The organism is Cysteiniphilum sp. JM-1, from assembly GCF_008711525.1.
GTDB lineage: Bacteria > Pseudomonadota > Gammaproteobacteria > Francisellales > Francisellaceae > Caedibacter.
The window spans coordinates 1-57,671 of sequence record NZ_VXKS01000012.1 but is presented as its reverse complement, the minus strand read 5'-3'; the positions used below and the strand labels follow the sequence as shown (position 1 = coordinate 57,671).

Sequence of the window (57,671 nt, the reverse complement as noted above, 5' to 3'; positions counted from 1 at the left end):
GGCTGCGGCATCCGATTTACCACCAGGTTTTGAGGATTTTATTGAAGATGATGAGACAAGTCTTGTAACCATAGTGTTTGGTAAGGAAAAATTAGTAGAAACAACCGCTACGTTTAATGATGATGAAATCACCTTTAATGAACCTGATCTTATTTTACAAAAACTTAAACCCTATATTGCAAAAACTGCCCAGCATTTGTTATTAGAAGAACTAGCAGCACCACAAAAAACCAATGCCGAACGTAATTGCAGCAATGGTGCTAATTGTGGCTTTATTCGCCCACAAACATTGGGTGTTATTTTTGATCGCAATAATTATCGCGCGCAACTTTTTATTAATCCCAAGTACCTTCTAGCACAAGACGCTGTTCCTGCCAAATTTCTACAAGACTCAACGGCAAGACTGGGTACACTTAATTTATTTCAACTTGGGCTATCAGGCAATAATGATCAAAACCACTCGATGGCTTTAAACCATAATGGCTACTTAAGTTATGGCAATTGGCATTTGGACTATAAGGATAATTTCACCTATTCCGTCACGCCAGGACAGCCACCTATTAAGCAGTTTCAGTTTCGTGATTTTGATCTAAATTGGCGCCATAAACAATATCATCTATCACTAGGCTTGCAAGATACCGTCGGCACGATGATCATTCCAAGCTTACAAATTGTCGGCGCTAGCGTGCAAACCAATCTTGAGCTTTTGACTAACTTAAATGAGCAAATTGCCACACCGGTTGAAGTTAATATCATTGTGCCTAGCTATGTCGATGTTTACCGTGGTAATACCTTAATTGATACCCAATACTTTCCACCAGGGAATCATTTTCTTGATACACGCAGCTTTCCATCAGGCGCTTATATGCTGCGCCTTGAGACACGTACATTGACCAATCAAACCTCTAATAAACAAGTTTATTTTATTAAAACAAATGCCCTGCCTCTTTTGACTTTACCTAATTACTATATTAGCTATGGACGTTTGGCTGAGCTTGTTTCTGGGACTATTTTTCCTACATTAACCGACCTTAATGTCCTAACTTTTGAAGCCAAACAGCGCTTAAGCAAGTCTTTTGGTATTGGTGAGCACGTAACAGTATTTAACCAACAAGAAGCCATTGGCGAATTTATGCTAATGATGGAGTTATCACATTTAAGCTTTTATAACTCATTTGCTGTGAGTAATTTTGGTGATTTAGGTCTTGCTTTCTCTGTTGCGGGTAATCTATCAGGCGTGACATTGAATACTTTCTTTCGACAAATCTGGGCCAAAGAAAATAGTAGTAGCTATATCAACCAGTATTTTGAAGACACTCAAACCAGTAACACGAACATCGGCACATCATTGTCCTTTAATTGGCATGATATTAACTTCACAACTTCATTAAGCTATGCCTATGTCGATAATAACTTCCAACATGATATTGGTTTTAGCATTGCTAAAACGTTGAGCTTTGGTGATAACAATAACTTAACACTTTCGTTATCTTTAGATCACTCAGCAAGCAACAAAAGCGCCTTCTTACAACTGACATGGAGCTTTGGTGCGCAAAATGGCTGGTATATGACAGCAGGTCTTGAAGGTCAAATAAGTCAACAAAGTGAAAAAGAAGTACAAAGAGAGGAAAACATTAAACTCAATATCGGTAAAGAGTTTACAGGTAGTGACTATCAAAATGATGTAGGGGTAAGTACTGAAGTCAATCACAACACGCAATACTACTCACAATATGCAAGTACTAGCAATCGTTATTTCAATTCATTACAACAGCTTAATTTGGCACAATCAAAACATGATAAATCTATCATTAGCTACAACATCCAGACATCAAGTTCACTTGCCTACACGCCAATGACCAACTGGGGAATCAGTGGTTCAGACAATCGCAGTGGCGCACTTATTTATGTTAACGCCGATATTCCTAGCAAATACACCATCTATGTTGATGGCAAAGAAAATGCCGTAATCGATAATAATGAAAGCTACTTTGTGCCAATGTCGGTATATAAAGAACATAACGTACAAGTTCAAGCACATGAAGTCACCTTAAGCGTTCCTCATAATGATCGTGATGTGATACTTTATCCAGGTAACGTTGAGACCATTGCACTTAACGCCAAACCTGCTGTTTTGATTATGGGCAACTTTGTTAATACACAAGGAGAAATACTGAGTTTTGCTAAAATAACGGGCGGATTAGAGCCCAGTGAAACCGATGGCGATGGCTTTGCCCAAATCGATGTTATACTCGGCAAGAAACTTATCCTTGAGACCAAAGAGGGACAAACCTGTACAGTCAATTCTAATGATTTAGAGGCAGAGGATGGCATAGCCTTCCAAGATGAAATTATCTGTGAGTAATCAACTATTTCTTATGCTTAAGCGCATCTCTTAATTGATCAAAGCTAATCATCGACTCATGATCAGTTTCTTTTCTAGCAATCAGCTCATTACCCTTATAGCCATAACCATAAAAGACTTCATAACTTACTGATAACCCAAGTTTTTCCAGTCGCTCACAAAAACTTTGCCAACGCGCTTTACCTGTCAAGGTTTTACGCATTTTAGTATCAGCTAAAGGCTCGTTCAGTGCGCGAATATCGGTGAGTAAAGTTTCGATTGTTTCATATTGAAGCTTTAACGTTTCGGCATCCATTACCACACTTTGATATTGTTCCTTTTTTAACACATCACCAATATCATGCATATCTAACATCTGATTGATATGCACCATCCCATCAATAAGCTGCCAAGCTTTTTTAATCTCTTGTAAACTGCTACTGCCAAAGCTTGTGAAAACTAAAACGCCTTGTGGTTTTAGCTGTTTATACCAATGCCGTAATTGAGTGTTGATATTTGCTACCTGCTGAATTTTACACTGTGAAATAATCACATCATAAGTTATCTCAGGATTAAGCGTGCGATGTATTGTTGCATTTGGGTATATTCTTTTAATCTCCGCTAAATGTGAATCCAGTCCTTCGACATAGACATATTGAGGGTTTAATTTAATAAAGCTTAATTTATCTAATAACCGCTCAGCAATTTCATTTTTTATGAAGCTATCATAAACAAAACGCTGCTCATACTGCTGATGTTTGTTTTGGAATAATGATTGATCAAACATATTTATTAAAACCTATAATAGTTACGTTTATTTTTCTAACTTACTGGAATTACTCACTTTTTCTATAATGCGTAACTCTGATAACTTAGGCTCTGCTGCGATTACGAAGCAGACATAGTAGTAGTCTTCAAAAAAATCGCAAAGTATATAACTTCAGTTAATCTATTTCTGCTCACGCAGCTTATCTAAATAGCGCAACGACAACACATGATAAATTGGCTCTTTACAGATCACACGTGAAGAAGCCGTACCTAACAATGCCGCTAGCATAATCGGCAACAACATCCCACTTGAGACATTTTGCGTCATCTCCGACACGATGATAAAACAAGTAATCGGGCTTTGTACCACACCTGAAAAGTAAGCCACTGTACCGATTAAGACAATTGCACTTGCATATTTTGGATCAAAAAAACCACTCATCATATGCCCAAAGCCTGCTCCTGCCGATAAGGATGGCGCGAAAATCCCCCCTGGAATACCACTAACAAATGACAGTAACGTTGCGATCATTTTCCACAAACCAAAGAAAATAGATACATGGACATCATGCCCATTTAACAAAGCAACTGCAGTCTCTTTACCACTGCCATAAATAATGCCACTCGTGCACACACCAATCACGGCAATCACAAAACCAATGCTTCCTGCAAATAATACAGGGTGCTTGCGAGCAATACCTACAACAGCTGCGGATACAAATAATAGCATCCGACTAAATAATCCACCTAAGAAACCACAAACAACAGCAACAATAATAAGCACGACCCAACCGCCACCTAAAATATCAAGCGTCGCTGAGCTCGCACCAAAGTAGGCGTAATTGCCCATGATCTCTAAGGATACAAAACCACACAATACCACGGTGGTAATCATCGTACCGGTAATACCTTTATCAAACGAGCCTGATAATTCTTCAATCGCAAAGACAACCCCTGCCAAAGGTGCATTAAATGCCGCAGCGATCCCAGCAGCTCCTCCTGCTAATAACAAACCTTTTTCCGTGTCTTCACGGTTAAATTTCTCTAATCGTCCTAAAAAGTGCATAACGGATGCACTTAATTGAATCGTCGGTCCCTCGCGACCAATCGATGCCCCACTTAAAAAACCTAATGCTGTTAATAAAAACTTACCCAGCGCAATACGCATTGATACTAATTTACTGCGTCGCTGCATATTCTTAACTTTGAGTGCTGTCATCACTTGAGGGATACCACTACCTTCAGCGCCATCAAAATAGGTTTTAAGTAAATAAATAATCACCATAAAGCCAATCGGCATGATAAACAAAGGCCAATAAGGATGATCCTGACTGAGTTCATTGAAGCTATCATTGAGATTGTCACAAAGATAAGCAAACAAAACGCAAATAAGCCCAACAAGAATCGCTCCACCCCAGAAGATCAAACGCCTTCGCCAAAGTGATAGAGACATAAGTTTGCGTGATTCAGTGAAAATCTTATCTTTTTTTAACGCTTTTAAATCAAAATACTTCATGAAAACTGTCTTTACCACTATAAGCAAAATTGCTGGTGCTATTTTACGCTTTAGTTTCTTGAAAAAAAAGTACAAACAGCTTAATAACTATGACAAAATTAACCACACTTCATGTTAACTCAAGTGAAATCAATGAAACAAACGCATATTATTACCATCACCTATACCGCATCTACTGATATGATTGATCAAGTTCGCCCAAGACATCGCTCATTTCTAGATCGTGGTTATGAACAAGGATTATTTATTGCCTCAGGACCTAATAGTTCACGCAACGGCGGTGTTATATTAGCCTCAGGCGACTTAGATGAAATCAAAGCGTTATTACAAGAAGATCCCTTTATCACCGAAAAAGTAGCAAGTTATAGTTACCATAGCTTTGATCCTGTTAAACATGCCGAAGCCTTTAAGGCGTTTATTTAAACTAAATGCTTGATATGCCCCTCAAGGCTATCAAGATAACTCTCAATCGTTGATTCATCACGATCAAGTAAAGTAATGAGCTCCTTGACAAAGCCTTCAATAAGCAAACTCGTTGCTTGATCTTTGTTAATCCCACGTGATTGCAGATAAAATAGCGCCTGTTGATCAAGCTGACCAATCGTTGCTCCATGACTACAAACGACATCATCAGAATAAATCTCAAGTTCAGGTTTGGTGTTGATCTCCGCAGTATTCGTTAGCTGAATATTGCGATTGTTTTGTAGCGCTTTGATGCTATTTAAGCCTTTAGCAACGTATGCTTTTGCATTAAAGGTTGCCGATGCCTTGCCACCAACGACACCACGAAACGCGACATCACTTTGCGTATTGGATGCATTGTGTTTGACATTAACGTGATAATCGACTTTTGCATTATGCGTCAAAGCGTAAATACCCTTTGCATTAAAAATAGCACCTTCAGTTTGCAAATCCACATCAAACTCAATGCGCTTGAGTGCTGCATAAGCCGCCATTTGAAATGTTTCATAATAGGCATTTTTGGCTATTGAGAGTTTTAGTTTATGCGTCACTAATAACTGCTCTAGACTTTTGTTTGCCAAAGCGTCATAGCGGCACTTGGCACCCTCTTTAACATCGACATTGCTGCAGATATTGGCGGCTGAATAAGTGTCGCCTAATGCAATAAAATTCTCACAAATCATACACTCCGCATATTCATCAATCACTAAGGTATGCTGATAATTAACCAACATTTTCTGGCTATTATCAGTATGCAAATACGTCATGATAATAGGCTTTGTCAAACGCGTATTTTTCTTAACCTGAATCGTCACACCGCCTAAATAAGAGGCAATGTTTAGATTAGACAGTGCATCACTACTCTCGCGCTGAGGTTGTAGCGACAAACTATCATTAATGATTACACCATCAATGTCATCAACATGAGCAAGCTGTCCATCAACAAAAACGATATTATGCATATCCGTATTTAAATTAATCATTGACAATGTTTCGTCAATATTTGTGTTCAACCCAAGCTTAACTTGGGTAATATCGTACTTTCGATACAAAGCAGTTAAATCGGTATAACGCCACTGTTCATTTTTTTTATTTGGAAAGCCTTGATCAACAAATGCTTGCCATGCATTTTCACGTTGTTTAATCGCCTCATCTGTCAGATTAAGCTTAGCAATCGGCTGTTCTAATTGCAGCATAGTGTGCTCCTTAGTCATTAATCCAAGCATAACCTTTATCTTCAAGCTCAAGTGCAAGCTCTCGACCACCTGATTTAACAATCTTGCCATCTGCCAAAACATGGACAAAATCAGGCGCGATATAGTTTAATAAACGCTGATAGTGAGTAATCACAATAAAGCCACGCTCACCATTGCGCATATGGTTCGCGCCCTTTGATACCACTTGCAACGCATCGATATCAAGACCTGAATCTGTCTCATCTAAAATACATACTTTAGGCTCAAGCATCATCATTTGCAGCATTTCATTACGCTTTTTCTCGCCACCAGAGAAGCCCTCATTAACACCGCGTTTCATATACTTTTGATCCATTTCAAGGATATCCATATTCGCACGCAGTTTTTTCATAAAGCTCATTGCATCAAGCTCACTTTGCCCTTTGGCTTTACGTGTACTATTGACGGCCGTTTTTAGAAATTGTGTGTTGCTAACGCCTGGGATCTCAACCGGATATTGAAAACTTAGAAACATCCCCGCATGCGCACGCTCTGAAGCATCCAAATCAAAGATATTCTGACCATTTAATAGCACTTCGCCTTCAGTCACTTCATAACCTGGTTTACCTGAAAGCACATTACCCAACGTACTTTTACCGGCACCATTTGGTCCCATAATCGCATGTACTTCACCAGGTTTAATCTCAAGGTTTATCCCCTTTAATAGTACTTTATCTTCAACCTTGGCATGTAAATTTTTAATCTCTAACAACATATCGTCACTTCGCTTTTTCTTTTTCTTTTTTACATTTACTTTTATCTTTACGCTAGCCTATTGCACCTTCTAAACTGACTTCCATCAATTTTTGTGCTTCAACCGCAAACTCAAGGGGTAGCTTTTTAAAGACATCTTTACAAAAACCATTAACTATCATCGCTACCGCATCTTCTTCTGACATACCTCGTTGGCGGCAATAAAAAAGCTGCTCATCCGAGATCTTTGATGTCGTTGCTTCATGTTCAATTTGTGCTGATTTTGATTTATTCTCAATATACGGATAAGTGTGTGCACCACACTCATGCCCAATAAGCAAAGAATCACATTGCGAGAAATTGCGCGCATTATCCGCCGTTGGCAACATGCGCACCAAGCCCCGATACGCGTTTTGCGCGCGTCCTGCGGAAATTCCTTTTGAAATGATCGTGCTCTTGGTATTTTTGCCCATATGAATCATTTTGGTACCGGTATCTGCTTGTTGCGCATGACGCGTTAATGCCACAGAGTAAAATTCACCCACACTATTATCCCCGCGCAAAATAACCGATGGATATTTCCACGTAATTGAGGAGCCTGTTTCCACTTGTGTCCATGAGATTTTTGCATTAGCGCCCATGCACACACCACGCTTGGTCACAAAGTTATAAATACCCCCTTTACCGTTTTTATCTCCGGGATACCAATTCTGCACAGTTGAGTATTTAATTTCAGCATCTTTTAATGCCACTAACTCAACTACTGCTGCATGCAACTGATTTTCATCACGCATCGGAGCGGTACAGCCCTCTAGATAACTGACATAACTGCCTTCATCAGCAATAATTAAGGTACGTTCAAATTGTCCCGTATTTGAGGCATTAATCCGAAAATAAGTTGATAACTCCATCGGGCAACGTACACCTTTGGGAATATATACAAATGAACCATCACTAAATACAGCAGAGTTTAATGCCGCAAAATAGTTATCCGTTTGTGGCACCACTGAGCCGATATATTTTTCAATAAGCTCAGGATATTTTTGTAATGCCTCTGAAATTGGGCAAAATATCACACCTGCTTCAGCAAGCTTTTCTTTAAAAGTAGTGACCACAGACACTGAGTCAAAAACAGCATCTACTGCAACACCCGCGAGCATTTCTTGCTCATGCAAGGGAATGCCTAGTTTGTTATACGTCTCAATTAACTCCGGATCAACCTCATCTAAGCTTTTTGGCTTATCAGCTGCCGATTTAGGCGCTGCATAGTAACTAATCGCTTGATAATCAATTGGCTCATAATCGACATGCGCCCAAGTTGGCTCTTTCATTTCTAGCCATTTGTGATAAGCCTGCAAGCGCCATTTAAGCATAAACTCAGGCTCATTCTTTCGCTTGGAAATCTGCCGAATAATATCTTCATCCAAGCCATTACGAAAACGCTCTTGTTCGATCTCAGTCACAAAGCCGTGCTTATATTCCTGATCAAGCATTTTATTTATTTTTTCATCCGTCATATCGCATGATCTCTTTACTGTTTTCTTTCTTAGTTTGATTCATATTACTTACTTAATTTATTTTACTTATTTTATTTGACTCACCTAATTCATCAGATGATGTATTCATTAACTCTAGTAACTTAAAGCCACTTAGTGTTTCGCGGACTTTTCTATTAATCACATGCCAATAGCCACCCATATGACAATCATTGACAGAACATGAGACAAATCCCGCGCTGCAACACTCAGTAAACGCAAGCGGTCCATCAATTGCCTCAACAATATCAAGTACTGAAATTTCACTCATATCACAAGCCAAAGCATAGCCACCTTCAGCACCACGTTTGGCAAGTAATACCCCCTTTAGACTCAAGAGCTTGAGTACTTTACGCACGGTCGGTAAATTAAGCCCCGTAAGACTAATAAGATCAGTGGCACTGTATAATCCTTGCGGATTCTGCGCAAATTTGAGCACGATCATCACCGCATAATCAGCAAGTTTACTGACTTTCAACATCAAAATAGTACTGGCTTGGTATCATATGCGCAAAGGGTAATGGGTTTTAACGTTTGTGTCAACGGATTAAAAGTTGGTTTTCCTTTAATTGCAGCGATAATCATAGATACAAAAAACATTTTGCATTTTGTTTTTTTCAAGGTAGTCTATCTTTCTAGTCAATGATCTTTCGGGCAAGAAAAACTTAAATGCAGCACAATAAATATCTAAACACACAGTTATCTAGCTTAAATGGCTGTGCTGCTATTTCCATGACTATTTGCTGTTGTTGTCGATGTATTAAGCCTAATTAGGATTTGCGGCTCTTCTACTTAATCTCTTGTTAGCCACGTGCCAGCTTATCTTTAATTAGGCATCTTAATCTTTTTAATCTTTGATATTTTAAGCGTATAAACATAAACAATGAACAGGATAACCTTATGTTTAAATCAGTACTTTTATTTATTTTAGCGGCACTGTTTCTCTTTTTTGAAATGGCACTTCAAGTATCACCTGGCATTATGACCGAAAACCTTATGAACAGTCTGCATATCGATATATTCTGGCTTGGCGTGACCTCTGGTGCTTATTTTATTACCTATACTTTAATGCAGATTCCAGCAGGTCTTATTTATGATCGCTTCTCTGCACGCAATGTGATTATGTTACCACTTTTGATTTGTGTCATTGGTGGGTTTCTGTTTGGACTTGCGCCAAACTTTTACCTTGCGGCTTGTGCGCGTATTTTTATGGGCTTTGGCTCCGCTTTCGCCTTTATTGGCGTGCTTGTCGTTGCCAGTCATGTTTTTAGTAAACGCTATTTCACCTTAATCGCAGGCATCACCCAGATGCTTGCAGCATTAGGTGCCATGTGTGGCGCATTACCGCTTATTCCACTCATTGATCACTTTGGCTGGCGTGCAACGATGATGATTATTAGCAGCTTTGGTCTGATTCTCTTGATTATCATGTTTTTCTATCTAAAGCTCCCTAATAAACACCTAACAACGAAACCTGTGACAAGTTCATGGCTTGCTTTTAAGTCTGTTGCTCACCAATCTCAAACGTGGATGATCGCAATCTATGCTTGTTTACTATGGATGCCAATGGCAGTTGTTGCCTCACTTTATGGCATCCCTTTTGTTGAGCAATACTTTAACGTTCCTTTTTCAGTCGCTGCAACCATTGTCACTTTTATGTGGATTGGTATTGCCGTTGGCAGTCCTTTGTTTGGTTTTCTTGCCGATAAAACAGAACATATCAAACGCGTGCTTGTACTTTGTGCAGTAATTGGCACTGTCGCTTTTGGGTTTATTACACTAGCGCCAATTAATAGCGTCACAGTTCTTGTTATATTATTTTTTGCTGCAGGTGCTGCATGTGCGGGACAGGCGTTAAGCTTTTCTTTGGTTTCACGCAATAATAAGTTAGAGCATCGCGCCACTGCCATTGGCTTTAATAATATGGCGGTTGTTATTTCAGGTTTTATTTTCCAGCCATTTGTTGGCTATGTTATCCGAGAAAGTCAGTCACAACCTACAACAAACTACCTATATAATGGATCAAGTTACCATAATGGTATGATTATCGTGTTATTTGGTTATTTGATTGCTAGCATAGCCGTTATTTTCTTGATTAAAGTACCACATAGTAATAGTAGTAATAACGATATAGCTATGCTAAAAGCTTAGAATTTAAAACGCACTTTGATGTGCTTCTTTATGGAAGAAATCAATATCTGATGTTGCTGAGCGCTCAAACTTGGTACGTTTACGCCATTTATAACCAAGATATAAAATAACAAACAAAATCACGCCACTATACGTTGCGAAGAAAGCTCCCCATGTTGCGGTACCTGATAGCATTTGTTCTACTTGCGCACCAAACATCATCACAATTAAAGCGATAATCGAAATAATGGGTCCATATGGATAGAATTTTGATTTATAAACCAAATCATCAAGCGATCTGCCTTGTTTGATATATGCTCGACGAAAACGCAAATGGCTAATCGAAATACTCAACCAACCGATATATCCAGACAAGCTGATTAAATTCACTAACCAGTTGAAAATTGCGCCATTACCGATAAAAGAGGCTAAGAAAAATGTCGCGCCCAAGATCGATGTCACTAATACACCAATCACGGGCACGCCACGACGATTCGTTTTAGATAAGACTTTAGGCGCTTGTTTTGATTTAGATAAATACCATAATGTACGTGATGAGGTATAAATACATGAGTTTGCCGCCGATAATACTGCGGTAACTAATACGATATTAACGAGCGTTGCGGCATAGGTGAATCCTGTACTTTGAAACACCATGGTAAAAGGACTCATGGCAACATTAGATTCAGGGTTTGCTAACCAAGTTGCCGTATATGGCACCAAAAAGCCAATAACGCCTAATGCACAAACATAGAACAAGGTTAAACGCCAAAATGTACTACGAATGGCTTTAGGTATCGCCTTTCTTGGGTCTTTTGCCTCGCCTGCAGCAACACCGACAATTTCTGTCCCTTGGAATGAATAACCAGCAATTAAAAACACACCCAGTATCGTAAATATTCCACCATTAAATGGTGCATTTGCAATATGCCAGTTACTAAAGCCAACGGCATGACCATTCTCACTAATGCCAAAAATAGCCAACACACCAACCAAAATAAAAATGATAACAAATGATACCTTTATAAAGGATAGCCAATATTCTGACTCACCGTACATCGATACTGAGAACAAATTTATAGCAAGGATAATGACAAAGAAAATCGCACTCCACATCACCACAGGGGTATCCGGAAACCAAAATTGCATCAACAGTCCAGCACCCAGCAAATCCGCAGAGATTGTCATCGCCCAGTTAAACCAATAATTCCACCCCATGGCAAAACCAAGTGCTGGATCCACAAACTTCTCTGAATATTTGTTAAAAGAACCTGTACATGGCGCGTATGTTGACATCTCACCTAGGCTAGTCATTAGCATATAAACCACGATTGCAACGAGTGCATAACCAATCAATGCGCCAGCCGGACCTGCCTGTGAAATGGCTGAACCACTGGCAAGAAACAATCCCGTGCCGATAGTACCACCTAACGCAATCATCGTTAAATGACGTGTTTTTAAATCACGTTTTAATTTAGTTGATTTCATACCTTCCCCTTTTTAATGTAACACACTCAAATTTAAGTGTACTTGATAACATTCGTTAAAATCCTATTAATCAATCCTCACAGTAATTTACCGAAAAAAATGAGCATGTGCGACAAAAATTTCTGACAAATGTTATAAAAGTTATATAAAAATGATAAATCATCTAAACAGAAGGAAATAAACCAACAACAGCCAAAATGGCACAAATTTCATCATTTAATCAGATTGCTAGCACCCAAACATGTTATCAAGTTACACATTAAATTGGATGTCAGTTATTTTTGGCGAGTCCAACATCGCTTCCAATGTCAGAATATTTTCTTGCAAAACAGGCATATCAGGATTAATGCAATTAGCAATCCAACCGATACAGGGTATTTGTTGCTGTTTAAGATAGTGTTCAGTTAACAAAGCATGATTAATACAACCAAGCTTCATGCCGACAACCAAAAGCACTGGAATATCTAAAGCCTTTAAATAGTCCGCCCATGTTTCATTGAAATTTAATGGCGTTAATAAGCCGCCTGCGCCTTCAATAAAAGTGATATCACTGTTAATTTGCGTCAAAGAATGCTTGGTTTGCGCAACAAGTTTTTCAACAGTTAATGATTTATTTGCCTGTTCTGCGGCAATATGCGGGGCAATGGCAGGTTCATAAATGTTAGGGTTTATTACTTCATAGGAAAGTGGTGCAGAAGATGCCTCTTGTAAAGCCAATGCATCCTCATTAACTAAGTGAGCATCTTTGATAAAGGCGCCTGATGCCATTGGCTTTAATCCCGCGACTGTTAAGCCCTGCCTTTTTAATTGATTCATTAAATAAACACAGACATAAGTTTTACCGACTTCGGTATCTGTGCCAATAATGGCGACTTTCTTATGTTTTGTTAATTTTGTTAATGAAGATATATTCATTTGTTTTCCTTATTCTTTTCATGAATTACCCCTTTGTAATAACATATAACCCAATCTCATAACTTAACGTTGTCATTTGATCATTATCATCACGCAAATATCGCCAAAGCGATTTCATCTCTGACTTCTCACAGCCTAAATAACTATTTACACCTGTGCTTTTTAAATGCTTAAGCTGAGCAACCCTATTCACAAACTTTAATTGAATGCTTTGCTCATCGATACTTAGACACTGCCAATTAAGCGATTTAAACAACGATTTCATTTGGTGATGTGTTATAAACTTGTTAATACGCACAACTTTCTTGAGTTCATCAAAAGTACCACTCAATGGAATCGAAAAGGCAAATATATCATTTACAGCTAATACTTGATCAATGTATTTGAATAATCTTTGTAAGCAATAAGACCACTGTAGCGCCATATTACTATAGATAACATCATATTTTTTCTGCGGTAATGCTTGCCAGAAAAGTGATTGATTAAAATCACCTTGTATAAAGTTAAAGCTACACCTTGACATGAACGAGCTATCAACTGCCATATCCCTTGCTCTATCAATTAGAGCATCTGCAATATCAACCGCATCATAAGTCAATGGCATAAGTTGTTTTGCGATATCAATACTGGCAACACCATCCCCACAACCTAACTCTAATATATGCTGTATATTTTTATATTGCTCAAGGTGCTTAAACACCATGTTTTTTAAATTTTCATCCACCTTGCGTTGCACTTGATCATGTTGATGATAACTATCTTTAGCGGCACTAAAGCTTATGCGCGGTGATTTTACCATGCGCTCACCTCACTCCTAGCAAGACGCAATAGGCCTAGGTGACTTTGATTCTTTGTGAGCTCGCTATTAAGTAACTTTGCCAAAGATAGACCATCAACAATCGCATCATTTTCTGCCAGAAATATATTAACACCCGTTTTTTCACACAAAGCAATGACATCTATTATTGGCATTATTTCAGTAAAGGCAAACATCCACTTTAAGTAGTTTAATTGACTATGATGCTCTCCAGCATCTGCCAATAAGCAATATGACTCTAGATCTTTAAACTTATCAACCTCTGGAAAAGCAACAAGCTTTAAAAATTTCTGTGACAGTTTATAGGGGTTTAATTCATATTGCCGTATAAAGGCTTGTTTTTTCTCATCACTGGCAAATTGCCATAACAACGGCAAACCATAACAATAAATGCTTTTATTTTTGATATCTAATTTATTTTGTTGAATGAGTTTCAAAACCCATAAGCCACTATGTGACCATGCATGAACAACTTCAGCTTTGGCTAATTTCCTTGATAAATACTGTAATACTTGTTGTTCATTTATGTTTTCAAAAAAAGGCATATCTACGCATTGATGAGCAGATATTTCAGGGTGAAACATTTGCCAAAGACTTGCCTTAAAGCCCCAGCCTGATAAAAACACATAATTTTGAATACTCATAACACACATACCAATTGATCTAATAATGCTGTAATATCTCCTGTATCATGCAAGGCAGTGAGCGATATGCGTAGTCGTGCACTATGCTCAGGCACTGTTGGTGGACGAATACAAGAAACATAAAAGCCTTTATCTTTAAGCATACTTTGTATGTTTTGCGTTTGTTGGTTATCTCCAATGATAATGCTGCGAATTGGCGTTAAATCGTAAGACACAACATGAAGACCCAGCTTCTGTGCATATTGGTTAAAAAAGGCAATATTTTCAAACAACTTGTCACGCAAACAATCCCCCTCCATGACTAGTTTTAAACTCGCATTTAAAGCCGCAACAACCGGAATGGCAAGTGCCGTGCTATAGATATAACTACGCGCTGTTTGTATCAATAGCTCAATAAACTCCTCACTGGCACACACCAATGCACCCATAGCACCCAATGCTTTGCCGCATGGCACGATCATGACAGGCACATCTTCAAAAGTGAAACCCGCATGACTTACCGCACCTCTGCCTGATTGACCTAACACACCAAAGCCATGCGCATCATCAACAATAAGTTTAGCAAGACCCACATTGGCAAGTCTTTCTAAAGGCGAGATATCACCATCCATACTAAAAACACCTTCAGTGATGACATACTTAGCTTCTGGATGTTTTTTCAAAATGGTGCGCAAACTATCAGTATTTTGGTGCGGATAACGCTTAAGCTTGGCACCTGATAAGGCAATACCATCTAATATAGAAGCATGAACTAATTTATCTGCAACCACTGTCTGAACATTTTTCTCTTTTTTTGCCTTTCCTGCCAATAAACTCATTACCGCTAAATTGGCATGGTAACCTGAGTTAAATAGCAACGCGCGAGGATAGCCGACAAATGCTGCTATATCATGTTCTAACGCCTCAATGAGATAATGACTTCCTGAAACAATGGCTGATGATGTGCTACCTACACCATAATGCTCAATGGCTTGCTGCACCTGTTTTTTAACCTCAACATGCTGTGATAATCCTAAATAATCATTACCACTAAAGTTGATCAATGCATGCTCATCAATATGAATAAATTTATTCTGTATTTGGGTAAATACGCGTTGCCGATAACGCCCATTTTGTTTAATTGCCGTTAAATCGTCATCATAGCGCTCATCATTCGCTAACAAGCTCATGATGCTCCTCATTGTTTTTTGTTACTTTAAAGCCAAGTGTATTGAGAAGCTTCAGATCATGATTCTCTGAAGGGTTCGCGGCAGTTAAAAGCTTATCACCATAAAAGATAGAGTTTGCTCCGGCTAAAAAGGCTAAAGCTTGCATTTCATCACTCATTTGTGAGCGACCTGCTGAGAGCCTGATTTTTGAGCTTGGCATTAAGATTCTTGCCACAGCAATCGTGCGCACAAAATCAAAGCTATCAACATCTGCTTTTTTTAGTTTATTGCCAAGTGGTGTACCAAGCACTGGAATCAATTGATTAATTGGCACGCTTGCCGGTGGTGTTTTTAAATTTGCTAATGTTACCAACATCTGTAAACGATCATCAATCGTCTCACCCATCCCAAGAATGCCACCACAACAGACTTTCATACCAGCATTTGATACTTCTTCTAGGGTATCTAAACGCGATTGGTAATCTCTCGTGCTAATAATCTCTTTATAGAACTCCTCTGAGGTGTCCAAATTATGATTGTAATAATCAAGACCTGCATCGGCTAATTCTGTGGCTTGTGCTTTGGATAACATTCCCAAAGTCATACAAGTCTCTAATCCCAGTGACTTAACGGATTGAATGATTTCAAGTAACTGTGGCATCGCTTTCTCTGGAGGGTTGCGCCACGCAGCCCCCATACAAAAGCGCTTAGCGCCAAGATCTTTGGCTCTTTGGGCTTGTGATACAATACTCTTTACATCCATTAACTTTTCTTTTTGAACGCCCGCATTATAATGCCCGCTTTGCGGACAGTATTTACAATCTTCAGGACAACTGCCTGTTTTAATGCTTAGCAGCACACAGAGCTCAATTTCATCAGCAAAATTCTCGCGATGTACCGTTTGTGCTCTAAATAGCAATTCATTAAATGGTTTGTTATATAAGCTTTGTGCATAATTTAAATCAATAATTGGCATTATTTTTATCCTTTATCCTTTTTTTTCACATTGCGATACTTTTACATCGACAACAATCTAGATATACTTGCCGCTTTAGTCAACTTATAATTTTATCAAGGTTTACAAAAAATGTATTCGACCAATCTTTGGCACCCTTGCTCACAAATGAAGGATTATGAAACCTTCTCACCACTTAATATTACCAAGGCCAGCGGCAGCTTTATTTATCATAATGACGAAGCGATTATTGATGCGATCTCAAGCTGGTGGTGTAAGTCTTTAGGGCATAGCCATCCACATTTACAAAAAGCCTTAATACAGCAACTAGGCTCACTTGAGCATACGATTTTAGCAAATACCACCAATACAACCATTGAAGACTTAACACAAAAGCTCTGCCAGCTCACCCACACTGATAAAGCACTTTTTGCCAGTGACGGCTCTTGTGCTGTTGAAATTGCAATTAAAATGAGTGTTCATGCACGTGTTATCAAAGGACAGACAAACAAAACGCATTTTGCCGCACTGCAAAATGGATATCATGGTGAAACCTGTGCCACCTTAAGTGTGAGTGATCTAGGGTTATACAAAGCGGCTTATCAATCCTTATTATTTGATTGTACTTTCTTACAAGAGATTCCTTATGTTACTGGTATTAACGACCCGTTTTGGCATGATGCGCAAAGTGCTTGGCAAAAATCACAGATGCAATTAGAAGCGATTAAAGATAAGCTAAATGCCGTGATTATTGAGCCCTTGATTCAAGGCGCTGGTGGCATGCTGATTTATAGCAAAGACTATCTAGAAAGACTAGCTAAGTGGTGTAAAGAGAATGATGTTTATTTAATTGCCGATGAGATTATGACTGGCATTGGACGCACGGGAAAAATGCTCGCTTGTGAGCATGCTGATATTACACCTGATTTTATTTGTTTATCCAAAGGCATTACTTCAGGCATGCTACCCTTAAGTATCTGCTTAACACATAATAATATTTATGCGCTTTTTTATGATGATTATGCAACACAGAAAGCCTTTATGCACTCGCATACCCATAGTGGTAACACATTGGCCTCTAGAGTTGCTTTAGAAACACTCACTATTTTTGAGCGTGAGCGTATACTTGATTATGTTAATAAAACATTGGCGCCAACGATGCATAATATCATGCTAGAAATCGCTCAAAGCACCCAGAAACTGCATAATGTTCGCAGCCTTGGTGGCGTTGTCGCTGCTGATCTAAAAACCACTGAGCCACGCGCTGGTTACAAACTATATCAACGAGCGATTGAAAAAGGCGCACTAATGCGTCCATTAGGAAATACTATTTATTGGTTGCCACCACTGAATACTGATATAAAAACGATAAATAAGCTAGGGGAAATATTGCTCGAGCTATTATAAAGCATCAATGTATAACAGTTGGCTTAAGCGTCAGTCGAAGCCATTACCCTCTCTTCTTTCCTCCCCTTCGACTTCGCTCAGGGAGCGGCATTCGTTGGCTGAGCGTTAGTCAAAGCCATTTATCAATTACTTCAACACCTTGATAAAGCGGCGTATTTTTTCGGCTGCTATCTTTGTATCATCTAAGTGTTGCTCTATTAATGAGGTAAAGTAACTACCAACAATCGCCGCATTACCACCGGCTTGCCATACTGCGTGAACATGTTCAGGTTTTGAAATACCAAAACCAACTACCATGGGTTGATCAATCAACGCTCTTACATGCTTGATTCGTGCGATGGTTTGAGGAGCAATCTCACTTTTAGCACCGGTTGTACCAAAGCCACTTAACACATAATTAAATGCACTACTATGACTGGCTAATTGCTTGACACGCTCATCGGATGAGTTTGGGGCAACCATTTGTACCGCACCAATATTATATTTCTTAAGTAAGGTCTCATGTTCTTTTGACTCTTCTAACGGTAAATCGGCACAGACCACACCATCGATGCCAACACTTTGCAGCTTTTGATAAGCGCTTTCACCTTGCTTAAATAAAAGGTTATAGTAAATCAGTAAGCCAATTGCGATATCTGGATATTTTTGGCGAATAATACTTAGCATCTCAATACAGCGATCAAACGTCATACCTGATTTTAATGCTCGCTCCATTGATCGCTGATTGGTTGGACCATCGGCAATCGGATCAGAAAAGGGGAAGCCAAGCTCGATCGCTTCAACACCACTATCAATTGCTGCAGATATGATATGTAAGCTTTCATCAAAATTCGGATCACCCAAAGTGAAAAATGGCATAAATACCTTTTTATCGTGATCTTTAAATAATTTGTCAAATCGATTACTCATCGGAAAGTCCTTTATATCTAAAATAACTTTGTAAATCTTTGTCACCCCGCCCAGATAAGTTGACCAAAATGGTTTTACCCTTTAATTGTGACTGCGCCAATTGAAACGCCAATGCTAATGCATGCGCTGATTCAAAAGCTGGAATAATACCTTCTTTTTTTGATAACTCTTCAAATGCCGCAATTGCCTCATCATCAGTGATGGTAAGATAACTCACGCGTTTGCTCTCTTGCAAATAAACATGCTCAGGTCCAATGCCAGGATAGTCTAGTCCGGCTGAGATCGAATATGGCTCTTTGATCTGCCCATCTTTATCTTGTAAGAACAGTGATTGCATCCCGTGAAACACACCTATTTCACCTTTGTTCATCGTTGCCGCATGCTCTCCAGTCTCAAGCCCTTTGCCAGCGGGCTCTGCGCCATAAATAGCCACCCTCTCATCACGCAAAAAGCCACTGAATATGCCAATCGCATTACTACCCCCACCAACACAAGCAATAACCGCATCAGGTAAAGCATGGGTTAATTTAAGCATTTGCGCACGCGCCTCTTTACCAATAACCTCTTGGAAATAGCGCACTAACGCCGGAAATGGATGTGGTCCTGCCGCAGTGCCAAAGCAGTAATAGGTATCCTCGGCATTGGTAATCCAATCACGCATGGCATCATTGATCGCATCTTTCAATGTCGCGCTTCCCGATGATACGCTGTGAACCTTAGCACCAAATAATTTCATGCGCTCAACATTAGGCTTTTGTCGGGCGATATCTACAGCCCCCATATAGATCTCAACTTGAAGTCCAAGCATCGCTCCAGTCATCGCGGTTGCCACGCCATGCTGACCGGCACCCGTTTCAGCAATCACGCGCTTTTTACCAAGGTATTTGGCCAAGAGCATCTGACCAATGGTGTTATTGGTTTTATGCGCACCGCCATGCAGTAAATCCTCGCGCTTAAGATAAATATCAGCGCCATATTTATTCGATAAGTTCTGTATATAGGTAATTGGTGTTTCGCGTCCTGCGTAGTCTTTTAATAGACGTTTAAATTCTAATTGAAAAGATTCATCTTGTTGAATGGCGATAAAGCCTCTCTCAATCTCTGTCAAAATCGGCATCAAGCTCTCAGGCGCATAACAGCCCCCAAACTGACCATAGCGTGTATTTAATTGCATAAAATGACACTTAAGTTAAGCATAAGTTTGGCTAAGATAACATGCTTTTTACAAACGCACAAAAGAATTATGCAATTATGTATCGATACATGACTGCAGAATGCTTTTGCTCATTATTTTTTAGATGTCTTATTAATCATTTTTTCAAATAAAGCATACTCATTTTTTAACAAGTCAAAAAACATTACTAGTTTCTGTCGACAAAAATGAAGTAATTTCTGGTTGCTTTGACGATCATCCAATAGTAGCAAAGCACGATAAACCGCCATAAGTTCACGCATTGTTGACAGCAGCACTTTAATCATATTGATTTGCGCCTTATTAAGTTCCGTTTTGGTGTTAATAAAATTCTCAACCATATGCTTTTCTTGCAGTGCCAACTCATCGATAAGCAGCCTTAATATCTCTTTATCCAAACTTTCATCACTTTCATTAAAACCATTTTCTTTATCTATTGATGTATTATCTTTTGCTGCTCTTTGCATTAAAAACATTTCAATAATCTCTTTATGTGTAAGATAAACCGATGAGAATTCCATATAGAATTTTTCTCTTAAATTGCGCTGTTTTAATACCCTACTAATGAGCAGAATCACCAACGCGCCTATTGCAATATCCAATATGCGCGCGATAAGTAACGACACATCCCAAAAGGATAAAGTACCGATAAACATCACCACAAAAATACTACTAAAGAAAACACCCACTGCATAGTGCACCACACTAAAATAAAGCGTATAAAGTGCTAACACCAAGATCACCGTGATAATCACATAAAACGGTACATATAGATTTAATAGGTAATAAGCAATTGTCCCAATAAAGCAGCCTGAAATCGTATTAATAACAACGGCTTTAGAGCGAAATAGAACTTCTCTGGCATGTACGCTAATGCTGATAGATATGATTGCCAACACACTCCAATAATTACGCTGCAAACCAATCGCTTCAGTAAATACAATTGCAAGTAAACAAGCACTTGCTACCCTAATTGCCAACAACTTGTACGTCGGCAATGCATTTAACCAATTAATCAATCTCATGCACAACCTCTCTTAAAGATAACGTTGTATTATGTAAGCTCTCAAGAATAAGTAATATCTCAAAAACAAGTACCTGGCAGCCTTTTAGTGTAGATAGAGTTAATACCGCTTGTTTAAAATGATCGATATGTGTTTTAAATTGATTTATTTGGTATTTAAAGTCCTCATCTTTATTCACTAAAAACACCCAGACTGCAAGCTTAGTTGCCATATAAACGATATCCTTAAGTCCCGTATTTTTAATAACATCCTCAGCAATGACTGACTTTCTTTTGGATAGCGTGTAATAGAAAAAGATTAAGCGGAAAGTATTCTGCACTAGGTTGTGATAATGACCATAGCATTTATGCCAAGCAACTTTACGTTTCGGTAGAATAATCCAGCTCGCCCCTTTATCGTGCAGTGTGATCAAACGCGTGTTGACTTCTTTTTGGGTTTTATCTATATCAAAAACACCTGAATTGACATCAAATGCCATATGCAAAACATGACGTGTTTCATTTTGCAAAAAAATCGCATGCATCTGTAAGACACGTAATAACTGCCTAGGCGTATCCCATGGGCGCAGCATTAACACCAACACAAAAAAAGCGCTCCCTACGCACAATAGGCTGATATATAACTGTGTTAGATCCTGCTTAAGCACCGGCAACTGGATTGAAGATATCGCTAATACAATCACCAAATAACCAGGAAATTGATTAAATATATGGTCATATTTTCTCACCCAAAAAGCATAGTACGCACAGATAATTAATAAACTGAAACTTAATAACCTATAGGGGTGCAACCAGTAGGAGACAGTTAATGCCAGAGCAAATCCTACTAAAAACCAGATAAAAATCTTGCGTCGCGAATATACATCGCCTACCGCACAAACAATGGCTGCAAATGCCAGAAAATAAAACACCCAAATAATGACTTCATAAACAAGTCCAAAACGCCATGCAGTCAGAAAATAGATAAGCATAATCGCACCAACTTTGATCACCATTGACAACACATGTGCCCCGGGGTCATTCTTTGATAAGTTGTATATAAAATGTTTTAGCATTTTTACTGTGATCCATGTTTATTATCTACACGCCATGTTATAATGCGCCCAATTTTTTATGGTTATAAGCAAAACTTAATGTCTCTGCAAATTATAGCGTTTAAACGCTAAAAATGCAGTGACACCGCGGCAACTTAGGGGTACAAAAGCGTGAGACATGATGAAACAATGTTAGAAAAACTTCAAAATGGGGAGTTTAAATTAAGAAAATCTGAGCAAAAGGTTGCAAATTGGATTATCGATAACAGCCATGAGGCAACTTCGTTAAACATCACGACAATTGCACATAATGTTGGTGTGAGTGAACCAACAATCGTCCGCTTTTGTCGTGCGGTGGGTTGCAAAGGTTTTCAAGAATTCAAGATTCGCTTTGCTGAGGAATTAGCCCTTGGAAAAATCAATGAATCGATTGATATAAAGCTTGATGACTCTACTGCTGTTGTTAAAGATAAGGTTGCTCAATATGCGCGTGCAGCACTCGCCAATGTCGATCGAGAAATTGACAACGAGCAGCTTGAGTTAGCGACAAACATTCTAATTGACTCTAATAAAGTCGTTGTTTGCGGCTTTGGTGCATCAAACTGCACTGCTTTTGATAGCTTTCATAAACTCTTTAGAATGATGCCAAAAGTTGGCTACTATCCTGATATGCATATGTCAGCAATGGCAATCGGCTCTTTAGAACCAGGGGACGCAATTATTGCCATTTCTAATAGTGGTAAATCAGAGGCCTTGATTAGCTTATGCAAGCTAGCACGCAGCAATGGTGCAAAAGTAATCACCATTACCGACCCAGGCTCACCGGTTGACCAAACAGCAAGCGTGCGTTTGAATATCAAAAAACAAGTTGATACGGGGTTATTTGTACCAATGGCACATAGATTAAAGCAGTTAACAATTATTGACTTTTTGGTGTATAACTACGCAAGATTGAATGAACAACGTGCAGCTCAGCGCTTAAAGAAAACAAAAACGGCGTTAACCAATCTAAAACAGCAACACAGTATTATTTAGTTATTTAATTATTTTGATTATTCCCACTCAATTGTTCCTGGTGGTTTGCCTGTAACGTCATATACCACACGTGAGATTCCTTTGACCTCGTTAACAATTCGATTGGAAATATGTCCAATCAATTCATAAGGCAAGTGCGCCCAACGCGCCGTCATAAAGTCAATGGTCTCAACCGCTCTTAAGGCAACAACATAATCATATTTACGTTGATCACCCATCACACCAACAGACTTCACCGGTAAGAACACAGCAAACGCCTGACTGACTTTATCATAGTAACCACTTTTTTCTAGCTCTTGCATATAGATGGCATCAGCTTGACGCAAGATATCAGCATACTCTTTTTTGACCTCGCCTAAGATACGCACACCCAAACCAGGACCTGGGAATGGATGACGATACACCATACGATATGGCAAACCTAGTTCAACGCCCACTTTACGTACTTCATCTTTAAAAAGCTCTCTTAACGGCTCAACAAGCCCAAGCTTCATATCTTCAGGCAATCCACCCACGTTATGATGCGACTTAATCACATGCGCTTTACCGCTGCTACTGCCTGCTGATTCAATCACATCAGGATAAATCGTGCCCTGTGCTAACCATTTAGCATTTTTAAGCTTAGCTGATTCTTCATCAAAGATATCAACAAACAAATTACCGATAATTTTACGCTTTTTCTCAGGGTCATTAACCCCTTCAAGCTTTGCTAAGAATCTTCCTTCTGCATTAACACGCACAACATTGACATGCATATTTTCAGCAAATGTCTGCATGACTTGATCACCTTCATGCAAGCGCAATAACCCAGTATCAACAAATACACAGGTTAATTTCTCGCCAATGGCTTTATGTAAAAGGGCAGCAACGACAGATGAGTCAACACCACCTGATAAGCCTAAAACGACTTCATCAGATCCAACTTGTGCTTTGATTTTTTGCACGGCATCTTCAATGATGCTTGCAGGATTCCACAACGCTTCACAGCCACAAATTTTAAAGGCAAAGTTTTCAAGCAACTCTTTGCCATAAGCAGAATGTGTTACCTCTGGATGATATTGCACACCATAATATGGCTTTGTTTTATGTGCCATCGCCGCAATCGGTGCATTTTCAGAAGATGCAATTACTTCAAACTCATCGCCCAGATCAACCACTTTATCACCATGGCTCATCCACACATCTTGGGTTTGCGGTACTGATTCATACAAAGGGGTTACTTTACTGATCTCAATCTTGGCATAACCAAATTCGCGTTTATCAGATGAGGCAACCTCACCACCGAATTGGTGTGCCATGGTTTGCATGCCATAACAAATACCTAGTACAGGGACATTTAATTCAAACACACATTCAGGTGCTCTGACATGTACTGATTCATTAACTGATTCAGGACCCCCTGAGAGAATAATGCCACTGGCAGCAAAGTCTTTGATAAAACTCACATCAACATCATAAGGATAAATCTCACAATACACGCCAATCTCACGCACACGACGCGCGATCAATTGGGTATATTGCGAACCGAAATCTAAAATCAACAATCTATGCTTATGTATATCTTGCATACAGGAAACACTCATCACCACATTAAAAACTGCCCGCGATTATATACCCATCGTCAATTATTTTACAGATTTTTTGCCTTGTATTTTGCTTGGCGTTACTCACTAGAGTTACCTATAAGCAAATGGCAAAATGCAATCGTATTCATTAATGGAAAATACTACAACGCATTGATACATTCTAAACACACCCTTTCACACAGCTCTCTAAGCCATCTATTTTGCACATTATGCTCAAGACGTTTAGGATAAGCGAACGTTACTGGCACTTTCGCTGTTTCAAATGGTAAAGGAACAACATTTAACCCTTTATATAAAGCGTAGTTTAAAGGTAAAGTTGCCACATATCGATCTTTTAACAGTGAGACGATTCGATCAATCCTTGCACATCTTAACTTTATATTTCTTGGATCGGGAACTCCTAAATAGGTTTGAACAAATAGGTTGTCATCACTATTAATGCTATGGGCAACATGTGGTAAGTTGATATATGTCTCATAATCAATTGCTTTTTGTGGCAATGGGTAACGATCATAAGCTAAAACAAAACCATCTTCAGCAATGACTTTAACACCAAAATTTGATAAATGTTCATAGAAGCCGATAATAACATCTGCTTTATCAAATTGATGTACATATTCGTAGTTATAGACTCCTTGAAAAATCTGTAGCGAGATCACATGATCTTTGTTGTAGCGCTGTATTTCATTGATCAAGCGCTCAGCAATAACATCATAAGCAATTTCAATAACATGGATGGTAAACTGAGCGGGTGTTTTATATGGATCAAACTGCTGTAAATTTGGCAAGATAGCAACAAACTCATGATTAATTTGCTGCAAGGTTGACAATATCGCATGTGCTTTTGCCGTAAGCTCCATATTATGACCATTGCGCACCAATATTTGATCTTTAAGCTCATTGCGTATTTTATTTAAACGCAAGGTCACGCCAGGCTGTGACATATTCATAAGTTTCGCTGTCTTACTAAGACTGCGCTCAGTAATTAAGGTTTGTAATACAAGATAATCTTTTATGTCCATAAGATTTATACTCCAAGCTTTAAGTTAAGCGCACGAGCTTTAGTGCGGATAACTTTGGCACATAGATTTCTTAACCAACGATTTTTAGCATCAATCTGTAAGAAATTTGGGTATGACAATGCAATCGGAATCTCGGGTGTAAAAAAAGGTAATGGCAAGTACGCCAATCCATGCTCTTTGGCAAAAGACTCACCAAGCGTTGCTACACATCTCCCTTGAGCAAGGTGTGGATAAGCAACGTTTATATTGTTGGTACGCAATTTAATATTTCTAGGATCCGGTCTTGATAAATACTCTAAAAATGGATTGCTCTCATCCTCTCTAGCAAATACAACATGTGGTAATTTCACATACTGCTGCATCGTTATTTTTTTAGTATTTTTTAAAGAGCTCACCTGATGAACCAATTGATACTGATCCCAAGCAATAATTTCCTGAGTAAAGCCTTTTATTGGATACACCGTGCCAATAATAATGTCGGCGTTTTGAAAATCATATCGCCCCTCAATACCTGACTCTAATGGGAATACCGTAATGCGCACTTCATGCAAATCACTGACCTCATAAATTGCATCAATATACTCTATCAAAACAAAAATAGTAATGCCCATCAGATATATACAAATTAATAATACTCGGTGTGTTTTTAGCATCAAAATGCTCAATAGGATAAAGACTTTGAATACTTTCATGTAAGCGCGTTATCGCATTGCTAAGCGACAGTGCTTTAGCAGTTAGCACCATCTCCTTACCATCTCGCACCAATAGCGGATCATCAAAATACTTTCTAAGCTTATTAATGCGTGCAGTTACCGCCGGTTGCGATAAATTAATTTGCTCACCAACCTCTGTTACCTTAGCGCCAGTAAGTAACAAGCGTAAAACCTGAACATCTTCATTGTCCATCTTATATCATCCTTTATATCAATGATTATATGAAGTATAGATGCCAATCGTGAAATTAACAGCGAAGCGATAAACAATTAAATATTTCTATCGATATATACCGCCCGCAAACTAGTGGGGATAGGGAGTAAATTTATAAGTATAATCATAGGGAATCAAAAACACTGTCTGTCCCTTAGCATTAGCTCCAGATCTTAACGCATTGAAATCGATATTGGTAATCTCAGCTCGAAATTCTCCTGCAATGCTCATATTATTATTAGGGTTTTTCATCTCAATCATCATAAGCTGCATGTCGCTATCTACCAAAGTAACTGTTTCTCCTTCTATGTTAAAGCTAATATTGTTGCCTTGTACAGGGTTTGTTATAAAATCATCTCTAGGCACTGAAATATCGTCTTCACTAAATGCATTGTTAACTACCTCATCTATCGCTGGCACGTGAGCTCCATTCATTTCATTAAAAAAATGACCAAAAATTCCTCCTTGAAAAGAAGTAGCAACCTTTGGATGCTTTGCTATATCGTCAGCGGTTAAAAGATTATTTTTATCATAGGTAATATCTTGCAAATGTATTTTAAAACCTCTCGATAAATCCTTATTGATTTGAAATGCTAAGATCTCATGGAGAGAGCTTTTATCCCCTGCATGTCGAACGATGTTAAGAAATGCACTACCTGATTTTTCCAAAGGTAAATTGTATACAGCCTCATGTTCCATACTCTCAGGCACTTCTTCTATAGTATCCAATTCTGATCGAGATTCTTCAGACAAACTCTCTGGTGCCACTTCAGCCAGACTCTTTGGTGCCACTTCAGCCAGACTCTTTGGCGCTACTTCAGAAGATGCTGCCGCCTCTCCTTTGACTCCCCTACTGCCAGCAACTGCACCACCGACCGTTGTCGCAACTGTCATTGCCCACATCTGAGTTAACTGTCCAATGGCTTCTGCTTCATTACCAATATTACCTTCTTGAATTTGCTGAGCGGTTTCAACGGTGTCGCCTATCATTATCGCCTCACCCATTCCAGGAATAGCACTCAACACTGATTTTGCAGCAGCATCTGTTTCGCCTGAAGCAGCATAATCAGTAGCTGCTGTGGCAACACCTGACAGCATCGTTGCTAAACCAATATACTGCATTCCGGGCAGCAACATTAACACCCCACCCGTTATTGCGATAATGTTTCCAGCATCAGCAACACGATCCCCCCCTGAAATAGGTTGTAAATAATGCCCTGTTGGATCGAAATTATTTACCGGATCATTATTAACGTAAGCATAAGGACTAAAACCACCTGCTCCCCACGGTGATGCACTATCTGGTGATAAAAATACGCGATACTCGGGGTCATAAGGTCGATTATACGTTGTGCCTAAAAACTGAATACCGGTTGCCTGATCATCCCTTTGCAGGTTATATCCAAATGTATTGTTTTTGACATCTAAATCATGCGAACGCGGTTTTGCCGTTATCGCGCTATAACTTGCCCCAAACGGAAGATAAGTAAGCAAACTTTGTAACTCGCCCTTTGCCCAACTACCATATTGTGTTTGCCCATTGGTTATATTGGCAGCGTAATATAAGCCATTGTTAGTATGATCTTGCACTACGGCACCACCTGGGACAATCAGCTTCTCTTTACCATTAATATATTGTGACACTAAGTTACCTTGAATAAAAATATTATAGTTAGATTGATTCTTATTAACCCCTGACTTACCAATCTCTGCCAATTGGTATCCTAAAGGATCATAGTGATACTCTAACTCAGTGGCAAGATAACCTGTTTTCTTATAATTAATTACATTTCCAGCTAAGTTATAGCTTAACTGTGTCGTTGAGAGATGTTTGTCTTGAGGGTCTTTTTTATCAATTTGTGTCACTTGACCTAACTCATTGTAACTAAAGTTGACTACTGGGGTTTGTCTTGTGCTGATTGATTTTAGCTGAAAAGGATTTTCTGAATTGTAGTCATAACCTAAAGTCTGTTGATTATTAATATTCACTGACTGTAAAAGTCCTAAATTATTGTAGTCATACCATATTCTAAGATTGCTAAAGCTTGTTGGCTCTTCTGACTCCATTGTATTGATCTGACAAAAATTATACATATGATTTGTTTCACACTCGAACTGTGACAGTTGATTTTCTGCATTGTAAGCATATAAATACGTAGCGACAGGGTTTGCATCAACCGTGATTAACTGTTGTAACAATAAGCCTGAGCGCGAATAATATTGCTCAAAATTTATTTCTTGTTTGTGGAAGTAATGATTAATATTTTGATACTTGATTTGATATGCGGTATTGAGATCTCCTTCTTGCAGAGCAAACTCCATCTCATTAATTTTATTACTATCTTCATTAGTTCTGTATGTGTTGATATTCTTTAAAGTGCCATCCGCTTTGTAGTCATAATCTAGCTCAACATCGAGTTTTTTGGCATACGCTTTGTCAAGAACCTTACTCTCGAGTTTCCTGATAAGACCATTTTGTGAGCTTAAATTATTGCTTGCATTAAAGTTAGGTGTCACCAGCTGATGCTTTGCCATCAACAGCCCTGCAATATCTTGTGTACTATAACTTGGAATAAACTCTGCCATGATAGTTTTATTATCTTTATTTTGATAGTGAGCTGATTTTAAAGCACCTGCTTCTCTATACTCAAAACGATGCTCGGCATGCTCATTTTTTATCGAGACAGGGAGATTATATTTCTGATCAAAGCTTGATTCAACGGTTTCTTCCAGGGTAGAGAAGTATGATTTTTGTTTCTGCATTACCGTTTTTGTTGGATTTCCCCATGCATCATAACTCTTAATAAAACTTTTAATATTATATCCATCTGCTTGTGGTAACTCAGTCCTTTTTAATACGGCGGTTGATGGGCTATAAATATATTCAATCACCTTGCCAAAATCTATATCATTGATCGTACCCACACCAGTCGACTGCTTCGTGATTAAGCCTAAGTCATTGATTTGCTGATAGCCTAAATGGTAACGCTTTAATTGCCCATCGATGTTCGCTTGAACATAAAAACCATTATTATTTAAGTTCTGATCATAGCTATAGTAAACACTAAATAAAGGTTTTGTCGCATTAGAGGGTGAGTAAGCATGACGCGCTTTAATTTCACCTATCAGTTGTTTTGCATAAGCAGCGTTTGTTCCTGAAATATCGCTTTTGTCAATATAGCTATAGCTTTGGGATAAGTGCAGATTATCCGCTGTATGTGCACAATAACCATCATCAACACTGCTGAAAATCTCTAAAGGCTGACCAAGCACATTGCTTATTGTTTTGTTCTGTGCAACTAAACCATAAGGTATCAATGATTGACCATTACGCACTTTATCCATAATGAAATCTTTTAACCCACTGACATCAGGAGGCAGCCCCTTATCAACAGGTGATATAAATCGATTCATCGCTGCCAAATCAGTTATATAAGGCTGCTGTTTTAAGCCTGATGAGCCAGCTGGATAGCAGCTATATTGTTTATTTTTATCTAAAACAAAAGCAAGTGTTTTGCTTTGATAATGTTTTTCATTGATAAGCTCAGGTGCTATGACGAATTCAAATCCATCAATTTTACATGGGTAGAAATCAACCGTAGCCCCTTGGCTACCATAAATCTGCTCTTTACTTCGAATATAACAGAAAGAAGGACGATTTTTACTCTCTAAAAACTTACCTTTAGGCAGCAAAGCACGTGTTTGAATTGGTGACTTATTGGTATCTGCTAGCAAACTAAATTCAATGGAAGCATCAGGATAGCTATAAACAAAATTCATTGTGCCATCTGAGTTCTGTATAGCATTTTGCTCAGCCTGCTCAGTAAAATAGAAATTACTAATATAATATTGCACTTTAGGATTTGCCTTTCCTTCTTGATAATCTGAATAATCATACTGAACGCTTTGCATTAAAGTATCTTTAAACGCATAGTAATTCTCTTGCATGGTAACCAATTTATCAGGCATCGTATCAACACTGGCTTCTACTTTCACCAAATTATCAAAACCATCAAAATATTCTTTCCTTGTGGCAACGAGCTCACTTCCGGCATATGATTTTATGGTGGTTACCCTTGGCTCATACACATAGCTAATCGATTGATGATAATCGCCTTGACGTGTACCCACCTGACTTGCGCTGACTGCTGGATAATTCATTTCTTTGATCACTCTGCCCCATCCATCATATTCATAATAAGTAACAAAGTACTTATCTTCCGTTGAAGATGCGTCACCTGAACTAAAATCCATCTTTTCTACGGAGTATTGCAAAACCCCTTTACTGTTATAATGCTCCCAACCTGTTTTAGATAATTTATTCGGTGCACCATTTTCATAGTTTGTCGTACGCAAACTGGCAATATCCTGATAAAGATCATAACTATTATCGGCATATGTGACATAATGCACCTCGGTTTTTAGTCCCTGTTTGCCTAATTCAGGTTGGCTATTTTGAGTACTTTCATATGTGGTTTGTAATAATGGATAGAGTTGACTACTGGAATTTTTCTCATACACATAACTGGCATAGGCATTATCAACATCAGACAGTTGACTGCCATTATAGTAAGTTGTTGCCTCTTTATTCCACGTCATAACGGGGAAATAATTACCAAAATTATCCCCCATATAGTTATATTCAGCCGCTATAATGCTTGAATATAAATTACAATTACTTGGCTTTGCAACGCCAGCATTTGTTATACAACTGCTATTTTGTGTCTTTTGTGGTAACCGCAATGCGTTGCTATGCTGACTACTTGGCGTGGTAAAATTTGTATATTCTTTGATATTCCAAGCAGCATAATTTGTCTTATTAGAAGTGGTTTTAACCATCTCTTCACTTACACAAATCGATTTCATTGGAGATAAGATCGAGGAATTTTTGTCACAACGTTGATATTTAAAATGGGTCTCATTCGTTGTTTCCACATCACCTTCTTTATTTTTTTGGGTTATTTGTATTGGATTCATCCAAGCACTATCTTCAACACCAACGGGTAAGTAAGTGTATTCTAATAAAAGCTTCTCAAGATCATCTTTGTACTTACCATCGCCCCCTTGAGAAAAACTCAAATTTGAATAGTTATATTTATAATGTGTATCTTCGAACTTCTCTAAAGATAGCTTGCCATCCTGACAGTATATCCTTACGTTTGATGAAGCAGCTCTTGCTAATGAATCTGGGTTATTTTCCATCTTAGTATAGATGTTCTTACATACTGCAGAAGCAATAAATTTTTCAGGCACATTTTCAGGGTAAGTTGCTACTGGATGTAATGCCATCTTCCCTTCAAGTTCGATTGATTCCAAGTCGTTTGATGAGTACGCAATAATACTCTTTAAGCTAGGTTGATGCTCATAAGGTGTGCGAATAGTCTGACGAAGTGTAAATGCATGTTCAGGAGAAATTAAATAATTAGGAAATAACTCTGTTTTTAAGGTAATAGTATCCAAATAAACATAACGGTCTTTCTCAAGATCAGGTCTATGTTTCTGCCTTAGAATATGACTAGTATTTAACTTCACACCTCCAACACTTAACGTCTCTTCTTTAAGATATACTCGTTGATCATTAAATCTGTCAATCTGATCATAAGTTAAATTGTAATTTTCACTCTCATTTTTTTGGCTGCCAGCAAGTATTGAATAGTCATGCAACAAATAGCTCCGATACTCTTTATCCTCAGGTGTTTTCTCATACAAATGAAAGTTCATTTTATACTCTTTGGGAAAAGCATCTCCTTGTGTTTTTACAACATATGAATATCCACGCTCATCACCCAAACGATAACCCTCAAAAACTCTTTTGCCCAGTAAGCTATCTTTATAAATTTCAATCCTGCCATTATCTCCATAGTTAAAAACAAATGATTTTCCTTGCTTGGTCATTTTTTTAATACGTATAAGCTGTGGCGATTGTATTATCTTAAATGTACTCGTCATCCATGATTTACTACCATCAAGCACTGAGTAATAAGATGACTTACCTACTTCAAAGCTATAACTGACACCATCTCTTGTAACGACATTAATATTTTCATCGTTATATTGCAATAAGACACTTTGCTTACTAAATTGTGGTAATAACTTAAACTGATCAAGTTTAAACATATCCACTTTAAGTAGGTAATCCGTTGTCGGATGCTTTTTGTCTACTGAATAATTTTCGGTTAGGTTATATACTAGATACTCTGCGCCCTCTGGAAGATGTAAAGTATATTTAGGTCTTTCATATCCATAAAAATACTGTGACATTTGAAATTTATCTTCTTCTTTAAATTCTAAATCATCAAAATTTAGTCCACCAACTGAATAGTCGGTTGTTATAACATCTGTAACTTTATACCTTACAGGCACACTCGTCTCAATCCTCGGCAAATCAATATAAAACAAAGATTCAGGAATGGTTTCATGCTCTGATGGGCTACTTGGGTAAGGATAGGTAATCGGCTGAATCGCCTTGATCTCAAGCTCTGGTCCAATTCCCTTAGGATCATATTGCAAGGTTGTCAAGGGTATTACATATTCATCCAAAGCCATATGTTCACTGCTATCACCCGCACCTAAAACATGATGATGCTTATTCACCGGTACTTTGGAGTCTGCTGAAGGTTTGGTTATTTCTCTTGCAGCCACTGTAAGTGATAAGCTACTTAGCAGGCTTAATATGGTTATTGTTAGAATTTTCATCTGCATTTTAAATATCCTTTTTAATTAAAAACATTCACATCATCAAGTATAGATAGCAATCGTTAAATTAACAGATCGAATTTTTTTGCTTTAGCTTAACGTGGATAATGGATCTCAATAGGTGTCGTTACATCCTGTGAAGTACCCCCAACTTGACCATAACGATTATTTCCTGTACAAAATAAGCGATTAATCTCACGGTTTGTATTTGACTCACCTAATATACAGGTATGATGCTCTCCAAGTGTCAGCTGATGAATCTCACGAAGCTTATCAGAAAAATCCATCACAATTTCAGGGCTTAATCTATTTGTACTGGTGTTACTAATACCCATCTGACCAAAGCCAGGAGACCCCCAGCAAGCGACTTTATTAAAGTTAACACCACCATTCGTACTCACAATAGCACAGCTATACTCATTACCTGTTTGAATTGAATCGGCTTCAACCATACCATATAAGTATCTACTATTTGCCTCTACCTCGCGGGCATAGTAACCAGACTGACCATTACCAATCTGTCCAAAAATATTGATCCCCCAACAAAAGACCATATTATAGCTATCCCACACTGTAACACAGCTATGCCCATAACCAGCGGAAACCTTATATGTTTGGCTTAGTTTCACTCTATTATCGTAGTCTGTATAAACATTGCTAGATAATGCAGGTTCATATGCACTGATAAACCCTCTACCCAACTGCCCATGCTCATTCCCCCCCCAACAACGCACTGGAAAATTATCTCCTTTTTGAATGGCACAAACATGGTCAGAACCGACATCAATGTCCCAAAATAAATATGGCGATGCCACAGGTACGCTGTTTTCATAAGAATGACCCTCTGGGGATGCAAAGGAACGCCCTAACTGCCCTTTATCATTTTTGCCCCAGCAATAGGCGTTGGATTTTCCAGTGGCTACATTATAGTCTCTCAAAAGACAGCTCACACCATCACCTAATGAAAGATCAATAATCTCTCTACTATCTTCAGTAGATTTACCTGTAACATAGCGACCATAAGGTAAATAACTTATCTGTCGATTTGGGAATGACTCGATATTTATATTGTTACCCCAACAGTAGACATCTCCTTCAAGCCTAATACCACATGAGTGATAGCGCCCAGTTTCTACACGTTTAAATTTTCCAACATTGAAATTTGGGGAATTTCGGTAAACAGTAACAGATTCTAAAGGACGATTACTGTCAACCGTCGTCTTGTTACCTAGTTGACCTACATTATTTCGTCCCCAACAGTAAGCATAACCTGCCTTTGTTGTTGCACAGGTATGAAATCCTCCAGCAGATACAGATGCCCAAGTATCACTAAGAATATCAATCGAAAATTGAGGGTTTTTAATATTAGGTTTCATCTTCGCAGAACCTACCTCTGTTATATTAACATCAAGGGTAGTAAACCCTGATTTAAGTGCTGTTACTTCAAGCCAGATATAGCATGGTTTCGTTGGAGTAGATTTACTAATCGTGCATTTAGGCGGTGATTGTGAACTCATTGATTGCGCATTTTGAAACGATGCTTCATACACAAGATTTTCACCTTTGGTGTAATCAAGCCAGTTACTTGGCGGAGTGATTTTGAGCCTAATACTTTGATTTAAATAAACTTTAGATAAATAAATATCCTGATATTGATCAACAACATTGATCTGGGTGTTACCTTTCTTAATAATAGACAATCTACCTGCCTTAATCTCATCACCCGCTAAATTACTATTACCCTCATTAAGTAGCAGGTCATAATCACCTGCTGGCGTTGTTTGGCTAACACTGAGTTGTAAATAACAAGACTCGCCAAAGGCAACGCTCGCCCCTAGTGTACAACTATTTTTGCCCTCAGCAGCTGGCAAAATCTCAAGACCTTCTAAACTACCTGAAAGATAATAATCACTGATATCCATTGATGGAACCCATTGTACATCCGGTTCATTATTGACTAATTCAATATCATAAAAAGCCAAGCTAGATGTTTCTGGTATCTCTAGCGGTTGATCAGCAATAACATAATTTACCTGATAAACATAATTCGTTTTAAAGCTAATATCTAACAGCGTACTAGGTAAATTACCATCAGCTTCTGTTAATATGATCTCAGCATGATTACCACTTGATTCTACAGCGCTTGCGCTGGCTTCAAAAATAGCAGCACATGATTGCCCCGCAGCTAATTGCCCTATTTCACTACAGTTTGCTAAGTCATCGATACTTCCAGTCATTACTCGAGTTATGCCATTAGGTAAACTCTCATTAAAACTGATCATATAATTATATATCGTTGGATTGGTGACTTTAACGTACTGACTCGCTGGTTTGGTATAAATCAATTGATAGTCCATTTCTTGTGATAATCGGGTTTGCGGCATATCTATGTATGGCATGATATCAACACGAAACTCAGGATAATACTTGCTAAGAGAATTACTGGTATGAATATCAAGCACACTCCCCAAAGTATCGCCATTAACATGATTACTAAAGATCTCATCAGCATGATCTTTTACAGCTTGATGCAGATCCTCTGTCGTTTTGCCCTGTTGCAATGGCACATGTAGCGTATAGCTATCATTCACAGCAATTGAATGTAATTGCCTGACAACTGATAAGTCAAATAACTCGCCAACCCAACTTTGATTAAAGTTTAATTGAACACCAGAGAGTACTCTTGCGGTATTGTTATTGAGCGTAATTTGCAGACTTGCCTGATCGATATCGATATAACTTGATAATGGCTCTAAAAGCGTTAACTCATTTAATTTAGTCAAATCATCATTGGCTGCAGGATCTTTGATTTCAACGAATAATTTGCTTTCTGCGATTGTGTCATCTTGCCAATGAATGCGTAAATCCGGTGCAAAGATTTTATCAGTGATTACTGCTGCCGGAATATTGATCTTTAGCTGACAAGGCGACAGCGCACTTACTGTACTACCACTCACGCAATTATTTGCAATCGATGCATCTTCTACCGCTTCTGGGATATCAACTAATTCAAATGATTTATAAATCTTCTCAACAGCTGGCGCAATCGTATAGTAGACAGTAAGATCTCGATCTTTGACAATCGCCTCTGGATTAAGCTGATTACTTGGTTGTATGCCATTACTACTGTAGTTAGGTAACGACAGCTTAGGCAATGCATCATGATTGGTGTCTGATAGCTTTAGAAATAACTGAGCATTTTCAACACTTTCATTAGGTTTCACTGTCAAGTAACAAGACTGCCCTTTGGCTAAGGACGTAACAGCTGTACACGACGGTGTTTTTATGCCATTACTGACTTCAACCCGATCAGATGCAATCACTTCATCATTGGCATCAACTACTTGATAGCCTTGAAGTTCATTAGATGGCAGCCAATACAGTAATGAATTATTTTGAATCTCAATTTGGTTTTGATAGTTTGCTAAAAAGGTACTGTTTTGTCCAATTTGTAGCGTGACATCATTTAGCATATTAACTTGCAAAATCGTTGGCTCACGATAGGCAATATCCACCCCGACAAAGCTTATATCATGACTGTATCCAGCCACTGCTTTTTGAGCAATCTCAGGGGAAATACTGACTTTAACCAAGCAACTTTTATTAAACGCTAATGGCAAAGTACACGTTGACAAATCAACACTGATATCATCCGTTTGAGGTGCTATAGCGATCGATATATCGTTGATGGCTTTGCCACTGACATTCAACAATGATACAACGGCAGAGTAAACACCCTCACTTTCGATAAATTTGCTCAAACTGGATGTTGCCAGTTTAAGCTCTTGTAGATAAATCGTTGGTCTAACTTCATATATCTGTGCTGGGAAAGATGCGCTTTTGTATTGAATTAACGCATTAGGATCACTTACCATTTGCTCTTGCCATAGCTTAAGTGCATCAAGGGCAGCTTGTGAGTCCTCGATTTCAAAGCTTATTTTGACGCTTTGACCACTTGTTATCTCAATTGGCGCTTGAATATTTTTCACATACGCTTGAATAGTTGCTGGAAAAATAATCTCAGGGTTATTAATCGCGCGAGCTGTGGCATTACTGATGGTTATTTCGCTTTGCATCCCCGTACCGATTGGCGAGATATTGGTAATGCTAAACTTATCCATATTAAATTCAGGATCATCTGGTGATTTAAAGGTGAGCTTAATATCAGTTTCGGCCTTTCCGACATTGGTATTGTAAATAATCTTTCCCTCAAACTGATCAGACTCTTTGGAAGTTGAGGCACTCCACATATCACTACAGGACTCACCCATTGCCATTTCTTTATTGATCACACAGCTGCTATTATCAACTGCTGTTATAGTTACACTACTATCATCTAAGCTTGTTTTAACCACTTCTTTGCTTAGAATTTTTAAATGTGTACTTTGATTTGCCGCTTTGACTTGCAAATGATTAACATCTTCAACCATAAATTGCATCTCAAGCATGGCACTGCTATCACTCATATAGCTTTCAGATACGCTACTGGCAATGGCAAGTTTTGGCTGAACACCAACCACTGGATCAGGTGTAGGTGAAGGATCTTCGGATCCTCCACCGCCACCACCGCCCCCGCAGGCACTTAAAACCGTTGCTAATGAGATAAGGTATAAACTTTTGTAATTAAATTTTGACATGGAATCCTCCTTATGATTTTCTTGAGGCATGATGTTAAATCACTGAAATTGAGCAAAAGTGTGTAATGTCAGTGATTGATACGTTTAGTCGGTGATTAAAGAAAAGGGATTTTTACTTATTCCGGCATTTTAACGGCGACAGGTATCGATGAATTATTGCTTGTGCCATCGCCTAATTGACCATAGTCATTCCTCCCCCAACAATAAGCGTTATTATCATCACCCAACGCACAATTATGAGAATGTCCAACGGACATAGCCGTAAAGCTTACTCCAGCTGGAACTTTCACTAAAGTCGGTTGATGGTTCTTAGTAGTTCTACCATTACCTAATTGACCAGAGCTATTCCACCCCCAACAATAAGCGTTATTATCATCACCCAACGCACAATTATGAGCATTTCCAGAGAACACAGCCGTAAAGCTTACGCCATTTGGCTTTTTTACCAAGGAGGGTTGAAACTTATTAATAGTGCTACCATCACCTAATTGACCATAGCCATTCCACCCCCAACAATAAGCGTTATTATCATCACCTAAGGCACAAGTATGAATAGATCCAACGGAGATAGCCGTGAAACTTACGCCATTTGGCTTTGTCACTAAAATGGGTTGAGCCCTATCAGCAGTGATACCATTACCTAATTGACCATAGTTATTACTCCCCCAACAATAGGCGTTATTATTATCACCCAAGGCACAAGTATAATTACTTCCAGCGGATATAGCTGTAAAGCTTACCCCAGTAGGCATTTTTACTAAAGTCGGTTGATACTGATTAGTAGTTCTACCATCACCTAATTGACCAGAGCTATTATCCCCCCAACAATAGGTATTATTATCATCACCTAAAGCACAAGCATGACTACCTCCAAGTGATACAGCCGTAAAGCTTACCTCAGTAGGCATTTTCACTAAATTCGGCTCATACTTATTAGTAATGCTACCATCGCCTAATTGACCATAGTCATTCCTCCCCCAACAATAAACATTATTGTCACTCCCTAATGCACAAGAAGTATCCTCGCTAGATTCTATAGCAGTAAACACTACGCTATCTGGCATTTTTACTGGAGTTGGCTGATATTTGCCTTGCTCCGGAGTACCATCTCCAATAAAACCAAGCCTATCCCTCCCCCAACAATAAGCTTGACCAATGGAATTAAGCGCACAAGTTCCATACGTCCCCGCAGAAATCTGCTGGAATTGCTCATTAATCACCTGCAAAGCTTTAATGACAACTGCTTCCGACAAAGGTAGCGTTGTAGCTGTATTTGGCACTATAGTTAACTCATATTCCCCAACCGCCACACTCTCTGCAATATGTACTTCAACCTTACACGCTGCCTCTGGCTGAGATCTTAATAAAGTACACTGATTACCTTTAGGAAAAGTCATACCACTATTATTTGCTGTGACTGTATAACTTTGATCAGCAGTTACCTGATCCTGCCAACCTTGAGGAGGTCTAATGACGACGTCAACACTACTGTTTGGTACTACTTTGCTAATCACTTGAGCACCTTTCTCTACACTGACACTTGCCACACCATGATCAACAATAGCAACATAAGAGATATCAACACTATCTACAGCAAGATTGCTCTGCCCCATTTTTAACGTTAAATCATAATCATCCCTTGCTACTGCGGTGTCGTTAACGGATAAACCAATATAGCAGTATTCATTACTCGCAACTGGCGCACCATCAAGACAACTTGGTGTTTGCTCTGGTGTGGTTATGGTTAAACCTGCTGCCCCATCTTTATGTGAGATGACATAGTCTGATAAATCTGTTGACGGTAGCCAATGAATATAGATTTCATCGTTATATATCCGTAAATCATAGTGTTTATCACCTGCATAAGGAATTTCAATCGCTTGATCACTTGGCTCGTAGATTAGAAAATAAACATAGTTAATCTGTGGTTTAATATGCAGCTTTGTCTGTGTTGTTATTGGCGAGTTTACCGGTGTCATAATAACATCTAGATAATTACCTGGTGTGTTATAGGCATCAACTTTGGCTTCTACTATCAGTGCGCAACTTTCTCCCGCTAATAAGGTAGTAAACTCACTACAGTTTGCTAAGCCATTAATCCCGCCAGTAGTCACACGTACAATACTCTCTATTGGTAAAGATTGATCAAAGCTCATAGTGTATTGATCACTCGTTGGATTATTGATCACAATATGCTTTACACTCGGTTTACCAAATACCATGATCTGGTTTAAACTTTGCTCAACTGTTTCGTTCGATGGCGTCACAATATGCGGGAAGGTGTCAACGATTAATTCTGGTCGATAGTCATTCACTGAATTGCTTGCTGTGAAACGTACTACTTTTCCACCATCAGCGTCAGTTTGAGCATTATTGGCTAAATCCGACATGTTACTCTCTAACACAGCGACTAAATCATTTGCTGTTTTACCGGATTTTAACGCTAATGTGATTGCGACGTTTTGATGATTCGCAAGTGTCATCGGTGTTAATGACGACGTATCGATTAATTCACTCAACCAATTTGGTAAAATCTCCACCTGAAAATTAGATAAGACTTTCCCCGTTGTGTTTTTAATGTAAATCACAATATTATCTACATTAATATCAACATAATTAAACGCAGCATCTAACTGATATAAATCTGCTAAACCACTGACATCCTCGCCTGGCTGAGTCGGATCAACCACCTTGATATGAATGTTAGTCGTTGTCTGTGTATTATCTTGCCAATGGATAATAAGCTCCGGATTAAAATGTGGCGTATTAACCTCGTCACCTGAGATATCAAGTTTTAACTGACAAGGGCTATCAACACTTACTAGCGCACCGCTAATACAACTATTAGGGTAAGCCACATCTTGAGTAACCTTATTAACACCAACCAGTTCAAAACCGACAAAAGTCTTATTAACTGGTGGCGCAATTGTAAAATAAATCGATAGATCTTTATTTTTGACAACGGTATCGGGATTTAAATCCACGCTTGGATATACACCACTATCACTGTAATCTGGCAAGGTGATATTGTTGGTTGGATTGGCATTGGTATTTAATAACTTTAAAAATAAGCGTTTGCCAGTTTCATTCGCTAAAGGTTTAACGCTTAAATAACAGCTTTGCCCCTTAGATAGAGAGGTTACAGTCAAACATGATGGCGCTTTGATACCACCACTTAACTCAAATCGTGATGTTACATCATTACCCGCTTCATCAACAATTCGATAATCCTCAATATGCTTTGAAACAACCCAGTTGATTAAGCGCGTATTTGATAAGGCTATTTGATTATTATAATTGGCAAGCAAAGTACTTTCTGTTGATAATGCCACCTCAGTTTTGCTATCAATATTAATCGCTAACGTCGTGTGATCACGATACATCACATCAGGTGTGCTCAGCGTAATATTAACATGCTGTTGTATTACATCGCCTTTGGCAATATCAGGATCAATGATCACTTTCAGTAAACAGCTATTATTTGCAGATAATGGAAAACGACAACTACTTGTATCGATTGTTATTGCACTTTCCTCCTGCATCATGGTTGTATTAATCCCAGCAATATCCTGACCACTGACATTTAATACAGAAACAGTTGCTTCAAGTTTACCGTTAACCTCAATAAATTTGCTTAGCGTATTAAGCGCTAAAGATAAAGAACCTAGATAGATAACAGGCTGCAACTGATAAGCTTGTGCTGGAAAACGCGCACTTCTATACTCAATACTTGAGCCTGCTTTATGGGCACTCATATCATTTTGCCATTGTTTTAATGCATCAAGGGCAGCTTGTGAGTCTTCCATTTCAAAGCTTATTTTGGCACTTTGACCACTTTTTATCTCCGTCGGTGCTTGAATATTTTTAATGTAGCTGTCAATGACGGCTGGAAAGATAATCTCAGGATTATTAATCGCACGAGCGGTGGCATTACTAATTGTCACATTGCTTTGCATGCCCGTACCTATAGGTGAAATATCGGTAATATTAAATTTATCGAGATTAAACTCAGGATCATCTGGTGATTTAAAGGTGAGCTTAATCTCTGCCTCTGCCTTTCCCACATTCGTGTTATAAATAATTTTACCTTCAAACTGATCCGATTCTTCAGAGGTTGACGCATTCCACGTATCGCGACAGGACTCACCCATTGCCATTTCTTTATTAATCACACAACTGCTGTTATCAACTGCTGTTATCGTTACACTACTATCATCTAAGCTTGTTTTAACCACTTCTTTGCTTAAAATAGTTAAATGCGTATTTTGACTGGCTGCTTTGACTTGCAAATGATTGACATCCTCAACCATAAATTGCATCTCAAGCATAGCACTGCTATCGCTCATATACACCTCAGACATATTGCTAGCTACAGCAAGTTTTGGCTGAACACCAACCACTGGATCAGGTGTAGGTGAAGGATCGGAAGATCCTCCACCGCCACCACCGCCCCCGCAGGCACTTAAAACCGTTGCTAATGAGATAAGGTATAAACTTTTGTAATTAAATTTTGACATGGAATCCTCCGTTTGTGGATCTCAAAGTATTTGATTCAAATAATGATCTTTTATGATGTGTAATATGATCTGATTTGAAGATGTCGTAAAATCAATTCTTTTAATAGAAATATTTGAGGATTTGATAATTAATGTTCTAGTCGTGTTGTACGATCGGATAATAATATTGATACCCTAACTCAGATATTTGGTAGCCTTCGCTAAAATCTGCTGATAGATAACTTAACTCAGTCCACTGTTTGTCGGCATACTCAAAGATTGAGAATTTATTTGAGCGCGGTGCTTCTTTTTTTACCTTTGCACCGATTAAAAATAACTTGCCATCAATTAGCTTCAATGTTTTTGCACTCGCCGCTGCATCTGGGATTTCAGTCAATTCACGACAATGTAAATAATCACCAAAATGCCCATGCTCATAATCAATATCACACTGAACAATTTCTTTTTTGCTATGTCCAGCATCAACTAAAGCATAGAAAGACATCGCATTGGGTATGGCAAGTACTGAATAAATTTCTTTGTAATGACTTGGCATTAAGTAGGATGCATCAGGATGATTGATAATAGTACTTTTATTTTTTTCCACAGGCTTACTTTGATGGTTAAAGAAATTAATGCTATGTGAGTCCGTATCGGGTGCATCAATTACTGCCATATAATCAGCTTGAGCAAAGTAGAGACTATGCTTTAGTAATCCTTGTGATATATAGAAACTCGTATCATCAACACCAAACCCAATTTTAAAAAAGTCACCAGAGCTATAATAGCTATCAAATCTAATTGCATAAGCGTTGCTATGTTGATCCATTAGTATTTTTACATCACCATAGCCTTTTTCATCAGTTTTAGAGACAAAATCTTCATGCCATGTATAGCCTGACGCTGTTGGTTTCCCAATCACTCTTACCCCATTTTCTGAAGAATTTCCAACAATCACTTGAAGCTCACCTGTTGGACTAAATATGGCTCTAAGACCAAGATAAACATAATAGTTACTCGGAAAGTTAAGGTTAACCCAAGTCCCACCAATATTTTTAAGCAGTTCAATGGTTCTTCTATCATTAAGTGACTTATCAATGACAACAACAGCCAATGTATTATGATCAGGATCATTCTCAAGCCAATAATATTGTTCTATCGTTCCTGCTGTATGCAAATGTTTTACTATTTTTTCTTCTTGAAAGTCAATACCATCATCCACAAACTGATAAAGCTCGTGACTAGAGTGTGTTGCATTTGGGGTGTCTGCATAAAGTGCTGTCTTTCTTGTTAGATTAAATCCATAGTCTTGACCAAGTGCATTAATCGTTAGCTGTGCCTGTGCTATATTCACATCAGAGGGACTAAACATATACAAATGACAAGATTCCCCTACCGCAAGATTAAACACCCCATCATTCACCTCACAATAATTGGGGCAAAGCTCAGCAGTACACCATGTTGCGCCGTAGCTTGAAGTACCATTACTACCGTTATATAACTCAACATTCTCAGGCAAATAAGTGCGATCAAGCCCTATATTTTTAATGCCAACTTCGCCATTGTTAACCAGTTTAATATAACCCATATTTGAACGATCATGTTTTTCAAAGGCTTCAACAACAATACTTGCATCAGCATCATTGATATAAAATGACTCATTAACATCAGCAGTCAAATTATTGCCTTGATCTATATGCAATAAATATCCATCGGGTGTAATATCTTCAGCGGCGTGTATTTTAACCTGACACGATTGCCCTACTTCAAGCGCTGTATTAAAACAATTTGACTGAGGATCAAGTGTTAAACCCGCTATGTTCTTATTGTCTTGCATAATATTAAAATGTGACATGTCAGGAAGGTCTGCTGTAAACGGACCATCATTGGTAATATTAATTTCAAAAGTCTCGCCTTGCTTAGCATGAACATCTTTCTCAATAGAAACATTCACCGGATTGATATTGATGGCATTTTGAGAATTTAATTTAGCTCCATGTTCTGTTGAGTAATCAAACACAATGTGAGCAGGTTGCGCATAATCGCTTACCCTTGCATTATCACCTGCTTTTAGCAGCACGCGACAAGACGCATGCGCTGCTAGTGTTTCTTGACAATTATTGTCTTCTATCACAATGCTATTATCTGCAATATTTTCAAGTGTCACAGAGTTAATCGTTAAAACCGTATCGGTGTTATTAGTATAAGTTACTGTCTGCATTTCAGGCTGTTGAAAAGCAACATCATTACTATCAACAATCGAAGTAGTAACTTCTAGATCAATAGCATGTGTATCTTTGGCATTTGCTGCCTCAATCATAATATCAACGGTATCATCTTGATGCATAGTAAGCGCATCTATTGTTTTCTGATCAATCGCTAAATTAAAACTAAAACTAAAGCTATCACCAACATGCAATTCATCTATCTGCGCAGCAGAAATATTTAAAGCAATATCCTTTAACCATTCTGGCAATTGGATATTTAGGGCGTTAATTGTTGCTGATGTATTATTTCGCACATCGACTGTAACCATCGAACCCGGTTTAAGATAACGGCTTGTTGTGATTGAACCCGTTAAATCAATTAAGCGTGCATCATGTTGAGAAACAAACTTTAATGACTTATTAATCTGCAAGTGTTCTGCATTATCTGATGTTCTTACGGCTAAGACTAAATGCCTATCTGTTTCTTGATCAATCGCGCCATTTAGCTTAGCTAAAAAAGCAATATGACATTGTTCACCTGCTGGTAATATTTTGCCTTGTCCATTTTCATCAAAACAAGTGTTTTGCGGTAAACTGAGATCATAATTCAACTCAACGCCATCAGTAACTGGCACATCAAAGCCTTGAATTTCTACTGAGGCATTACTACTTCTTTGACCAATAGCCCCAATTTTCACCTGCTCGACGACAGGATTCGTCACGGTATAGGATAAAACCGTTGTTTTACCTGATTGAATAACTGCGGGTGCTTTAATTGCTTCTGCGGCTGTCAATTGCGCTTTAACAGGTGTTGGAATTGGCATATCGCCACTGCTGCTACCGCCACCACCGCCACAGCCTATTAATGCTAATGAAAATAGTAATGAGGTATGCTTTAGATTAAATTTCATAATTTCTCCTAATGTTATTTTGTAGGGGGGTAATAGTGATATTTTTCAGATCAAAATATGAACTATATTGATGATTGAGTAAAATTAGATTTCCTAATATCTCTATTTGAATTATTGATATTGAACTTTATATGCTGACGCAATAACCATCTCAACATGAAATATGCTAAACAAAGGCTATTGAAGGGGTGATTGAATCAAAAATTGATGGGTATAACTATATCTCAGTCATTACCTGATTATAGTAGTTATCGACAGAGTGAATATTGATTACGCTTTGGCTGGTATTTAAGAAACCATTGAACTGACCAAAGTGATGATAACTTACTTTATGATGCATATATTTCGTATAAAGATCTCCTGCTATTGCCGTAGACCATACCACAGGATCTGGAATATTAGCCTCCCATACATAATTCTTAAGTAATGGGGCATATCTCTCAGCAAACGCTTCACTCCCAGGAGCAGGCTCAGCAAAGGTAATTAATTTAATCTTCTCACTAGAAAAGCCCTGTTCAATCAGATATGCAGCCATTAGCGTTGCCACCGCCGCTCCCAAGCTATGACCTGTAATCAGTAACTGGGTATCTTTGTTAACGTTATCCTTTAACCAGTTGGCAAAGTTTGTATCTCGTTCAACCACATCAAGCAGATAGCTGTAAAACCCGGCATGCACACCGGTATTTGTTTGCTCAAAATTCACTTGAAATGCTGCAGAATCAACGATTACATTACTAATGGTGTCTGTTCCTCTAAAGGCAATAATCGCTTTATTATCCTTTTTTGCAGCAAATACTTGCGTACCTAGAAGCGCTCCTTGCATCCCATTTCCTAAGTAGTTAAGTTGGTTTTCTAGGCTATATTGGGTGAGTGCATTTTGAAGTGCGGGTGATTTTGTCATTATTCTTGCTTTGTGTAAAATATTTTGTCTTTCATCACTTTCTTTAGCAAAGAAGAACTCATAGCGCCACCCATCTTCTTCAATTCTGGAGATTGATTCCTTGATATACTGATTATCTTCGATCGTTTTACTATGGTAAGCGGCTTCTGTCGCTGAAACTGCAAGCTTCTTATCTTCTGTGTTAATACCCGCTGAAGCAGCTCCTGCAAAGATCAGACTTAAGATTGAGGATATTTTAACTGTATTTTTCACGAACTATACTCCTTCTTATTTGAGAGATCATTTTACAAGCAGGCACAGTATAAATAAAAAATAATTTAAGTCAGTTTCAGCATCGTAACGTCATGTATTATCATTGTTACAAAGCGTTTTTAGATAAAAATACTCTAACCTGAGAAACTCTGCGATAGTGTATCAATTAAAGAAGGATCTGGATTAGTTGATGGATTTGGCACATCACCGGATGTATCCCAAAACATACCACCTTGTAATCCTTGTTGTTTTATCCATTGACCTTTTATGTTAACCATCGTTGCCGAGTCATAGGTGATAAACATTTTACTTATCGGATTGTAATAGTAACTTTCTATCACTTTATCAAAGGGATAAAGGATGCCACTAACACGATATCCAGAGGATGTTACTTCACCAAAATTACCGACACTTCTAAGCACCTCATTATTATCACGTACCAGAATATAAGTATATTCACTGGCTGTATCTTCAAAGCTTTGACAAACTTCAATTGTCTTTTGTACTGAGAAAGTCCCCCCCATGATACAGTTATACCCCAGATTGCCAACTTCCCATTCGCCATTACCTGCGTTACCGGTTTGATAAACGCCTGGGATATGGCTCTGACCTTCGGCAACCCCAACCCATTGACGCCCGTAAAGAGGAATACCAGCAACAATCTTATTATTAGGAACACCTACTGCATTTAATGCCGCAACTGAGCTTATTAAATTCCATGCTCCTTTAGTCGTCGTATAATTTGGTGCATCAGAACCTTCAGCAGCTGAGAGTGGCGCTTGATTGCCCGTCGTTTGATCCCAAGTCCCTGCAGCATCATAGGACATAATATTAATTGAATCTAAATAATCCATCATCTTACTGTAGCTATTGACGATAATATTATCGGGTGCTTGATTAATTGCGATACTTAAGTGGTAATGTTTGCCTGTAATATTGGCTAATTCATTGAGTTTTTGACGTGTCACTTTGATGAGCTCAACATAGTTATCTGCTTCCTCATATGCCAAATGCTTATCATAAATGGCTTGCTTTTGCGCGTCACTAATACTAGCCCCTGCGGCTTTAATCTCAGCTTGCGCTGCATTTAAAAAAGCATTTTGTACACCCCATACTGGAAATTCCCAATCTAAATCAAGTCCATCCATATCATATGCTTGAACTAAAGCCGCTGCTGTATTGGCAAAGTTCTCACGTTTTACTGGATCTCTAGCGACTTCTGCAAAATGCGTTGACCAAGTCCAGCCCCCTACCGAAAACACGGCAATCAACGTGTTATTGTATTTTTCTTTAGCAAAACCTTTTAATTGCGCTATACGCTCTAAATTACCATAAAAAGGCTTATCTGATCCTTCCCCTGACCATGTTCCGGGCTTATAGGTTCCGTGCTCTGTTACCACTTCAGTCGTAAAGCGCTTATCAATATCGGCATAACTATCGCCTAAGCTGACATTGCCATTGCTATCAAAGTTTAAAAATGCGTAATAAAGCACATCTAAATCTTTTGCATCCAAATCATGAATTTGATTATTTCGATCATAAGTTCCCCATGCCGGATAATACGCACCAACCTTATAAAACACGCTATCAGCGGTATAGCTTATGCTCAAATCTTTTGTGCTGTCTTTTTCAATTACCACCTGCTCGGTTTGTGATGCACTATAGTAGCGCTTATTTACTTCATCTAAGTAACCCTCATAGGATAGGTGATATACTCCTTCTGGCAACTCAAACTCTGTCATAAAGTTACTGGTACTTTTACTGATTACAACACGATAAAGCGCATCATAAACCGTTACCATCCGCTGTGATGCAGCCTGTGGCAAACCAGTCAGTGAAATATTAACATAACCCAACTCATTAGCAGCTACTTCTGTATAATCAATCGTCGCAGGTAATGACATACCTTGAGATATCGATATTTGCGGTGTCGAGAGAATATAACTCACACCATTGTATATAATCAACGATTGTAGCGTATACGCACCCTCGCTAAGGGCAATACCCTCAGAAGATCGCAACTGATCTAGCGTAAATGTAAATGTTTGATTATTGGCATCTGTCAATGTCAAGTTACCCATTGCTAAGGAAGGAATTCCACTTAATACAAATTTAACACTGATTTCATCAGGTGTTGGCGTAGGTGTTGGCAGCTTACCCAAAAAGGCACGCGTGAAATCATAAGGTGCTTGCTCCACGCCTGAATAATCAGGGCTTGCATGCTCTCCCAAATCACCTGTTTTATTTTGATTACGATCACCATCCATTGACCAAAATGAAATACCTGCCATTTTCTTTAATTTGACATATTCCTGCAAATCATAAGCATCTTGTGGATAAAACTCACTGTAATCATAATCAACGCCAATCTTTGGCGTGACACGTATCATCTGCCAGATTTCATCATCTGATGCCTCTTGATAAATTGACTTTAATTGCGTAAACCCCTTCTCAGCTGCAGCAATAACACTATCTGATATGGGCTTATCTTGGAGTTTTTGTGCATACCATGCCATTGTCATCATATTCCATTCAAAGACCTCTAGTCCTTTTTCCTTTGCGCGCTGTATGATCTGCATCGCAGAAGGTGGAAAACCATCAATATTTGCAGGTAAGGTAAATGAAAACTTAATACTCGGATTGGCTTGTTTAATTGCAAGCAAAGCATCTATTCGTTTATTATTTGCCTCAGTATCACCTAAAGCACCACCTTCAACATCAAAATCTATCATAAAAGGATCATAAGTATTAATGGCTTCTTGATAAACAGTAACAAGCTCATTAAGCGTACATTTACTTGCCACGGTACTGCCATTTTCACCACCAAATGAAATCCCTATATGTCCCCCTTGATTCTTAAGGTAATTGACTTCATTAACATAAAGTGCTTTATCTAAAGCAAGCTCAGGAGATCCACCCCATGCTGGAAAACAACTATCTGACCATGCATTTTGCGTAATAAATGCCAACACATAATCATAGTGTTTAGAAACATCGGCAATTTCTTGTAAATTGGATCGTGGTGGCACAGTTGACCATAGCATGTTAAAACTCACATCTTTAAACGGCATTAACGCAATATGCTCACTTTCTTCAGGCTCTGGTTCTGGTTCAACCTTTTGAAATGTAATTGCAATGGTTTTATTATCATTTGGGTATAACTCAATCTGATCATGAGATAGCGCATACTCAAGCTTATTCTCACCAAGCATATATGAAGATATCGTATAACGCCCGCTTTGCATCTCAACACCATTGGCAAGATACACAAGTGGATAGCTAAATTTTTGCCCAGTTTCATTGGTCAATTCAAGCATAACATTGTCTAACGCATTAGGCTCAGACGGTGCTTCATCAATAGTGGCTGTAAGCTGTCCTATCCCTTCTGGAATAACCTCTGGTTTAGGTTCTGGTTCTGGCTCCGGTTGAGGGTTTGGTGTTGGTGTTGGTGTTGGTGTTGGTGTTGGTGTTGGTGTTGGTGTTGGTGTTGGTATAGGCGTTGGATTTGGTGCAGGATCTGGCGATGTCGAAGGGGTTGGATTCGGCATTGAATCAGAAGATTCACCCCCACCACCTCCACCGCAACCTATCAAGACCATCGATGATAAAATAGTAATGAGTTTTAATTTTCTTTTATTAAAATAACATAGCATACAAAGCCCTCCTTTAAAGCATGTTAATTATCTTTGAAGTGATTTGATAAACAGTAAATGTATGGCGTTTTCTAACTTTGTAATGTTTAGACTATCGGCAATTTGCCAACAGCAGGAATGAGGCTATTATTGAGCGTACCATTACCAAGCTGACCATTTGTATTTCGACCCCAACAATAGCTATACCCCATACTAAGAATACATGTATGTGAACTTCCGGCAACGATTGAACTCATAAGTACACCTTCTGGAATATCTCCTTGTACAATCGCAATCGGTTTATTTTCATAACTACCCGTTTCAACGCCATTGCCAAGCAATCCATTACTATTTGCACCCCAACAGTAGACTTTATCATCACTTGCAATGGCACAACTATGAGCGCTACCCAATGCCATTGATTCTATAAACACACCTTCGGGCATTGAGCCACTTTCTACTTTTTTAGGTAAAGCTTCACCTAAAGATGGAGGCACTCCAGTACCTAATTGACCACTTTCATTATTACCCCAACAATAGGTTTCATTATGATCACTCACGCCACAGGTATGAGAATGCCCCGTGTATATGCTTTTTAAACTCACCCCTTCAAGGTTTACTTTAATTGGTGTATTTGATGTGTTCACTGGCAATTGAGTGCCCAACTCTTTATAGTAATTGCTGCCCCAGCAGTAAGCTTCTTTTGTATCTGTTAATAAACAAGCATGGTTATTTCCAAGAGAAATTGATTCAATCACCGCACCTGGCGTTATATTGCTTTCATTAACTCTTACAGGCACTGTCTTATTTGGATCGGCAATCCCAGCACCTAACACACCATTTTGGTTATTACCCCAACAGTAAACATGCTTATCTGTCGCTAGCGCACAAGAAAATGAAGCACCCGATTGAATTTCAGTAAGTTTGACACCTTGTGGAATCTCGCCATTTGCAAGTGCTTTGGGCGTATTACTCTCTTGAAAGCTACCATTGCCAAGCTCTCCTTTGTAATTAGAGCCCCAACAATACGCATCTCCAAGCTGATTAAGTGCACAAGTATGATAGAATCCCACCGCAATATTCTGCCACTGATTTCCTGCTGATGCTTCTCCTAAAACAACCGATACAGGCTCTAAAGCATACTCATAACTTTCTCCTGATCCTAATTGACCATTGAAATTACGCCCCCAGCAATAAGCATTATCCTTGTCATCGAGTGCACAAACATGATTATTAAAACTAGAAATCGAAGTGTATTTTACTGAAGAAACACCCAAGTCTAATTCAGATAAATTAATAGGTAGAATCGTTTGCTGTTCAGGTATTATCTTCAAGAGATAATGACCACTTTGAAGCGCCTCGTCGATCTGGACAGGCACTTTACAGTCAGTACTTTGTGTAGATTGTGAAAGAATACACATGCTCCCTTGAGGAAAGCTAATAGCAGGATGGTTTGCCCTGATACTATATTGCTGATCATCCTCTACAGAAGCGTACCAGTTCTCAGGTGCTGAAATCACCACATCAATGATTTCTCCTGCGCGCACAACATGATTAATGCTATGACCATTTTGCGCTAGCTGAACACTTGCCTTGCCATACTCGACAATTGATATTTGTCCAACATTCAACACATCAAGTGCCAAATTACTTTCGCCCATTTTAAGGCTTAGCTGATAGTTTGACTGTGTTAAAGCATGCTCATCAACCTCTAAGCCAATATAGCAATAGCCATCCGTAGCAACTGCAGATCCATCCGTACAATTTGGCATTATGGTTGGTGCGGTGATGCTAAGTCCACTAACGCCTTGGTCATGGCTGATCATATAATCTGAAATATTCGTTGAAGGAACCCATTGTATGCCTTCTTCATTATTGACTAATTTTAAGTTATATACCTTATGACCTGATAACGGTATTGCAATTGCACTGCCCTCGGCTTGATAAGTGATATCATAAACATAGTTCACTTCAAAATTCATCTGCAGTGTTGTTGTGCTTGTCACATCACCTTCAGCGGGTGTCATGATCAAATCAAGATGATCACCTTCAATAACATTTGCATTTGGTGATGCTATCAATGCTACTGCACACTTTTCCCCTGCTAATAAACTTGGAAACTCACTACAATTTGTTAACCCATTGATTGCGCCTGACATCACACGTGTAATACCACTGGGTAAACTTTCTGAGAAATTTATATCATAACGATAATTGGTTGGATTTTTTACCTCGATATACTGTTGATTAGGCTTGCCAAACACCATCGTATAAGCCAGCGTTTGCTCCTTATCCCCATGATTAAGATTTTCCGTATCAAAATAGGGAATGGTATCCACTTTAATCTTTGGAAAATAGTCATCTAATGCATTACTGCTTGTAAAACGTATTACCTGACCACCCGTTTCATCTTGATGATCATTATGTGTAATCTCATCCAGATGTGCTCTTAACGCAGCACTTAGATCATTTGCTGATTTATCCGATTTAAGGGGAATATTAACGATAAGCTCTTGATCTGGACTAAGTGTGATCATCTGCAACTGGCTTAAATCAACTAAATCATTAAGCCATTGCGGTAGCATGTGTATATTTAAAGCTGATAATACTTTACCCGTTGTATTTTTAATAAATATCTGTATGCCATCTTGATTGATATCAACATAATTCGTTTGCGACTGTAAAAGATTAATATCAGACAAACCGCTTACATCCTCGCCTGGTTGCGTAGGATCAACCACATCAATATTAAGCTCAGCAGTTGATTGCGTGCCATCTTGCCAGAGTATGATTAATTGCGGTTTAAAATTCTCGCCATCAATTTCATCTCCAGCAATATCAATTTTAAGCTGACAAGGATGATCACTACTGACAATATCACCTTGTTTACAACTGTTGGGATAACTCATATCTTGTGTAGCAGTTGATAGACCAACGACTTCAAAACCCTTAAATGTTTTGGATGATGGTGGTGCTATCGTAAAATACATTGATAAATCACGTCCTTTAATTACTGTTGCAGGCGTTAATGCATTATTACCACTAATGCCGTTAGCACTATAATTCGGCAACAAAAGTGCTGTGTTTTGCACATTAGAATGATCCAAATGCAATTTAAGTTGTTTCCCTGTTTGATCAGTATTTGGCAGTACAGTAATATAACATCCTGTATTTTTAGCTATTGTATGAGCAGTTAAACAATCAGGTGACTTAACGCCATTGCCTATAACAAATTCTGATGTGATATCATTCATCATTCCATCCATGATTTTATAGTCTTCTACATCAGATGATGGAAGCCATTGAATCAAACTATTATTTTGTAAATATATCTGATTCTCATGATCTGCAACTAAAGTACTTTCAAGACCAATAGCAACATTTGCATTCATATCCAGCAAAAAGCTCATTGAATTTGGTTCTCTATTGCTTTGATCATTCACCCTGAAACTTACATCAAAAACTTGATCGGCAGCATAGGCATTTGAAATGCTTGGATCAATCATAATGGTCACAATACAGCTATTATTTTTTTGTAATGGGAAATGGCATTTTGAGTGATTTACTGTGATATATTGGCTACCTTTTGTAATATCAGCTATAAGATTTGTCATGCTGTCTTGGCTGACATTAAGTATTGATAAATCCATCGCTAACTTGCCATCTATCTCACGAAAATTCTGAGCATTTGATTTTTGAATGACTAAATCATGCAAATAAATTATTGGTTGCAATGGGTAAACTTGCGTCGAAAAACGTGCACTTGAGTATTTTAAATGTACATCTTCTTTATTTGCATTAAGATCATCTTGCCACGCTTTTAGTGCCTGTTGCGCTTCTTTACTATCGATGATTTTAAAACGAATAATGGCTGATTGACCACTTTTAATCTCTGTCACAGTCGACATATCAGTGATAAATGGTTTGATCCCTTTAGGAAATTCAATGACTGGATAGTTAATCGGATATTGAGTGCTATTGTTCAAAGTGATGCTCGTAGTTTCGCCCACTGCTATGGGTGTAATCGAGCTAATCGTAAAGCGATCACTTTGAAAGACTGGATCAGTTGGTGATTTAAAAACAATTTGAACAGGCGCTTCAATGCTACCAAGATTGGTACCATAAACAACCTTGCCTTGATATTGATCTTCTTGATTGACCGTGCTTACTTTCCACTGATCAATACAGTTCTCAGCAGGCTGCAGAATTTTTTTGGTAAAGCATGACTGATCAGAGCTTATTTCCTCAAAGTGTATTGCATGACTTGAGGAACTAGTGCTCACAAACTCTCTTGAATATATTTCTAACTGCGTCTTATTATCAGCCGCCTGTAACAGCATTTGATTGATACTTCCTACTTCAACAGACATTTCAAGTATCGCTTCTTTATCACTCATATATGGACGCGAGACATCCGTCATAAGCTTGGCATTGGCTGCTATTGTTGGTGTATCAGGTGTCGCTGATGAGCCGCCGCCACCGCCACCACAGGCAGTTAAGCTTAGCGCAGATAAAATATAGAGTAATTTGTATTTCTTGCTGATCATATATATTCCTCGGGGTCGGATTAAATAATTGTTTGGGTCAAAATATGAACTTAAATAGCGAGAGCGTAAAATCAGATATTTAAATAGTCATATTATATTTTTGAATTTTTAAATTAAATTAAGTGTTTCTTAGTAGAAATTAGCATCAGAATCTTATGTGACCAATCTGAGAATCAATCTCGTCGCAAGCGCCCATTTTTGGCAATAAAAAACAATAAAAATAATGCACTGCCCACAGCTGATTGCTATGATAACCGGGTGATAAATTTAATATATAACCAATAACTCATGGATCTTAGCTTTACACTTCTTCTTTTGGTCATTTTAATTTTATGCTCTGCTTTTTTTTCAGGGTCTGAAACTGCAATGATGTCGTTAAATAAATATAAATTGCGGCACATGGCAAAACGTAAAAACAAAGCCGCCAAACGTAGTTTAAATCTGATTAAACGCCCTGATCGCCTGTTAAGCATGATTCTTGTTGGCAACACCTTTGCCAACATCATTGCCTCAGCAATCTTAACCAGCTATGCCGAGCAGCATTTTGGGCATATTGGCATGATTATTTCAACCATTGTGCTAACCATCATTATTCTTCTATTTGCTGAGATTATTCCAAAAACATTGGCTGCACTTTTCCCGCAACAATTAGCATTTCCCGCTTCTTTTCTACTACTCATCTTACTGGTTTTATTTTACCCACTTGTGTGGTTATTAAATGGTTTTGCTAATCTGTTATTTCGTTTAGTAGGACTTAAAATAAAACACAAAGAAACGGCTGAGCCATTAAGCAGTGATGAGATTCACTCGGTTGTCCACGACTCTAAAAGTAAATTGGGACCCCGAAACAAAAATATGCTTTTAGGTGTATTAGAGCTTGATCAGATCAAAGTTTCTGATGTGATGATCCCACATCATAAAATCGAATATATCAACTTGAGTCTTGATATTGTTGAAGTCATTCACCAAATCGTTCATGCAAAGCACTCTATCTTGATCGCGTGCTATGAAAACATTGAGAATATTGCCGGTATTATTCTCACACGCGAGGCATTAAAGTTTATTGCCACAGATGACACTCCCACCTATGAAGAGGTTTTAGCGCTACTTAAAGAGCCTTACTATATTCCCGATCATATCTCTATTAAGCGCCAATTGATTAATTTCCAACAAAAAGGCATGCGTTTTGCCACTGTAGTGAATGAATATGGTGAGATTGAAGGCATTATTACCGTTGAAGATATTATTGAAGAAATCGTTGGTGAATTTGCCGATACGTACAACCTTGAAACCCATATTAAAACAGGTAAAGATAATACTTATAGCACCACCGGAGATACCACCATCCGTGAAATTAATCGTCATTTGCACCTGCATTTGCCAACCCAAAGCGCTAAAACCATCTCTGGCTTTATTATTGACGAATTACGTGAAATCCCAATTGGCAACTGTTGCCTTAAAATCAATGGCTTTATTATCGAGGTGAAAAAGGTTGAAAATAATATGATAAAGCTTGTTAAGATCCATGAGATTAACTCAGTTTCTTAGGCGATTGCTCTACGCGATAACTGCAGATATAGACAGTCAAATAGCCAGTTGTATACAAAGGCATAGATCAAGAAAAATACGACAAAACCAATATCAACAATAAACGCCTGCCATAATGTCATATTAAGCCAGTAAGCAACGAGTGGAATCGTTACCACTAAAAGTCCCAACTCAAACAATAATGCATGTATTGCGCGCGTGATGGCACTGCGCTTGAAACGATCTTTGCCAAGCTTTGCCTCATAATGATCAAACATCCAGTTGTAGATGAAATTCCACAGCATCGCCATCAATGAGATAAGTACACCCAATGCACCGACTTCAACAATGCTTTTATTTAACACCAATGCCGCTACAGGGGCGAAAATGATAATTGCAAATAACTCAAAACCAATCATATGAATGATCCGTGTCGTTAAACTAAATCCATTATTCTGTTGCATAACAAACTCTCTTTGCTTTTTGTTGTCGCTTAAATTGGTCATTAGTTTAGTTAAATACCCGCCATTTTAAAACACGCACTAAATACGTGTGTTGGCTGAGCGTTAGTCGAAGCCATTTTCTGTCATTCCCTTTCCCGCTCCCCCCTTCGACTTCGCTCAGGGGACGGATGTTGGCTGAGCGTGAGTCGAAGCCATCTGTTGCTTTTCTTTTTCCCCTTCGACTGAGCTCAGGGGACGATCTAGTTAATCGCATCAATTAACGCTTTAAAGTAACTCGGTAACACACCACGATCATACCAACATAATGAAATTTCATGATCATAAAACCAATTATCTTTAAGAATGATCACTTTACTCTGATCACAATATTGCTCAAAAAACTGCTTAGTAACCACCGTATAGCCAAGCTCAAAGCCAACCAATTGCGCTAATTGATCAGGAGAGTTGATAAAATGTCGGTCTTTGCGTGCAAACTGCAATAAGTCATACTTTGCCAAATACCCAACTTGGTAAGCAAAATTTCTGAAACGTAGACAGCATAAGGCATTGAGCCATACACAAAGTTGAGTTAAGGCACTACAGATTTTTTTTGATTTTTTGTGGAGACGTGATCGA

35 protein-coding genes (1 of these 35 running past the window's edge) are annotated in these 57,671 nt (G+C 38.5%); 6 read left to right on the top strand and 29 right to left on the bottom strand.

Annotation, left to right across the window (positions count from 1 at the left end; translation table 11 throughout):
* On the top strand, nt 1–2,365 hold the 3' portion of the coding sequence (locus tag F3D68_RS06890; protein WP_151193712.1) for a TcfC E-set like domain-containing protein. Its footprint begins 107 nt before the window's first position; 2,365 of the gene's 2,472 nt are visible here — the last part of the coding sequence; its start codon lies off the left edge, out of view; its stop codon occupies nt 2,363–2,365.
* Nucleotides 2,366–2,369: 4 nt separating this feature from the next.
* On the opposite strand, the gene F3D68_RS06885 is transcribed toward F3D68_RS06890, so the two are convergent.
* Both F3D68_RS06885 and F3D68_RS06880 read right to left on the bottom strand, forming a co-directional pair.
* Entirely contained in the window at nt 2,370–3,131 is a 762-nt protein-coding gene (locus F3D68_RS06885) for a hypothetical protein (RefSeq protein WP_151193711.1), read from the bottom strand.
* A 162-nt stretch (nt 3,132–3,293) separates the two neighbouring features.
* Nucleotides 3,294–4,628 carry a chloride channel protein gene (locus F3D68_RS06880; RefSeq protein ID WP_151193710.1) on the bottom strand — a complete coding sequence of 445 codons (1,335 nt, stop codon included), beginning with the start codon at nt 4,626–4,628 and terminating at the stop codon, nt 3,294–3,296.
* A gap of 132 nt (nt 4,629–4,760) precedes the next feature.
* On the opposite strand from F3D68_RS06880, the gene F3D68_RS06875 reads away from it, so the two are divergent.
* On the top strand, nt 4,761–5,051 hold the full coding sequence (locus F3D68_RS06875; RefSeq protein ID WP_151193709.1) for a YciI family protein: 291 nt from the start codon (nt 4,761–4,763) through the stop codon (nt 5,049–5,051).
* On the opposite strand, the gene sufD is transcribed toward F3D68_RS06875, so the two are convergent.
* From sufD to F3D68_RS06855, 4 genes are read right to left on the bottom strand one after another with little or no spacing between them, the layout of a single operon-like run.
* On the bottom strand, nt 5,048–6,286 hold the full coding sequence (sufD, locus tag F3D68_RS06870; RefSeq protein ID WP_191092740.1) for a Fe-S cluster assembly protein SufD: 1,239 nt from the start codon (nt 6,284–6,286) through the stop codon (nt 5,048–5,050). The genes F3D68_RS06875 and sufD overlap by 4 nt on opposite strands.
* 10 nt (nt 6,287–6,296) lie before the next feature.
* Entirely contained in the window at nt 6,297–7,040 is a 744-nt protein-coding gene (gene sufC / locus F3D68_RS06865) for a Fe-S cluster assembly ATPase SufC (RefSeq protein WP_117001204.1), read from the bottom strand.
* Nucleotides 7,041–7,092: 52 nt separating this feature from the next.
* Nucleotides 7,093–8,535, bottom strand: a complete 1,443-nt coding sequence (gene sufB / locus F3D68_RS06860) for a Fe-S cluster assembly protein SufB (protein ID WP_151193707.1) — start codon at nt 8,533–8,535, stop codon at nt 7,093–7,095.
* Nucleotides 8,536–8,587: 52 nt separating this feature from the next.
* Nucleotides 8,588–9,034 (bottom strand): SUF system Fe-S cluster assembly regulator, encoded by a 447-nt coding sequence (locus tag F3D68_RS06855; RefSeq protein ID WP_151193706.1) that lies wholly within the window; start codon nt 9,032–9,034, stop codon nt 8,588–8,590.
* 419 nt (nt 9,035–9,453) lie between these two features.
* Between F3D68_RS06855 and F3D68_RS06850 the strand changes: the two genes are divergently transcribed.
* On the top strand, nt 9,454–10,704 hold the full coding sequence (locus F3D68_RS06850; RefSeq protein WP_151193705.1) for an MFS transporter: 1,251 nt from the start codon (nt 9,454–9,456) through the stop codon (nt 10,702–10,704).
* A 3-nt stretch (nt 10,705–10,707) separates the two neighbouring features.
* Here F3D68_RS06850 and F3D68_RS06845 read toward each other — a convergent pair whose 3' ends face one another.
* The 6 genes from F3D68_RS06845 to bioB all read right to left on the bottom strand — a co-directional run bounded on the left by F3D68_RS06845 (nt 10,708) and on the right by bioB (nt 16,662).
* Complete coding sequence (locus F3D68_RS06845) at nt 10,708–12,171, bottom strand: amino acid permease (RefSeq protein ID WP_151193704.1); 1,464 nt, start codon at nt 12,169–12,171, stop codon at nt 10,708–10,710.
* Nucleotides 12,172–12,423: 252 nt separating this feature from the next.
* Entirely contained in the window at nt 12,424–13,086 is a 663-nt protein-coding gene (gene bioD / locus F3D68_RS06840; RefSeq protein ID WP_151193703.1) for a dethiobiotin synthase, read from the bottom strand.
* Between the two features lie 25 nt (nt 13,087–13,111).
* Nucleotides 13,112–13,885: a methyltransferase domain-containing protein gene (locus F3D68_RS06835; RefSeq protein WP_151193702.1), complete on the bottom strand. Its 774-nt coding sequence runs from the start codon at nt 13,883–13,885 to the stop codon at nt 13,112–13,114.
* Nucleotides 13,879–14,547 carry a hypothetical protein gene (locus F3D68_RS06830; RefSeq protein ID WP_151193701.1) on the bottom strand — a complete coding sequence of 223 codons (669 nt, stop codon included), beginning with the start codon at nt 14,545–14,547 and terminating at the stop codon, nt 13,879–13,881. The genes F3D68_RS06835 and F3D68_RS06830 overlap by 7 nt, the downstream gene beginning before the upstream one ends.
* Nucleotides 14,544–15,716: an aminotransferase class I/II-fold pyridoxal phosphate-dependent enzyme gene (locus F3D68_RS06825; RefSeq protein WP_191092739.1), complete on the bottom strand. Its 1,173-nt coding sequence runs from the start codon at nt 15,714–15,716 to the stop codon at nt 14,544–14,546. The genes F3D68_RS06830 and F3D68_RS06825 overlap by 4 nt, the downstream gene beginning before the upstream one ends.
* Nucleotides 15,697–16,662: a biotin synthase BioB gene (gene bioB / locus F3D68_RS06820; RefSeq protein WP_411955006.1), complete on the bottom strand. Its 966-nt coding sequence runs from the start codon at nt 16,660–16,662 to the stop codon at nt 15,697–15,699. The genes F3D68_RS06825 and bioB overlap by 20 nt, the downstream gene beginning before the upstream one ends.
* 120 nt (nt 16,663–16,782) lie before the next feature.
* On the opposite strand from bioB, the gene bioA reads away from it, so the two are divergent.
* Nucleotides 16,783–18,057, top strand: coding sequence for an adenosylmethionine--8-amino-7-oxononanoate transaminase (bioA, locus tag F3D68_RS06815; RefSeq protein ID WP_151193698.1), 1,275 nt, complete (start codon nt 16,783–16,785; stop codon nt 18,055–18,057).
* Nucleotides 18,058–18,183: 126 nt separating this feature from the next.
* Here bioA and trpA read toward each other — a convergent pair whose 3' ends face one another.
* From trpA to F3D68_RS06795, 4 genes are all read right to left on the bottom strand, one after another.
* Complete coding sequence (gene trpA, locus F3D68_RS06810; RefSeq protein ID WP_151193697.1) at nt 18,184–18,966, bottom strand: tryptophan synthase subunit alpha; 783 nt, start codon at nt 18,964–18,966, stop codon at nt 18,184–18,186.
* Nucleotides 18,959–20,140 (bottom strand): tryptophan synthase subunit beta, encoded by a 1,182-nt coding sequence (gene trpB, locus F3D68_RS06805; RefSeq protein WP_151193696.1) that lies wholly within the window; start codon nt 20,138–20,140, stop codon nt 18,959–18,961. Before trpB ends, trpA begins: the two co-directional genes overlap by 8 nt.
* A gap of 113 nt (nt 20,141–20,253) precedes the next feature.
* Nucleotides 20,254–21,183: an FUSC family protein gene (locus tag F3D68_RS06800; protein ID WP_151193695.1), complete on the bottom strand. Its 930-nt coding sequence runs from the start codon at nt 21,181–21,183 to the stop codon at nt 20,254–20,256.
* Entirely contained in the window at nt 21,170–22,237 is a 1,068-nt protein-coding gene (locus F3D68_RS06795; RefSeq protein ID WP_151193694.1) for a hypothetical protein, read from the bottom strand. The genes F3D68_RS06800 and F3D68_RS06795 overlap by 14 nt, the downstream gene beginning before the upstream one ends.
* Nucleotides 22,238–22,405: 168 nt before the next feature.
* Between F3D68_RS06795 and F3D68_RS06790 the strand changes: the two genes are divergently transcribed.
* The gene (locus F3D68_RS06790) at nt 22,406–23,251 is read left to right on the top strand and encodes a MurR/RpiR family transcriptional regulator (protein WP_150468900.1); all 846 of its coding nucleotides are present in this window, start codon (nt 22,406–22,408) and stop codon (nt 23,249–23,251) included.
* Between the two features lie 17 nt (nt 23,252–23,268).
* Here the strand turns inward: F3D68_RS06790 and guaA are convergent, their stop codons facing one another.
* The 11 genes from guaA to F3D68_RS06735 form a co-directional block, all read right to left on the bottom strand.
* Nucleotides 23,269–24,819: a glutamine-hydrolyzing GMP synthase gene (guaA, locus tag F3D68_RS06785; RefSeq protein WP_151193693.1), complete on the bottom strand. Its 1,551-nt coding sequence runs from the start codon at nt 24,817–24,819 to the stop codon at nt 23,269–23,271.
* A gap of 158 nt (nt 24,820–24,977) precedes the next feature.
* Nucleotides 24,978–25,859: a LysR family transcriptional regulator gene (locus tag F3D68_RS06780; protein WP_151193692.1), complete on the bottom strand. Its 882-nt coding sequence runs from the start codon at nt 25,857–25,859 to the stop codon at nt 24,978–24,980.
* Between the two features lie 5 nt (nt 25,860–25,864).
* Nucleotides 25,865–26,470 carry a LysR substrate-binding domain-containing protein gene (locus F3D68_RS06775; RefSeq protein WP_191092738.1) on the bottom strand — a complete coding sequence of 202 codons (606 nt, stop codon included), beginning with the start codon at nt 26,468–26,470 and terminating at the stop codon, nt 25,865–25,867.
* Nucleotides 26,433–26,765 carry a LysR family transcriptional regulator gene (locus F3D68_RS06770; protein ID WP_151193690.1) on the bottom strand — a complete coding sequence of 111 codons (333 nt, stop codon included), beginning with the start codon at nt 26,763–26,765 and terminating at the stop codon, nt 26,433–26,435. Before F3D68_RS06770 ends, F3D68_RS06775 begins: the two co-directional genes overlap by 38 nt.
* A 111-nt stretch (nt 26,766–26,876) precedes the next feature.
* Nucleotides 26,877–33,488 (bottom strand): RHS repeat domain-containing protein, encoded by a 6,612-nt coding sequence (locus tag F3D68_RS06765; RefSeq protein ID WP_151193689.1) that lies wholly within the window; start codon nt 33,486–33,488, stop codon nt 26,877–26,879.
* A gap of 89 nt (nt 33,489–33,577) precedes the next feature.
* On the bottom strand, nt 33,578–38,119 hold the full coding sequence (locus F3D68_RS06760; protein ID WP_191092737.1) for an RCC1 domain-containing protein: 4,542 nt from the start codon (nt 38,117–38,119) through the stop codon (nt 33,578–33,580).
* A 116-nt stretch (nt 38,120–38,235) separates the two neighbouring features.
* Entirely contained in the window at nt 38,236–42,636 is a 4,401-nt protein-coding gene (locus tag F3D68_RS06755; protein WP_151193687.1) for an RCC1 domain-containing protein, read from the bottom strand.
* 136 nt (nt 42,637–42,772) lie between these two features.
* A complete protein-coding gene (locus tag F3D68_RS06750; protein WP_151193686.1) occupies nt 42,773–45,733 on the bottom strand; it encodes a hypothetical protein in 2,961 nt (986 codons plus the stop codon).
* A 217-nt stretch (nt 45,734–45,950) separates the two neighbouring features.
* On the bottom strand, nt 45,951–46,886 hold the full coding sequence (locus F3D68_RS06745; protein WP_151193685.1) for a lipase family protein: 936 nt from the start codon (nt 46,884–46,886) through the stop codon (nt 45,951–45,953).
* Nucleotides 46,887–47,020: 134 nt separating this feature from the next.
* Nucleotides 47,021–50,539, bottom strand: a complete 3,519-nt coding sequence (locus F3D68_RS06740) for a glycosyl hydrolase family 18 protein (protein ID WP_151193684.1) — start codon at nt 50,537–50,539, stop codon at nt 47,021–47,023.
* Nucleotides 50,540–50,625: 86 nt separating this feature from the next.
* Nucleotides 50,626–55,065, bottom strand: a complete 4,440-nt coding sequence (locus tag F3D68_RS06735) for an RCC1 domain-containing protein (RefSeq protein ID WP_151193683.1) — start codon at nt 55,063–55,065, stop codon at nt 50,626–50,628.
* Nucleotides 55,066–55,353: 288 nt separating this feature from the next.
* Here F3D68_RS06735 and F3D68_RS06730 point away from each other — a divergent pair, with 288 nt between their 5' ends.
* Nucleotides 55,354–56,613, top strand: coding sequence for an HlyC/CorC family transporter (locus F3D68_RS06730; protein WP_151193682.1), 1,260 nt, complete (start codon nt 55,354–55,356; stop codon nt 56,611–56,613).
* Here F3D68_RS06730 and F3D68_RS06725 read toward each other — a convergent pair.
* Together F3D68_RS06725 and F3D68_RS06720 are read right to left on the bottom strand one after the other, a co-directional pair.
* On the bottom strand, nt 56,610–57,056 hold the full coding sequence (locus F3D68_RS06725; RefSeq protein WP_117001377.1) for a PACE efflux transporter: 447 nt from the start codon (nt 57,054–57,056) through the stop codon (nt 56,610–56,612). The genes F3D68_RS06730 and F3D68_RS06725 overlap by 4 nt on opposite strands.
* Nucleotides 57,057–57,295: 239 nt before the next feature.
* Nucleotides 57,296–57,671, bottom strand: a 376-nt coding sequence (locus tag F3D68_RS06720) for a hypothetical protein (RefSeq protein WP_224728259.1), incomplete at its 5' end; no start/stop codon positions are given.

Coding starts and splice junctions, on each gene's coding strand:
- F3D68_RS06830 (WP_151193701.1), bottom strand. CDS start 14,547: ATGAGTATTCAAAATTATGTGTTTTTATCAGGCTGGGGCTTTAAGGCA.
- F3D68_RS06755 (WP_151193687.1), bottom strand. CDS start 42,636: ATGTCAAAATTTAATTACAAAAGTTTATACCTTATCTCATTAGCAACG.
- F3D68_RS06835 (WP_151193702.1), bottom strand. CDS start 13,885: ATGGTAAAATCACCGCGCATAAGCTTTAGTGCCGCTAAAGATAGTTAT.
- bioD (WP_151193703.1), bottom strand. CDS start 13,086: ATGAATATATCTTCATTAACAAAATTAACAAAACATAAGAAAGTCGCC.
- sufB (WP_151193707.1), bottom strand. CDS start 8,535: ATGACGGATGAAAAAATAAATAAAATGCTTGATCAGGAATATAAGCAC.
- F3D68_RS06735 (WP_151193683.1), bottom strand. CDS start 55,065: ATGATCAGCAAGAAATACAAATTACTCTATATTTTATCTGCGCTAAGC.
- trpA (WP_151193697.1), bottom strand. CDS start 18,966: ATGAGTAATCGATTTGACAAATTATTTAAAGATCACGATAAAAAGGTA.
- F3D68_RS06730 (WP_151193682.1), top strand. CDS start 55,354: ATGGATCTTAGCTTTACACTTCTTCTTTTGGTCATTTTAATTTTATGC.
- trpB (WP_151193696.1), bottom strand. CDS start 20,140: ATGCAATTAAATACACGCTATGGTCAGTTTGGGGGCTGTTATGCGCCT.
- F3D68_RS06740 (WP_151193684.1), bottom strand. CDS start 50,539: ATGCTATGTTATTTTAATAAAAGAAAATTAAAACTCATTACTATTTTA.
- F3D68_RS06790 (WP_150468900.1), top strand. CDS start 22,406: ATGTTAGAAAAACTTCAAAATGGGGAGTTTAAATTAAGAAAATCTGAG.
- F3D68_RS06855 (WP_151193706.1), bottom strand. CDS start 9,034: ATGTTGAAAGTCAGTAAACTTGCTGATTATGCGGTGATGATCGTGCTC.
- bioA (WP_151193698.1), top strand. CDS start 16,783: ATGTATTCGACCAATCTTTGGCACCCTTGCTCACAAATGAAGGATTAT.
- F3D68_RS06770 (WP_151193690.1), bottom strand. CDS start 26,765: ATGGACAATGAAGATGTTCAGGTTTTACGCTTGTTACTTACTGGCGCT.
- F3D68_RS06760 (WP_191092737.1), bottom strand. CDS start 38,119: ATGTCAAAATTTAATTACAAAAGTTTATACCTTATCTCATTAGCAACG.
- F3D68_RS06725 (WP_117001377.1), bottom strand. CDS start 57,056: ATGCAACAGAATAATGGATTTAGTTTAACGACACGGATCATTCATATG.
- F3D68_RS06775 (WP_191092738.1), bottom strand. CDS start 26,470: ATGGGCATTACTATTTTTGTTTTGATAGAGTATATTGATGCAATTTAT.
- F3D68_RS06885 (WP_151193711.1), bottom strand. CDS start 3,131: ATGTTTGATCAATCATTATTCCAAAACAAACATCAGCAGTATGAGCAG.
- sufC (WP_117001204.1), bottom strand. CDS start 7,040: ATGTTGTTAGAGATTAAAAATTTACATGCCAAGGTTGAAGATAAAGTA.
- F3D68_RS06800 (WP_151193695.1), bottom strand. CDS start 21,183: ATGAGATTGATTAATTGGTTAAATGCATTGCCGACGTACAAGTTGTTG.
- F3D68_RS06845 (WP_151193704.1), bottom strand. CDS start 12,171: ATGAAATCAACTAAATTAAAACGTGATTTAAAAACACGTCATTTAACG.
- sufD (WP_191092740.1), bottom strand. CDS start 6,286: ATGCTGCAATTAGAACAGCCGATTGCTAAGCTTAATCTGACAGATGAG.
- F3D68_RS06880 (WP_151193710.1), bottom strand. CDS start 4,628: ATGAAGTATTTTGATTTAAAAGCGTTAAAAAAAGATAAGATTTTCACT.
- F3D68_RS06750 (WP_151193686.1), bottom strand. CDS start 45,733: ATGAAATTTAATCTAAAGCATACCTCATTACTATTTTCATTAGCATTA.
- F3D68_RS06875 (WP_151193709.1), top strand. CDS start 4,761: ATGAAACAAACGCATATTATTACCATCACCTATACCGCATCTACTGAT.
- F3D68_RS06795 (WP_151193694.1), bottom strand. CDS start 22,237: ATGCTAAAACATTTTATATACAACTTATCAAAGAATGACCCCGGGGCA.
- F3D68_RS06825 (WP_191092739.1), bottom strand. CDS start 15,716: ATGAGCTTGTTAGCGAATGATGAGCGCTATGATGACGATTTAACGGCA.
- guaA (WP_151193693.1), bottom strand. CDS start 24,819: ATGCAAGATATACATAAGCATAGATTGTTGATTTTAGATTTCGGTTCG.
- F3D68_RS06850 (WP_151193705.1), top strand. CDS start 9,454: ATGTTTAAATCAGTACTTTTATTTATTTTAGCGGCACTGTTTCTCTTT.
- F3D68_RS06780 (WP_151193692.1), bottom strand. CDS start 25,859: ATGGACATAAAAGATTATCTTGTATTACAAACCTTAATTACTGAGCGC.
- F3D68_RS06765 (WP_151193689.1), bottom strand. CDS start 33,488: ATGCAGATGAAAATTCTAACAATAACCATATTAAGCCTGCTAAGTAGC.